This is a genomic window from Peptoniphilus sp. SGI.035, assembly GCF_050315115.1.
In the GTDB taxonomy this organism is placed as follows: domain Bacteria; phylum Bacillota; class Clostridia; order Tissierellales; family Peptoniphilaceae; genus Peptoniphilus_A.
This window is the reverse complement of record NZ_JBNPOJ010000007.1, coordinates 57,672-107,314: the sequence shown is the minus strand read 5'-3', so window position 1 is coordinate 107,314 and position 49,643 is coordinate 57,672. Positions and strand designations below refer to the sequence as shown.

Below are 49,643 nucleotides of genomic sequence, written 5' to 3'. Positions count from 1 at the left end.
ATAGCGTTGATACAAAAGATGTAAATATAGAAATCCTGCATTTTAAGCAGTTTTATAAGCATTTTGTCTTCGATAAAGATGAAGAAGGATACGTCAAAAAGACCCAAAAAAACTACATGGACGTAAGAGTAGTTTTACAACTGGTATGAGGAGACACAAAGAAAAATATAATAAGATAAAACCCATTTTATACTTTCTACAAGAGTAGCTTAAATAAGGCTGCTCTTTTTTTAATTCAAAGAAAGGAGGTAGTAATGAATTTTGATTATTTTTATAATAGGCAATCTGAGATGTATAACTTCATTAGGTTACCTATGGTATTAATGGAAGATGAAATTTTTGAGAGTATTTCTATTGAATCTAAAGTTTTGTATTCATATATGCTTAATCGAATGGGTCTTTCATATAAAAATGGGTGGATAGATGAAGATGGAAAAGTTTTTATTTATTACACAATTGAAAGTATAAAAGAGCAATTTAATTGTGCAAGTGAAAAAGCAAATAAATTAATAGCTGAGCTTGATATTAAATCAGGGATAGGACTGATTGAAAAGAAAAGACAAGGACTTGGAAAGCCTAACAGAATTTATGTTAAAGACTTTATGAGCATATTTAATAATATGGAATTAAAAAATCAAGAAGTTCGAAAAACAAAATTCCAGAAGTTCGATAATCGAAATTCAAGAGATTCGAATATCGAAAGTCAAGATTTTCGAAAATCGGAAGGTAACTATAACAATATTAGTAATAATGAGTTAAGAAATAATGATTTTAGTAAAGGGCAAAAACCTTATGGAATATATAAAAATATATTTTTGACTGATGAAGAATATAAGGACTTAACAAATGAGTTAGGAAGTAGAATTAATGAATACATTGATAGATTATCGTCATATATGAAAGCAAATAACAGAGAATATCAAGACCACAAGGCAACGATAATTAATTGGTATCTTAATGATCAGGCAAAAAGCATTAATGACAAATCAACAAGAAAAATGAATTATGATATAGGAGAGAGTTTATGACAAGCTTAAAAAATTTTGTATTAAGAGAAAATGATATTGAAAGAAATGGACATATTTATTGTAAGGTATGTGGTAAAAGAGTCGATGGAGAATTACTTGACCTTGGATTTACAAAGTTTATTCCCAGAATTAAATGTGAATGTGAAATAAAAAGAGATGAGGAAAATGAAGAAAGAGAAAGACTGATGAAAATATCGTTATTGAAAAGAGATTGCTTCTCATCGCCACTCCAACATCAATATACTTTTGAGAAATACTTAAATGAAAAAGGTCAAGCCTATAAGGTTGCTTACAACTATGCCAAAAGCTTTGAACAAATGAAGAAAGACAATGTTGGACTTTTATTTTATGGAGATGTTGGCAGTGGAAAGACTTATCTTGCTTGTTCAATTGCAAATGAATTAATTGAAAGAGAGCAAGTTAAAGTTAAGATTATGAATTTATCTCAGGTTATAAACCAAATACAAAAATCAGCATTTAAGCTAGATTCAAATGAAATTATCAATAACCTCTCTAATATTCCGTTGTTAATATTAGACGACCTTGGAATTGAAAGGGATACATCTTATGCAAGAGAACAAGTATATAACATTATAAACTCAAGATACTTAAAGGGTAGGCCGACAATTTTTACTACAAACTTATCATTGGAAATTATTCAAAATCCAAACATTGACCTTGAGTATCAGAGGATATATTCAAGGATACTTGAAATGACAATACCAGTTAAAGTTACGGGAGAAGATTTTAGAAGAAAAATCCAACAAGAGAAGTTAAGAAAATACAAAGAGTTACTTTTATATGGAGGTGGAATAGATGATTAATGAAGAAGTATCCAGGTCAAGTCTTAATCTTGAAGTAAGACTTGCAAAAGCAACAAGTAAAGCAATTCTTGATGCCTTAAAGAAAGTACACAAGCAAATAGAAGAACAAGGAGGTTTGAAAAATGTAATAAAAAATAACGGAGAAGAGGTAAAACTAAAAGATATGGTTAAAAAGGGACAGTTAGAAGAAATTAATCTAAAAGATCCTGAGTTAAAAGAACTAAAGAAAATTTTAAATAAACACGGAGTGAAGTTTTCTGTTATGAAAGATAAGGAAACTGGTAACCACTCTGTGTTTTTTCAATCTAAGGATATAAAGGTAATGGAACATGCCTTTAAAAAAGCAGTTAAGGTTTCTGAAAGAAAGACCGATAGAAAAGATTCAATAACGAAGACTATAAATAAGTTTAAAGATATGGCGAAGGATACCATTAGTAAAGATAAAGTTAAAAATAAACATAAGGAGCAAAGCTTATGATAAGTAATTTAAAAACATTTGAAAATAAGAATTTTGGGAAACTCACTGTTATAGAAAAAGACGGTGAGTTTTTCTTTATAGCAAATGAAGTAGCAACTATGTTGGGATATGTTAATCCAAGAAAAGCTGCTTATGACCATGTAGATGAAGAAGATAAGGGTGTAACGAAATGGAACACCCCTGGAGGAATACAGAATATTTCAATAATTAACGAATCAGGATTGTATTCACTTATCCTCTCATCAAAACTACCACAAGCAAAAATATTCAAAGCTTGGGTAACTAGAGAAGTCTTACCGAGCATTAGAAAAAATGGAGGATATATAGTAGGGCAAGAAAAGAAAACTAACGAAGAGCTACTTGCAGATGCAATTCTTGTAGCCAATAGAATTATTGCCGAAAGAGAAGAAGAAATTGAACTATTAAGACCAAAGGCAGATTATTATGATAAATTAGTAGATTATAACCTACTTACAAACTTTAGAAATACTGCCAAAGAGTTAGGAATACCACAAAACCAGTTTATAAGTTTTTTAATGGATAAAGGATTAATTTATAGGGATAAGAAAAAGAAACTCTTACCATATGCAGATAAGAACAAAGGATATTTTGAAGTAAAGGAATGGGTTGATCCACTAGGTACACTTGTAGGAATACAAACATTTATAACACCAAAGGGAAGACACTACCTACTAATTTTATTAGATAGTGAAGGTTTCTACGATGAATAAGATATTGGAAGCTGTTCTTTCTGATATTAAAAACTTAATTAAAATAGACAACCCAAAGAAATTTATATTATCAAACATTCCCTATTTATCATTTTGTTACATTGGAAATATTTTTTCTAAGCACATCAATTCTTATGTAGGAGGAGATATTATTGATAGAATAATGGTGGGAATTTCTGATATAGGAACTTTATCTTATATACCAAGCCTTAATCCAAGGGACTTGTTAGTAGGTATTTCAGTTGCTGGTCTTGTTAAGCTAATTGTTTATAGCAAAGGTAAAAATAAAAAGAAATATAGGCAAGGCAAGGAATATGGATCTGCAAGATGGGGAGAAAGCAAGGATATTGCTCCATACATTGACCCTAAGTTTGAAAATAATGTTCTTATAACTAATACTGAAAGACTTACAATGAATTCAAGACCTAAAAATCCTAAATATGCTAGAAATAAAAATGTATTAGTAATAGGAGGTTCTGGATCAGGTAAGACAAGATTTTATGTAAAGCCAAATCTAATGCAAATGCACTCTTCTTATGTAGTAACAGACCCTAAAGGCACACTTGTGCTAGAGTGTGGAAAAATGCTTTATGAAAATGGATATGACATAAAGATATTAAACACAATAAACTTCAAAAAGTCCATGAAATACAATCCCTTTGCTTATTTGAGAAGTGAAAAAGATATTTTAAAACTTGTCCAAACAATTATAGCCAACACCAAGGGAGATGGAGAAAAGGCAGGAGAAGATTTCTGGGTAAAGGCTGAAAAGTTATATTACACTGCTCTTATTGGGTATATTTATTATGAAGCACCTGAAGAAGAAAAGAACTTTAAGACACTTTTGGATATGATTGACGCAAGTGAGGTTAGAGAAGATGACGAAACCTATATGAACCCAATTGATAGGCTCTTTGAAGCACTTGAAAAGAAAGAACCAAGTCATTTTGCAGTTAAGCAATATAAGAAATATAAGCTGGCAGCAGGAAAAACTGCTAAGTCAATTCTAATATCTTGTGGAGCAAGACTTGCACCTTTTGATATAAGAGAGCTTAGAGAACTAATGAGTGAAGATGAATTAGAACTCGATAAAATTGGAGATAGAAAAACTGCTTTATTCGTAATAATATCAGATACAGATGATACCTTTAACTTTGTAGTCTCAATAATGTATTCTCAATTATTTAATCTACTATGTGATAAGGCAGATGATGTGTATGGTGGAAGACTTCCAGTTCATGTAAGGTGTCTACTTGATGAGTTTGCAAATATAGGCTTAATTCCTAAATTTGAAAAATTGATTGCAACAATTCGTTCGAGAGAAATATCAGCAAGTATAATACTGCAAGCACAATCTCAATTAAAAGCAATCTATAAAGACCATGCAGATACAATAGTTGGAAACTGCGACTCTACACTCTTTTTAGGGGGAAAAGAAAAAACAACAGTAAAAGAATTATCAGAAACCTTAGGAAAAGAAACCATAGACCTATATAACACATCAGAAACAAGGTCAAATCAAAAATCTTTTGGTCTAAATTACCAAAAAACTGGTAAGGAACTTATGAGTCAAGATGAAATAACTGTAATGGACGGTGGTAAGTGCATATACCAACTAAGAGGAGTAAGACCTTTCTTATCTGATAAATTTGATATTACAAAACATAAGAATTACAAGTTATTGGAAGATTATGATGGGAGAAATGGTTTTGATATTGAAAAGTATATTACACGAAAGGGTAAAGCTAAGATAAATGGTAATACAGTGATAACAAGATTGTAATAATTACTGTAAGAGTTTACATGGGCGAGGGGCTATTTTAAAATAGTAGACTATGTGATATAATAGAATTAGATAAATTAGAAATTGTGGAGATGATAAGATGGTCAATATTACAGATGTAAAACAGATTCTTCAACTCGCGATAGATGCCGAGATTAAAGTCTTTCTTGATGGTGGCTGGGGGGTAGATGCGTTGCTTGGACATCAGTCAAGAGTCCATAACGATATTGATATTTTTGTAGAAAAGAAAGATTATCAGAACTTTATAGAGATAATGAAAGCTAATGACTTTTATGAGATTAAGATGGAATATACAACATTGAACCATACTGTATGGAAAGATGCGAAAAACAGGATTGTTGATTTGCATTGTTTTGAATATACGGGCGAAGGTGAAATTCTTTATGAGGGGGATAACTTTCCGGTAGAAACTTTTTCTGGTAAAGGAAAAATTGAGGAGATAGAGGTTTCTTGTATTGAACCATATAGTCAAGTAATGTTCCATTTGGGATATGAATTTGATGAAAATGATGTACATGATGTGAAGCTATTGTGTGAGACATTTCATATCGAAATTCCAAATGAGTATAGATAACTGTAAATTCCAGTTTGTCGAGCCAAATAATTAAATAGGAACGCAAGAGATGATAGATAATTAAACTCTATCGTCTTTTTTTATACTCAAAATTAGGAGGTAAAAATGGTAAGGATAAGAAGCCCCACTTAAATAATTTAATATATTAGACATTTAGCGATTGAAATATAAATTCAGTCGCTTTTTTAATTGGAATTTATAGATTAAGGAGAAGAAATTAATGGATAGAGAAATGATAAATATAAATGCAAATTTAGTTAAGGAAGCTGAATTTTCAGAATTTGAAAAAGATGGAGAAAGTGTTCAAGTAGCAAATTTTGCTCTTGTTAAAAAATATGGAAAGGGCAAAGAATATACAAATTGCTCATTATATGGAGAAAAGGTAGAAATTGCAAAAGAATTTGAAAAAGGAGATCTAATCCATGTCTTTGGATATTTCAAAGAAAACAAAAAAGGAGATAAGGTCTACAAGAACTTTATAGTTAAATCACTAAATAAAATAGAAAATAAGAAAGAAAACGAGGAGGAATAATATGGAATTTTTTACAGCTGGAGTTGGAGTTTTAAAGACACTTGTAACTGCAATTGGTGCAGGTTTAGGAGCATGGGGAGTTATTAACTTAATGGAAGGTTACGGTAATGATAACCCTGGTGCTAAATCTCAAGGTATTAAGCAGCTTATGGCTGGTGGAGGAATTGTACTAATCGGTATTAAATTAATTCCACTACTTGCAAATGTTTTAAATTAGGAGAAAGTCTATGTTTGGTATCTTTGACAAGCTAACTGAATTTTTTAAGGATATGCTACTCGGAGGTATCAAAGCAAATCTTGAGTCCATGTTCTTAGATATAAATGACAAGGTAGGAGTTATTGCAACTGATGTTGGGAAAACACCAATGGGTTGGAATGGAGAAGTATATAACTTCATAAAAAACATTAATGATAATGTGATTGTTCCAATAGCAGGTCTTATCATAACAGCAGTTTTATGTATTGAACTCATAAATATGGTCATGCAAAAGAATAATATGCACGATACAGATACTTTTGAGTTTTTTAAATACATTATAAAGATGTTTATAGCAGTCTACCTTGCAAGCCATGCCTTTGAATTTTCAATGGCAGTCTTTGATGTGGCACAAAATCTTGTAAACAAAGCGGCAGGGGTAATCACTACTTCTGCCACTGTTTCAGGAGATCAGATAGTTGCAATGGTTGATGCATTAAAAGAAAAAGAAATAGGTGAGCTTTTAATGATACTAGTTGAAACAAGCCTTGTAAGGATTGCAATTCAAGGAATATCACTAGTAATAACATTAATAGTATATGGGCGTATGTTTGAAATATATGTCTACTCATCAGTATCGTCCATACCATTTGCGACTATGGGAAATAAAGAATGGGGTCAGATTGGAACAAATTATATCAAGGGACTTTTTGCCTTGGGACTACAAGGTTTGTTTTTGATGGTATGTTTAGGTATCTACACCGTTTTAATAAGAACGGTACAGGTTACAGATATTCACGCAAGCTTGTTTAGTATATTAGGATATGCTCTACTACTTGGACTTATGATGTTTAAGAGTGGAACAGTTGCAAAAAGTATTATGAATACGCACTAGGAGGAATAAATGTTAAAAAAGAAAAATTGTGCTTTATTGGGACTTGGAATTTTATTGGGAGGAACTTATGAAATCTTAAAAGAGAAAAAAAGAAATGAAGAGATTAGAAACTTAAAGAGGAGAATAAATAGACTCGGAAGATGTCACAATGAATTTGTTATTTATCAAGGAGAATACAATGACAGAAATGAAGAAAAACAAGAAGAATTAGAAGAAAGAATTAGCTACCTAGAAGAGGAAACAACATCTAATTATGACCATATACTTGAACTTTCCAAAGAAGAAGTAGAGGGAGATTAAAATGGCGTATGTACCAATACCAAAAGATTTGGACAAGATTAAAACAAAGGTTGCCTTTAACTTAACTAAAAGACAACTTATAGGCTTTTCGGTGGCAGGACTAATTGGCATACCAACCTATTTATTTATGAAGAAATATCTACCTAATGATGTTTCAATTATTGTAATGCTAATAGTAACCCTGCCAATCTTTTTTATAACCTTATATGAAAAAGACACCTTAACTTTTGAAAAATATTTTAAATTTTTCTATCTTCATAAGTTTTATCAACCAACTAAGAGAATAAGAAAGGAGGCATACCTTGAAGCAAAGAAAAAAGCAAATCAGCGACTTAAATCTAAGGGAAAAACAATTAAAAAAAGACCGAAAGGAAGTAAGAAGGCTAAAAACAAAGAAAGATCCAACAAATAGTCTTCTTAGTGTACTTTTAAAGAAAGAGAAAAAGAGATTTACAGTTGAGGATACTATTCCATATATAAGAATGTTACCAGAGGGCATTTGCCAGTTAGATGAAAAAAACTATTCAAAGACAATTTCATTTCAAGATATAAATTACCAGTTGGCATTGGAAGAAGATAGAGATTTAATCTTTAACCAATTTGCCAATTTTTTAAATTCTTTTGATCCAAGTGTCCACATTGAACTTTCATATGTAAATCAATTAGGAAGAAATAAAGACCTACAAGATGCAATTAAAATTGCTGATAAAGGAGACTTCTATGACGATGTAAGAAAAGAGTTTAGGGAGATGTTAAAGCTTCAACTTGCAAAGGGGAATAACGGACTTAAAAAGATGAAGTATATAACCTTTACAACAGAAGCCGATAATCTAGAGCAAGCAAGAGCAAAGTTAAATAGACTTGAAGTAGATATTTTATCTAACTTTAAATCTATGGGAGTAAGAGCAGAAAGCCTTGATGGCGAAGAAAGACTAAGACTTGTTCACGATATGTTAAATCCAGACAAGAACTTTGATTTTTCATATAAAGATTTGAAGAAGAAAGAGTCTACAAAATCACATATAACTCCCAATATCTTTAATTTTGCACCAGCAAATAATTTTAAATTTGGGAAATTCATTGGAGCAGTAAGCCATTTTCAAATACTTGCAAGTGAGTTATCAGACAGAATGTTATCTGAGTTTTTAGATATTGATGACAATATTTATGTAGCTTTTCATATAGATGTAGTTGAACAAGCAGAAGCTATTAAACTCATTAAAAGAAAAAACACAGACCTAGACAGAATGAAAATTGAAGAACAAAAGAAAGCAGTTCGTGCTGGATATGATATGGATATTATCCCTTCAGATATAAATACTTTTGGGGCTGATGTTAAGTCCATGTTATCTGACTTACAAAATAGAGATGAAAGGCTCTTTGTAGTTACCATAGTAATGATGAATTTTGCTAGGACTAATCAAAAATTAGAAAACACTATTGCTCAAATTTCATCAATTGCAAATAGACATAATTGTCAGGTAAAAAGATTATCTCATCAACAAGAACAAGGACTTGTTTCTGTCTTACCTTTAGGAGTTAATCAAGTCGAGATAAAAAGATTTTTAACTTCATCATCAACGGCAGTATTTATGCCTTTTACAACAGAAGAGCTATTTATTGATTCGGCAAATTCTTTGTACTATGGCTTAAATGCCCTTAGCCAAAACTTGATTATGGCAGATAGGAAGAAACTAAAGAACCCTAACGGATTAATATTAGGAACACCAGGTTCTGGTAAATCTTTCTCGGCAAAGAGAGAGATGGCAAATGCAATTCTTGTAACAGACGATGATGTAATTATTTGTGATCCTGAGGGCGAGTATTCAAACCTTGTAAAACAATTTAATGGAGAAGTTATTAAAGTTTCAGCAAAGTCAAAGGACTATCTAAATCCACTAGATATAAATATGAACTATGGAGATGGGGACGCACCTTTAAAAGATAAGGCAAACTTTATAATGTCCATGCTTGAACTTGTAGTAGGAGGATCTGGTCTTACTGCTGCAGAAAAATCTGTTATAGATAGGTGCTTACCAAAGATATATCAAAAGTATTTTGAAGACCCAAAACCAGAAAATATGCCTATATTAGGAGATTTATACGATATGCTCCTATCTCAAGAAGAGGGAGTTGGTAGGAAGCTCGCAACAGAAATGGAAATTTATGTTAAAGGAAGTCTTAATGTCTTTAATAATAGGTCAAATGTTGACCTAAATAGGCAACTGCTCTGCTTTGATATAAAAGAGCTAGGAACACAACTTAAAAAAATAGGTATGCTTGTAATTCAAGACCAGGTTTGGAACAAGGTTTCCCTAAATAGAGGAAGCAAGTCTACAAGATACTATATAGATGAGTTCCACCTTTTATTAAAAGACCCACAAACTGCTTCATATTCAGTAGAAATCTGGAAAAGATTTAGAAAATGGGGAGGTATTCCAACAGGTATAACTCAAAACGTAAAAGACCTTTTAACAAGTCAGGAAATTGAAAATATCTTTGATAATACAGATTTTGTTCTAATGCTAAATCAAGCATCTGGAGATAGAGATATTCTTGCTAAGAAATTAAAAATATCGCCTTATCAGTTAAACTACATTACTAATTCAAATGCAGGTGAGGGACTATTATTCTTTGGAAATACTATTGTTCCATTTATAGATAAATTCCCTAAAGATACCATGCTATATAAGCTAATGACAACAAAACCAGAAGAAGCTAAGTAGGTGTGATATGGATAAAAAGCTAAAAAAAGATTTTCAAAAGAAAATTATACGAAATAGGGACGCTCCTGAAAAGAATGTAGATAGTAAACTTGTTCATTCAGATGATTATACCAATAAGATTATTAAGACTAAGGATAGGTTCGGAGATAAAATTTCAGAAAAAGAATCTAAACTTATTCATGAGAATGTATTAGCTAAAGAGCAAAAACAAGATAAATTAAAAGATTTTCAGAAGTCTAAAAACAAGGAAAGAATCAGAAAAGAAGTTTTAGAAAATAAGGATAAGGCTGGAGAAACAAAACAAGCTAATCTTGAAATAAGGACAGATGAAAGCTTTAAACTTGATGAAGACTTAGATGTAGACTTTAAAAAGGTGAATTTTGATAGTGAAAACAGTAGAAATATTAATTCTAATAAATTAACAACAGATGATATTTCAGCTAAGGCTCAACCAATAAGCAATAAGAAGACATCAAGTAAAAGACAAGTTCTCAAAAATTATGAGGATAAACTTATTCATAGTAAGGATAAATTCCAAGATAAAATTAACGAGAAAGAGTCTAAGCGAATCCAGACAAGTGAAGATAAACCTATTGAAGCAAAGAAAAGCAAGAGAGTGTATAGAAAAGATAAGCTTGTTAAAGATGAAGTAAGTAAGAGCGAAAGTAATACTAATATCGATAAAAAGCAAAAGCAGAAGCTTTATCAAGAAAAGAAGTTTAGAGATAAGGAAAAATTTTCTAAAGAAATAGATAAAGAAAATAAGCTAAGCAAAGTTGATACAGATCAAACATTTGATAATCCTGATCTTAATGACAATAATCTTGAATTTATAAAAGATGAAAAGGAAACAAGCCTTAAACCTTCAGAACAAAAGAAAGTTAATAAAAAGAAGACTTACTATAAGAGAAAAAATTATGAAAGTGATAAATTTACTCGAAAGAAAATCGATGACTTAAAAAATGAATCTAAGAAAGTTACAACGAAAGATTCTAAGAAGGCACAAGATGTTAAAGACTTTATCTCAGATAAAAAGATTGGAGAATTTGAAAAGTCTAAAAGCAAGTTAAAGGATAATATTTTAAAGAATAAAACTAAAGGAAGTCTATCTTCTGGGGTTTTATTATCTGGAGCTAAGTCTTCAGAGTTAGTGAGAGATTATTTAAGTTCAGGGTCTGATAATACTGGTGTAGAATCTGGAGAAAAGGCCGCTAATGTAAGCTCTAAGCTCCAGCATGGAATAAGGAGGTATAAGTTAGACAAAAAGAAAAAATCCTTAAAAAAGCTATCTAAACTTGATAAAAAAATAAGAAAGAGAAAAAGCAAGTTGGAGTTTAAAAGTGGCTTAGAAGATTTAAAAAAGTCAGACGCCTATATAAAGAAAAATAGATTTAATAAGTTTTACCAAAGAAAGCAAATGAAGAGCATGATAGCTAAAAAGCACGAAACAAGACTGGTAGATAGAGTTAAAAAAGCTATTTTAAGTTTAGGTAAGGCTTCTAAAGAGCTAATCGTAAGAAAAAGTAAGATGGTTTTATTTCTAGTAATAGGGCTAGGTCTTATGATATCAATCATGATTGGTGGAGGAAGTGTTGGTATGAGTGGACTAAGTAACTCAGTAAACTCAGTAATGACAACAACATACCTATCACAAGACATAGTTCTAAGTGAAGTTAATCAAGAATTTTCATCAATGGAATATGACCTACAATCACAAATCGAAAGTGTAAAAACAAGTCATCCTGGATATGACGAATATATCATAAACAAAGAAGGAGAAATTGGTCATAATACCCATGAACTTTTATCCTATATAACTTCAAGATGCGGAGAAGTAAAATCAGCATCTGAAGTAAAAGGAATTTTAAAAGAACTTTTCGATAAGATGTATAAGCTTGATTTTAAGGAAGAAATTGAAATTAGAACAAGAACAGTAGCAAGAACTAGATATGATAGTCGTGGCAATCCTTATACTAGCTATGAAAAAGAAGAGTACGAATATAAAAAGTTAATTGTCACTTTAAAGAAAAAAGAAATGGATGAAGTTGTTAGGGAAATATTTAAAGATTATCCAGACAATGTAGTTCATTATGAAGCTCTTCTTGAAGCTAAGGGGAATATGGGTGATGTTTTTGGATCAGGTAATGGGGACTTAGGAGAAATAGTAGATAATCCAAACTTTGGAAATCCTGGTCTTGCTTTTGATTCAGCTACTGCCAAAGCCTTATTTAATGAAGCAGAAAAACATATAGGTAAAAGATATGTGTTTGGAGCAAGTGGACCATCTAACTTTGACTGTTCAGGTTTTGTATGTTGGTCATTTACAAAGTCTGGTGTAAAGAGAATGCCAAGAACAACTGCATGGAGAATATACAAAGACTATTGTAATCCAGTAAGTCCAAGTGAAGCTCAACCTGGAGATATTATATTTTTCCACTCAACATATAACAGTGGAACTCCAATATCTCATGTAGGAATATACGCAGGTAACGGAATGATGATTCACGCAGGAGATCCAATTCAATACACATCAATAAATTCAAAATATTGGAAATCACACTTTTATGGTTTTGGAAGACCAAGATAGAAGGGAGATATTATGTGAACAGAAAACTTATAAGTATTAGAAACAAAAAGAAAAAAATAGAAGAGAAGTTAAAAGATTTAAATGCAAAATACAAGGAAATTTGTGATGAAGAAATACAAGTTGAAAATGAAGAAATAATTGTAACTATTAGGAGAAACAATATTAGCTTGGAAGAATTAGTGGAGAAAATCAATGATAGAAAAAGAGAAGAAAAATTAAAAGAAAAGGAGAACATTCATAATGAAGAAATTTAATACGAACAGACTAAGAGCCTTTTTTATGGCTCTTTTATTAGTTTTAACATCAACTTCAACTACTAATGTACTAGCTAAAGCTGATGATACAGATGGTAGTAAAAAAGTGATAGAAAGTTCAATAAGTAATATTAATGATTTAGAAAATCAAATCAAAGACTTAAATGATAAGAAACAAGAAGATCAATCAAAGATAGATGAGTTAAAGGAAAAGTTAGATTCTTGCAAAGATAACGGAGAAAAACTAAAACAAGAAAAAGATAAGCTTGAAGAAGAAATTAGAGATAAAGACAATAAGATTGCTCAATTGAATAAAGAAATTGAGGATCTTAAAAACTCCAATAATGATGAACTAATAGCAGAAATTACTCAGCTTAAAGATGAATTAAAAAGATTACAAGATGAAAATGCAAAACTAAAAGAAGATTATTCATCTATAAAATGGGAGTTAGAAGCTGAGAAAGAAAAGGCTGATAAAAATGAAAATCAAATCAAAGAAATGCAAGAAAAGCTCGAGTCTTTAGAAGGAGAACTTGCAAAGAAGACTAAAGAAATCGAGGATAAAGACAATAGAATTAAGGACTTAGAAAAAGCTCTTGATGAAAAAGATGCTAAGATAAAAGACCTTGAGTCTAAAAAGAAAGAGACAGAAAATTCTAAGTCAGAATGCTTTAAGAAAATTGAAGAGCTTCAAAAGGCTATTGATAGCTTAAAAGAATCTTCTGAAAATACAAATAAGGAATTAGAAGATAAGATTAAAGAACTAGAAGAAAAACAAAAAGCTTCTGAAGAAGAAATTAAAAAGCTAAAAGAAGAGTTGGATAAGAAAATTGAAGAAGCAAAGAAGTTAATCGAGGAAGCAAATAAAAAAGCTAAAGAAGAACTTGAAAAACAAGCTAAAGATGAAAAAGATAAAAATCTAAACCAAGACTTATCTAAGAAATTAGATGAACTACTAAAACTCCAAAAAGAAAACAAAGAGAAGAAAGAAGATAAGAAATCTCAAGATAAGAAGTGGGACGAACTTTTGAAAGCTGATGATAAGAACATCCTAAATCAATTTGATCTTAACAAGATGAAAAAGCAAGAGGAACAACATGACAAAAAACAAGTTAAAGATGAAAAAGAATTTGCAGTTTTTCAAGTAGACAAAAACTTCTATAACATTATCAATAAAGATGGTAAGACAACAGTCTATATGGATGTAAAAACTTATGTAGATCAAGGAAGAACTATGATTCCAGTAAGATATATCGCTTATACTCTAGGTTTTAATGTTGAGTATGACAACTCTACTCGAGAAGCTATTTTCTCAAATAAAGAGAATAATATCCTAGCTAAAAAGACATTAAGACTAAATATTGATACTGGTGTTATGAAAGATTCAGATGGAAAGGTCTACAATTCAGATGTTAAGCCAGTGATTATAAATGGAAGAATTCATGCTTCAATTTCAAATATTGCTAAAGCTTTTGGAGCAAGTCATGGCGATATTAAAGATGGCAAAAACCAAACAATAGAATGGGACAATGCTAGAAAAGCAGTCTATGTATTTAAAAATGTAAAATAAGAAAGGATAGAAAAATGAATAAGAGCATTAAACGAGGAGTAGCCATAGCGTTACTCCTTTTTACATTTACAGTACCAGCAACTACATTTGCAATGACAAATGAAGGACAGATAGAAAGTCAAAACGAATCAATCTATGAACCACAAAAAGAAGAATTTGAAAAAATGTTGAAAGATGATGTTTTTACACCATCAAAAGAAGAAATTCCTTATCAAGATGTTCCAAGAATACCAGGAAATACAAGTGAAGCAAATAAGCCTTCAAATAATCCTCCAAAGAAAACACCACTTTTAAAAGGTGGTAATACAAAGGCAGTAAATAATCTTGCGACACAAGAAAATAAGGCAAGAGGTTCAGTAATTGAAAATGTAGATAGGAATGGAAAAGATATTACACCAAGTGGAGATACAGAAAAAGATAAAGAAAATCCAGTAGATGTAAGACAATTTTTAACATTTCAAACTAAAAGTGGAAAAACTATGCACCTAATAGTGGATTACTCATCAAATCAAGATAATGTAAGATTATTAACAGAAGTAGGAGAGCAAGACCTACTTAATATGATTGAATCAGAAGATAAAAATACTATAAAGGTTGAAGAGCCTAAGAAAGAAGAAGTAAAAAAAGAAGAGCCTACGGTTGTTCCAGTAAAAGAAGAAAAGAAAAGCGGGATAGGTTCATTTCTAATTGTTGCACTTGTAATTGGAGGAGTTATAGGAGCAGGATATTATTTTAAAGTAGTCAAAGCAAAAGAAGATAGAATGTTGGAAGACTTTGAAGAAGATGATGAGGATTATATTAGTGAGTCAGAAGATGAATCTGACAATGATGAAAGTCATGAAGAATCAACAGAAGATGAAGATGATGAACTATTATAATAATTTTTAAAAGCTTGAGCGAGAGAGAAATCTTTCGCTCTTTTTTTATTTATGGAGGTATTAATGAAGTTAGTAATAGTAGAAAAGCCAAGTGTAGCAGTTACAATTGCAAAAGTAATTGGAGCAAGAACAAGAAAAGACGGATATTATGAGGGGAATGGATACATTGTTTCTTGGTGTGTAGGTCATTTAATTCAAATGGCAAGTCCAGAAAGACATGATGAAAAATGGAAGAAATGGACAATAGACACTCTTCCTATAATCCCAGAAGAATATATTTATGAAGTATCTAAAAGCACTAAGAAACAATATGGAGTTTTAAAGGAACTTTTAAACGATAAGAACATCGACACAGTTATAAATGCTTGTGATGCTGGACGAGAGGGAGAACTTATTTTTAGGCTTGTATATAATCAAGCTAAATGTAAGAAGAAGATTCAAAGACTTTGGATATCTTCAATGGAAAACAAAGCTATTGAAGATGGCTTTAGAAATCTTAAAAATGGAGAAAACTTTGAAGACTTATATAGATCAGCAAGTGCAAGAGCAATTGCGGATTGGCTGGTGGGAATGAATTTAAGTAGGCTTTATTCTTGCATTTATAAGGAAACATATTCTGTTGGTAGAGTACAAACACCAACTCTATATTTAATAGCTAAAAGGGATAGTGAAATAAACCTATTTAAGAAGCAAAAATATTATACAGTTGATCTATCTTATGGAGAATTAAAACTTGTATCAGATAGGATTGATAAAATTGAAGTGGCAGAACAACTATTAAATCTGCTAGAAGATGAAATAGTTATTACAGAGGTAGAAGATAAAGAAATAAGCACAAAACCAGATAAGCCTTATGATCTCACTACCTTACAAAGAGAAGCAAATAAATATTTTGGATATTCAGCAAATGATACTTTAAAGCTGGCACAAGCTTTGTATGAAAAAAAGCTAATCACATATCCAAGAACAGATAGCAGGTATTTAACCGATGATATGGTTAATACTATGAAAGAATTATTAGAAGGACTTGAAGAAGATTTTAAGATAAATGAGTCAAACTTCAAGTCTATTTTTAATTCATCTAAAGTTACAGACCACTATGCAATTATTCCTACTATATCAGGTATTGGAAAAGCTAAAGATATATCTGATAAAGAAAGCAAAATCTATAATCTAATTAAGGATAAATTACTTGCTTCATGTTCGGATAACTTAAAGGAATCTAGTAGAAAAATCAGATATGAATATGATAAATTTAACTTCAATGCAAGTGGCAAGACAGTAATCGATGAAGGTTATACAAAGTATCTAAAGAGCTATGGAAAAGAAAAACAAGAAAATGAATTACCAGATATAAAGACTGGAGATAAAATTAAGCTAACTTCTAAAAAGATATCAGAGAAATTTACAAAAGCTCCAAGTCATTATAATGAAAATACGCTTTTAAAGGCTATGGAGAATGCAGGAGTAGAGTCTTTGGATAAAGAAATAGAAGTAGAGAGAAAAGGCTTAGGAACGCCAGCAACAAGAGCAGGAATTATTGAAAATCTTATCCATAAGGATCTTATAATAAGAGATAAGAAAAATTTACTTGTAACAGAAAAAGGCAATAGGCTTGTATCGATTGTAGAGGATAAGTTTAAGTCGGCAGAAACAACATCTGAATGGGAAATGAAACTTGCAAAGATTAGCTCTGGAAAAGTAGATAAAGAAGACTTTTTAAGAGAAATAGAAGATAGTATAAGGGAGCTTGTAGATAGGTACAAGAATAATCTAAATGAATAAGGTGAAAATATTGGAGTTTTTCGGTGGCATAGGTGCTATTAGAAAGGCTTTTATTAATTTGAAGATACCTTATGAAGTAGTTGATTATGTAGAAATAGATAAGGCTTGTGTTAAATCATATAATACACTTTATGGAGAGAATTATAAGCCAAAATCAGTAGTAGGATATAAAGCTCCTAATGAAAAGATAGATTTAATCATGCATGGAAGTCCTTGCCAAGACTTTTCAAGAATAGGAAAAAAGCAAGGAGGAGTAAAGAATTCAGGAACTAGATCAAGCTTACTATTTGAAACAATTAGAATAATAAAAGAAATGAAAGATAAACCTAAATGGATAATTTGGGAAAATGTAAAGGGAGTCCTTGATAGAAATATGAGGGACTCCTTTTTTATTTATCTAAAAGAACTAGAAGACTTTGGATATGAAAGCAAGTATAAAATCTTAAATGCAATGGACTTTGGCATACCTCAAAAAAGGGAAAGGATATTTGTTGTTTCATGTCTTGGAAAAAACAACTTTTCTTTTAATAAATTGGAGAGGAAAGAAACTAGACCACTAAGTGAATTTTTAGAAAAGGATGTAAGTGAACTTTATACAATGACCCAACCTTATATGCTGAAATTTTTAAATAAAGGCATAGATAACAGTTTTAGAGGGCGATTAAAAGTGATTAAAGCTTTTTCTTATACTATTTCTACAAAACAAATGAGAGTTCCTAATTCTGGAATAATAGATATTGGAAATGGTAAATATAGGTATTTAACAGAAAGAGAATGTTTAAGACTCATGGGTTTTGATGATAGTGATATAGATAAATTAGAGGAAGTACATCCAAGAAGAAAAAATTGCACTTCAAGCAAACTATATAAGCAGGCAGGCAATTCTATTGTGGTTGATATTTTAATGGCTATTATAAAAGAAATTCATAGAATGGAGGTAGGAAATGCAAGTAAATGATTTTAAGAATATACAAGAAGCAATAAAGTATGAAGTTTTGCAAGATGAAAAAGAATATTTAAAACTCTTAAAAGTTATAGGTAACAATCAAAAATATGATTTTTCAAGCCAACTAAGTATATACAACAAAGAACCTGAAGCTAGAGCTTGTGCAACCTTTGATATGTGGAAGAAATATTTTGGTCGAGTTGTTATGAGAGGTCAAAAGGGTATTCCAATTTTAGTTGGAAGTGATGTAAGTCAAAGAGTTTCATATATCTTTGATATTAGTCAGACCACATCAATGGATAGGAATATTAATGAGGTTAGCTTATGGCAGTTTGACCACGAAAATCATAACGAGGCTTTAAAAGAAATTGTAAGAGATTCTTCATTTGAAGCTAGTGATTCACTCAATGAAAATATATTTTCTCTTAGTCGAATTTATGGAGATGAATATATTAATTTGGCTCTTGCTGATTTAAGGATAGATATAGAGGATAGACTGAGTTTTGAAAAGTTTATGAGGGACTCAATATCCTATGCGGTTGCTAATAGGTTTAATACAGTCTATCCTATGGATATGGAAAATTTAAAAAATAATTTTTTGAGAATTAATACAATTTCTTTAGAACAGATAGGTCTTGTAATATCAAGGGTTAGCGAAGATATTATAGATAGCACAATAGAAAAATCTAAGGAAATGGATCGAGCTAGGCTGCTGACAGAAAGGGCCGATGCCGACTATAATAGAGATATAGAAAATACAAATGAAGATAGAGGAGGTCAAAATGATTTATATAGACGAGATGATAGGTCAAGAAGTAGAGATGGACGAGTTTTCACAGATGGAAGCGACAGAGGAAATAGCGATGAAGATCGAAGAGAAAACCTTGGATATGATGGAGAAGGATCTGGAATTTATGGAGAGATATCCGAATCCGACATACGCAGTTCTAAGACTGTCTTACCTAGTAGGGAGCGAGGACATGGAGAACTGGAAGAAACTTCAGAAAATGTACGAGGAGAAAACACTTTTGAACCATCTGAAGGGAATTCAGAATCAGGCAGTGGACTTTATCAAGAGAGAGAAAGTCAAGATGATGAAAGCACAAGGATTGACAGAGAAGATGAAAAGAGAGAATCCAGAGGAATACCAAGGACAGATGAACAACTTGATGGCAACAGTGAAGAGAATGGCAATCAAGGAATACGTGGAAGCTTAGAAAATGAAATAAGTAAAGAAAAGGAAGCTGATGAAGCTTCTTTTTTTGATGACAAAAACAATGAAAATAGAAAAGATTATTGGATTGTAGAATTTAATGAAAACCACGAATTAGTTCCTGATTATAGTGGGCAGATAGTAACTAAAGACTTAATCAATATCCTAAGACAAAAGGATATTGATGTTAAAGACCATAATCAAACTCTTGGAGAAAATGAATTTGGAGAAATGACTGATGATTATATCGGGTATTTCAAATTCTATTTTGACCACTATGTAGATGGTGAAGTTGTCGAGCATTATAGGATTGACCTTGGTGATGGTGAAGAAGTAAATGAGCGTGAATTTTCATATTTAGAAGAACAAGTTGCACTAAGTGAGGAAAACTCTTTACAAGAAGAAGTTAAGGAAAAGCTAGAGCCTAAATTTAAGATAGGGGATCAGGTTAGATATAAAGATAAGGACTTTACAATTACAGATTTTGATGAACTAAGTGGAGGACTTAAAACTGTAACCATTAGAGATAATATGGAATATATGGGAGGTATGATTAGGGGTTCGGAAGTAATTCCATATAGAAATGATTCATACCTTGAAGAAATCTTTGAAAATCTAAGTCAAACATCAGAAAAACTAGCAGTAAAAGTTGGAAAAGAATTTATTTTAGAAGATGAGAATACCTTTGATGGAATTAACTTAATTGAAACAGGAACTAAGGTGGAAGTTAATGGAGAAGAAATCCCCTTATATAAGGGAGAAACGTTTGAAGAAAGTAGAAAGATTGATGACCTTTTAGATAGTGGAAATTATGAGATATATAAGTTATCTGAGCATGAAAAACAAATTGAAAGACAAGTAGAACAAGAAAGCTTTATTGATAACCATAATCCTGAAATTGACCAAATGATGGATAGATACAATGTCCCTAGGGAAGCAGCCGAAAACTTATTGAGGGGAAAAGAAGATTTAAAGAATCTAGGCTATGAACCTAATAAGGAAAGACTAAGTTTTGCTAGAAATTATGACTTAAAAAATCATATCTACTCAGAATACCTTACACCATCAGAAAAGCTAGATAAAAATATAAAAGCTATTAAAATGCTAAAAAGACTTGAAAATGAAAATAGGAGTCCAAGAGAGTATGAACAAGCATATCTGGCTGATTATTTGGGTTGGGGTGGTCTTGCTGATGTCTTTGATGAAGAAAAAGGAGGTCAATGGCTTGAAGCAAGAAATATTTTAAAAGAAAATTTAACGAATGAAGAGTATTTGAATGCTAAAGAGTCCACTCTAACATCATTTTATACACCTAGAGAGGTAATGGATGGAATATATAAGACTCTAACAGATATGGGTTTTAAGACTGGGAATATCCTTGAACCGTCTGCAGGGGTTGGTAACTTCATTGGTAATATGTCAAATGAAATGAAAGCGTCTAAAGTCTATGGAGTAGAAAAAGATAGCCTAAGCGGAAGAATAGCAAGAGAACTTTATCCTGAAGCTAACATTCAAATTAAAGGCTTTGAAGAAACAAACTTCTCAAATAATTTCTTTGACTTGGTAATAGGAAATGTTCCCTTTGGAGATTTTAAAGTTAACGATCGTGAATATAACAGAAATAACTTTCTGATTCACGATTATTTTTTTGCAAAGTCAATAGATAAGGTTAGGAATGGAGGAATTATCGCCTTCATAACATCATCTGGAACTATGGATAAAAAAGATGAATCTGTTAGAAAATATATTAATGCAAGATGTGAGTTTTTAGGAGCTATGAGGCTTCCTAATACAACATTTAAAGGACTTGCTGGTACAGAGGTTACTTCAGATATTATTTTCTTAAAGAAGAGAGATTCAGTTATAGAAAGAGATGATGATTGGATACACCTATCAACTGATAAAAAGGGTTTGACTTATAATAAATACTTTGTAGATAATCCTCAAATGGTATTAGGGGATATGAAAGAAGTATCTGGTAGATTTGGTAATACCATCACTTGTGATGCAAAAGAAGATGAAAATCTAAAGGATTTAATGGATCTTGCAAGTAAGGAAATATCTTCAAATTCAAAATATGAAGAGGTCGAACTCTTGGAAGATGAAGAATTAAGTCTTCCAGCAACAGACGATGTTAAGAATTTTTCTTACACTATTATTGACGAAGAAGTCTACCTAAGAGAAAACTCAGTCTTAATCAAGCAGAATATATCAGATAAAAATAAAGAAAAGATAAAAGATTATCTTGATGTAATGAATGCTTTAAAAGATGTAATAGAAAAACAAAAGGACGATTTTTCTGATGAAGAAATAAAAGAATCACAAGCAAAGTTAAATGAAGTCTATGATAACTTTTCAAAGAAACATGGCTTTATTAACTCCTTATCAAATACTAGAGCCTTAAAGGAAGACTCAAACTTTCCACTGGTTTCATCAATAGAAATACTTGATGATGAGGATAATTTCAAAGCTAAGAGTGATATATTTTCAAAAAGAACAATCACAAAGGCAAAAGTAGTAGACCATGTAGATACTTCCCTTGAAGCCTTAGTCTTATCAGTTTCACAAAAGGGATATGTAGATTTTGAATATATGGAATCTATCACAAGTAAAGATAGGAATACTTTAATTGGTGAACTTGAGGGCGAAATATTTTTAGATATTAAGGATACAGACCTAATAAATAACAGAATGCCCTTTGAAAACTTTGACAATGACGATCCATTTCATTTTTCATATGTATCGGCTGATGAATATTTAAGTGGCAATATTAGAGAAAAAATTGGCTACCTCAATTCATATATCGGAGAAATTGAAAATGTAATAGATTTAGCACCTTCTGAAAAGAAAGACACATTATTAAACGAGTTAGGCAAACTCAAATATCAAAGAGAAAAATTACAAGAAGTTATGCCTGAAGAACTCACTGCCTCTGATATAAATGTAAGGTTAGGAGCAACTTGGATACCTCAAAAAGATATAGAAGACTTTACTTTTAATCTTTTAAAAACACCAGGTTATGATAGGTGGAATATAAATGTTAGGTTCTCACCACATACAAGTGAATGGAATATTGAAGGTAAAAGTGTTGACTCAACTAATGACCTTGCTAACATGACTTATGGTACAAGTAGGGTGAATGCCTATAAGCTAATTGAAAATGCCCTTAATCTAAAAGATACGAAGGTATTTGACCAAGTAATAAATGATGATGGTTCTAAGACTTCTGTATTGAATAAAAAAGAAACTATGCTTGCAAGTCAAAAGCAAGAACTGATTAAAGAAGAATTTAAGAATTGGATATTTGATGATCCTGATAGAAGATATAGGCTAGAGAAGATTTATAATGAAAAATTTAACTCAATTAGAAATAGAGAATTTGATGGTTCTAACTTAACTTTTGATGGAATGAATACTGAAATCAGACTACGAGAACATCAGAAAAACGCCATAGCAAGGACTCTTTATGGTGGAAATACACTACTTGCCCATGTAGTAGGAGCAGGAAAAACTTTTGAAATGGTAGCTTCTGCTATGGAATCTAAAAAGTTGGGACTTGCAAGTAAGTCATTATTTGTAGTTCCTAACCATCTAACTACTCAAATTGGTAGAGAGTTTATGCAATTATATCCGTCAGCAAATATTATGGTGGCCGATAAAAAAGACTTTCAACCCAAAAATAGAAAAAGATTTATTGGTAGGATTGCAACGGGAGAATATGATGCGGTCATCATAGGACACTCTCAATTTGAAAAAATACCTATGTCCAAGGAATACCAGGTAAGGCATATACAAGACCAAATAGATGATATAGTTTCCTTTATTGACGAGAATAAAAGAAATAGAGGAGAAAATTTCACAGTAAAACAACTAGAAAAGACAAAGAAGAAACTCTTGGTAAGACTTGAAAAATTAAATGATGACTTTAAAAAAGATGATGTAATAACCTTTGAAGAACTAGGAGTAGATAAGTTATTTATAGACGAAGCTCATAATTACAAAAACCTATTCTTGCATACAAAGATGAGAAATGTTGCGGGTATCGGTCAAAGTGAAGCATTTAAGTCTTCGGATATGTATATGAAATGTAGGTATATGGACGAAATGACAGATGGAAAGGGTGTTGTATTTGCTACTGGTACACCAATATCAAATTCAATGACAGAGCTTTATACCATGCAAAGATATCTTCAATATGACGATTTAAAAGCAAGAGGATTAGAACATTTTGACGCCTGGGCTTCTACTTTTGGAGAAACAGAAAACACCTTTGAATTATCTCCAGAAGGCACTGGATATAGGCAAAAGACAAGATTTTCAAAGTTTTATAACTTGCCTGAACTGATGAGCATGTTTAAAGAAGTAGCAGATATAAAGACCTCAGATATGTTAAATTTGCCAGTGCCAGAAGCAAATTTTGAAGTTATTAAAACAAAACCTACTGAGGAACAAAAAGAAATATTAGAAGCTATTTCAGAAAGAGCTGACGCAGTTAGAAATAACCAAGTCGAGCCAACAGAAGATAATATGTTAAAGATTACAAATGATGGTAAAAAACTTGCCCTTGACCAAAGATTAATAAATCCACTACTTCCCGATGATCCTAATTCAAAGGTAAATGTATGCGTTAAAAATATCTTTTCGATCTGGGATAAGACAAAAGAAAAATCATCGACCCAATTAGTATTTTCAGATATGTCTACACCAAAAGGAGATGGAGAATTTAATATCTATGATGATATTAGAAATAAGCTAGTAAATATGGGAATACCAAAAGAAGAAATAGCCTTTATCCACGAAGCTGATACAGACAAACAAAAAGACGAATTGTTCTCCAAGGTAAGAAGAGGAGAAGTAAGAGTCTTATTAGGATCTACTCAAAAAATGGGAGCAGGTACAAATGTACAAAATAAACTAATAGCCTTACATGATTTAGATGTCCCATGGAGACCGTCTGACCTAGAGCAAAGAAGTGGTAGAATTGTTCGTCAAGGTAATGAAAATGATAAGGTAAATATCTTTAGATATGTAACAGAAAATACATTTGATGCCTATTTATGGCAGACAATAGAAAATAAGCAAAAATTCATTTCTCAAATTATGACTTCAAAAACTCCAGTAAGGGTTGCGGAAGATGTTGATGAGGCAAGCCTATCTTATTCAGAAATTAAGGCTTTAGCGACTGGTAATCCTCTAATTAAAGAAAAGATGGATTTAGATAACGAAGTTACAAAACTAAAAATGCTTGAAGCAAACTATAAGTCTAATAAATATAAGCTTGAAGATAAGGTAAATAAAATTTATCCTCAAAGTATTTTAAAAACTGAAATGGAAATACAAGCAGTTAAAGAAGATATTGCAAGTGTTGAGAAATTAGGAGAAGGAGATAGCAAATTCACTTCAATCAGTCTTGGGACAAATAAAATTTTAGATAAGAAAGAAGCTGGAGAAAAGCTATTAGAAGAAATAAAAAAGGTAAAGATAAATGATAGCAAGGTTATTGGTAAATATAGAAATTTAGACTTACAAGTTTCATATAACTTTATGAATAATACTCATACCTTTAAACTTCTAGGAAAAGCAGAATATTTTGGAGAGTTTTCAAACTCTACTGATGGGAATATAACAAGACTTGATAATGCTATTGAAAAAATGCCTTCAAGACTTGAAAGATTAAATCAAAACCTTGAAAACTATAAAGAATCATTAGAAAATGCCAAAGTGGAATTAACTAAACCATTTGAAAAAGCTGATGAGTTAAGGGATAAGACACTAAGACTAGCTGAGATTAATAAACTTTTAGATATGGGAGAAGTAGAAGAACTAGAAAACCAATCACCACTATTAGAAGATTTTAAAAGGGCGATAGTTGATTATTCTAACTACGAGTTTTCAGAATCTAATGGCTATGAAGACTTTGACAAACTATACCCTGATTTAAGCCATATAGGACTTGCCTATACAGAAACACCTGATGGTAAGCACTCTATTCAATATGAGATAAATTTGGAAGAAAAAACATGGACTCAGTATGTAGATAATATTGCTATTAGAACAGAATCTTTTGTAGAAGAAGATATATCTAATTCACAAGCTCTTAAAGATATGACTGAAGCCATAAAGATGTCAAGTTTTGATGATCTGGTATCAGTAGATGAAGAAGATTTAAAACAAGCCCTAGGATTAGAAATAGATGATGATGGAAACTTCTATGATCCACTAGCAAAAGATCTTGACAATGATGGAATACCAGATAGGTATGACAATGATTTTAAAGATAGTGATTACTTTGAATCAACTTATGATGTAGAGGATAATCTTCACGCAAGGGAAGAGAAACCATCAATATTGGGACAAATATCAAAATTCAAATCGGAAGAAGAAAAAGATAAAAATCAAGAAAAAAACGAAAAAGCACAAGAAAGATAGAGGAGAGCGAAAGGCTCTCCTTATTTAGTACAAGGAGGACAATATGGAATATAAAGATATTAGAGAAAACTTAGAAGAAATGATGAATGATAATTACAAGGATTTTATAAAAGCACTTGTGAGCATAGAAAAAGGTGTTAATGATGAAAAGGCACTTGAAGAAGTCTATGTTTTATATATGAACAATGACACAACGGGTCTACTAAGTGATGACTTTGACTATATGATTGATGATATGAAAGAACAAGGTAAGATTGTTGAAAATGTCAGTGATATTGAAGCAAAAGATGATCTTATAAATCTCGTTGGCAATATAGCTGGAAAAGTAGAAAATCTTGAAAGAGAAAACGCAAATGGAGAAAAATTCAAAGTAAGTAATTTTTCTCTTGTTTCAAAAGATGACGATGGAAATAAAGTTTATACCAATTGTTCAGCTTATGGAGATAAGACAAAAGATTTAGAGAACCTAAAACAAGGAGATTTTGTTAAAATATTCGGACAAGTAAAAACAAGCATTGACAACAACGGAAAGGAACATAAGAATGTCCGTATTTTGTCTTCTAAGCTCTTAAAAGCAAAAGAACAAGTAAAGAGTCAAGACAAGGATAAAAAGTCTATATTAGGGCAAATAAAAAGCTTTAAGACAGATGATAAAACTAAATCAAATAAGAAAGATCATAGCAAAGATACAGAGAGATAAATATCGGCAGTCTTCGGACTGCCTTTATTTTTTTGATCACTTTAACGAAGTAAATCATATAATTGAAAGGAATCTGTGTTATATGCTATAATTAGGTAGTTAATCTATACATTTAGAAAGGTAAAATATAGAATTGGAGAATGATATGGGATTTTCATATAATAAATTATGGAAGTTATTAATAGATAAAAATATGAAAAAAACAGACTTACAATGTGCAATAGCAACTACACCCAAGACAATAGCAAAAATGGGAAGAGACGAAAATGTAAGTTTGGAAACATTAGGAAAGATTTGTGAGTATTTTCAATGTGATATTGGAGATATTATTGAATATAATTATATTAAAAGTGAGAAGAAATTATGAGGTACCTTGGAAACAAAGAAAAACTAACATGGTTTATAGAAGAAGTTATAGAAAAACACAATATAGAAGGTGAAGTTTTTGCTGACTTGTTTTCAGGAACTTGTTCTGTAGGAGATTACTTTAAAGATAAATATAAAATAATCGCTAATGACTATATGTATTTTTCTAAAATTATAGCTGAGGCAAAATTATTAAATGCTACAGCACCTAAATTTTCATCATTTATAAATAAATACGATGAAGATCCATTTATATACTTAAATAATAGAAGTTATAGACCAGGTAAAAATTTTTATATTTATAACAATTACACTCCAGTTGGAAATAGGATGTACCTTACCGAATCAAATGCAATTAAGATAGATGGAATGAGATTAGATATAGAAGAATTCTATAAAGATGGTGATATAGATTATTCAGAATACTGCTTTCTTTTAGCCTCTCTTTTTGAAAGCGTAATGAAAGTATCAAACACAACAGGAACGTATCAGGCATTTTTAAAATTTTGGGAATCTAGGTCTTTAAAGGAATTTGAATTAACATCTCTAGAACTAAATAGTGTTGAAGAAATAAAAGATAACACTATATTTTGTGAAAACACTAATAAATTAGTTAGGGAGATTGAAGGAGATATTGCTTACCTAGATCCTCCCTATACAATTAATCAATATACTAATTCATATCATCTAATAGAGACAATTGCTAAGTATGATTATCCAGAAATATTTGGGAAAACTGGAAGAAGAAAAAAAAGAGAGCTTTCAGACTATTCAAATAAAACTAATGCCATATATGCTTTTGAGGATCTTTTTAGACAGATAAAATTCAAACATATTTTGGTAAGCTATAGCAATCAATCGATTCTAAGTATTGATGAAATGGTAAATTTGGCTTCTAAATTTGCTAAAAACAATAAAGTATATGTTGAAAAAGTTCACTATAGAGAATATGCTACTAATAATTTAAGCATGAAGGGAAATGGTAAAAGTCTTAAAGAGTGTATTATTTATTTTGAAAAAGATTTTACCATAAATAAGTCACCATTGAATTATTCAGGCAGCAAAGATAAAGTGGCTGATAAAATATTTAAGTATCTACCTAATCATGTATCTGTTTTTGTAGATGCTATGGGTGGAGCATTTAACATTGGCGCTAATATTCAAGCCATGGATAAGGTTATTTATAATGAATATAATCCTTTTATTTATTCGATAATAAAAATGCTTTTAGAATCTGAACCAGAAGCTTTAATTTCTGACATTGAACAAACAGTTAAAAAGTTTAATTTAAAGAAAAAACATAAGGATGAATATATAAAATTTAGAGATCATTATAACAAACAAGATAAATCCCCTTTAAATTTATTTGTATTGCAGATTTATGCTTTTCAAAATATGATTAGGTTTAATAATTCATATGAAATGAACACACCAGTTGGTAATAATGAATATTGTGAAAGTATAAAAGAAAGAATTCTAGGCTTTATTCCTAAAACTAAAGACATAGAATTACTAAATAAATCATATGAGGATATAGACATTGAAGACTATCCGCTTGATACTGTTTTTTATTTTGATCCTCCTTATTTTATTACCAAAGCTGAGTATAATGATGGGAAAAGAGGTTTTAAAGGTTGGGATTCAGATGAAGAATCAAAATTGCTAGATTTTTTAAATCATATTGATCAGTCAGGTAGAAAATTTATGCTATCCAATGTAGTGGAACATAATGGAAAAGTTCATAACATATTAATAGAATGGATAAAGAGTCATGGATATTCTGTTCATAGTATTGGTCAGACTGGAATAAAATATCCGAGGAAAGAGGTTTTGGTTACAAACTATTAGGAGGTTATCATATGGAAAGAATATTATATCTAAATGATAAAACTTTTCCAGATTTGTTTTATAAACATCCAATATATAAAAATAACAATTCTTTTAATATTGAAAATAGGATTGTGGACAAAATAAATGAATATAATTTTAAGTTAAACATTAAATCAATAGAATATGGTGATGTTAAAGCAACATCAGGTTTAAAAGATTCTGGAAAATTTTTTGGACTTATTCTGGATATTATTGATATTAATGTTGTGAAAATGGATCTACCTATACTAAAACTTGATAAAGGGGAATTCTATTATAAAATATTTGGATATATTTTTATATCTAATAATGAAGAGGTTTCGAGGAGTGCATTATTCTCGCAAACTATTTTTCCAGAATTGATTACAATTATAAATGACAGTCTTGATAGTCCAAACTTCAAGGTTTCAAATAAGCCGATATATTTAATTAATCTAATAGCTACAGAGATCAAGGCTTCTTATTTGTTACAAGAGCTGTATCTAATGAAGTTATTTGGAATTGAAATTGTCAATATTTTTAATGAGTGGATGGATGATTCTGTAGTAATAGAAAACTTTAAAAGTTTTGACAAAATTTTTCACGGAAGTAATCTTGATGATATATATGAGTACAATAGCATTAAAAACGATTTTGTATTGAAATTAGATAGATTTAATACCGGACTTGAAAAGGTAGATGGAGAGTATAAAGTAAAAGGCAGTAATGAAAAGTTTTATTGGATAAGAGCTTTAGGATTGACTTTATTAGCAATAAATTCTAATTTAATGGTGGACTTATCTTTAATTAATGATTTTAACAATAAGTATTCTAATGAGATTACAAATCAAAGTAAATTTAAAAGAACTCAAATATTATTCGAATATTTAGAGAAGCTAAAAAAGGGGAAGGAGTATTTTGATGTTTGATCAAAAAATATATTTTGGTGCTCCAGGCACAGGTAAAAGTTTTGAAATAAATAAACAATTAGCCAATATACCCAATAGTCAAATCTTTAGAGTAGTTATACATCCAGAGTATAGTTATCTTGATTTTATTGGGCAATTATTACCTTACAAGGATTCTAATGGTACTGGCTTTAAGTTTTTTCCGGGAGTACTAACCTTGGCATTGATGAAAGCATATGAAGATTTATCGAAAGATGTATATTTGGTTTTAGAAGAATTATCAAGAGGTAATGTTTCTGCTATCTTTGGCGATATATTTCAATTATTAGACAGAAATGAAAAGTTTGAAAGTGAATATCCTATTAGAAATGAAAATATTACATCTCACATACCTCAAATTACGGATGATCAACTTGTGTTTCCTAGCAATTTTAATATTTTATGTAGTGTAAACACAAACGATCAAAATGTATTTCCAATGGATACTGCTTTTAAAAGAAGATTTGATTGGATTTATGTATCACCAAGACCTGCAGAAACCGTACCTGGAACAATTGATAAAAAATTAAACAATCCATTATTATCAATAAAGTATTCTTTAGGTGATTTTGAAATGAACTGGCAGTCATTTTACTGGTCTTTAAACAGATTTATAACTGATAAAAGTAATGGATTGGGTCTAAATGAAGATAAGCAAATTGGTCAATTTTTCATTAAATTCGACGCAAAGGATATTAATGCATCCAATTCACCAGGAGATCCGTACTATCAATCAGCACAAAAAAATATAATAAAAATCATTAAAAATAAACTACTATTATATTTGTGGCAAGATATTCATGGTGTAGCAGGTTTTTCAGATATAAAACTATTTAGAGATGACATATCGAATTTTGATGATTTGTATATTAAATATGAAAATGATCAGGTGTTCTCTGATAATTTCATATCTAATTATTTGATTAAGGATAAGGACAAGTTTGGTTATTTATAAATATAAGCAATAAGAGGTGCTATATGGTCCATTTTTACAATGAAAAAGACTTTATTGATGTAGATTATTTAAAAAATCTAGGTTTAAAAATTAATAAAAGAGACACAACAACAGTCTATGATGAAAAAACTAAAATGGATCTACAAAGAATAAATTTTGTCGGCGTAGATGTTGATAAAGATAATAATATGTTTGTTTTTTTACCATACAGTTACGAAGTTAAGTCTATTAAGGATGATACTAAAACATTGATGAAGACAATTTATAAACATATGCAGAGAAGACCAGAATTATATTTTGGAAAAGATTCCAAAGAAATTTTTGATAGTAATTATCCATTTTCCTCTTTTTTTGAAGTTTATGACTATTATTTGAATTATGGCTTATATGTAGAATATAAAGATGATATAACAATCCAAAAGTCTGGACGTTTAAGTTGGAGAAATATAATTAAAAAATCTCAGAAATATATTATAGATGATAATATTTTCTTTACTCCACTATATTATAAAAAAACATCTAGGAGATCGACTTTTATATCGGATTGTATGTCATATGTATTAGAATATACAATAAAGAAATTTGGAAACTTGCTAGGACTTGGCAGTTTAGGGCTGCAAACAGATAATAAAAATTTTATTAACTATAAAGATCAGGTTATTAGAGAACTATTCATAATTAAATCTACAAGTTTTAACGATATAACAAATAAATTGATAGACTCTCTAATTGATTTTTTTAAAAGTATAAATATTGGAGGAAGTTACTATCTAAAGCATTATAATTTCGCTAAAATATGGGAAGATATGGTAACCTTATATGTAAATAAAAAGTTGATAGGAATAAATAATAAGTTTTTAGACCTAAGTGGAGATGGGCAAGAAAATAATTTTAAAAAGAGAACCTATTATCCTAATGAAATTCATCCAGATCAAAAAATGGAGCCAGATTGTGTATCCATTATAGATAATAGGCTGTATATACTAGACGCTAAATATTATAAACCATTAGATATTGATTATAAGCAAATATGCTATTATTTGTTTTTGAAAAATTATTACGATGATATTAGCGAGATATACACATCGTTGATATCTCCTAGCAATGTTAGAAAATCGGATATAAATTTTAAAATGAATGAGAAATTTGATCCGATGTTAAAGGATATTCAAATCAATATAGATTACATTGATATAAGAGAAGTTATGAAATTTTGGAATGAAGCAAAATAATTAATAAAAATTATATCTTATCTTTCAACCTCTTTTCCATAATAATTTTCATAGTTTTTCCTATATTGAACAAGGTCAGAAAATTGTTCTTTATTCAAAGAATACTCTTGCATAAGGGTGTTCTTTTCTTCTTGCAATTTATCGAGTTTGGTTAGTATTTCTTTTGTGTTTGGTAGTTTTTTATAGTTAACTAAAATTTCTTTAGCGGCTATTTTATAGACGGAAAGTTCACTATAATATTCTTCTGTAAATTGCTTATCATCAGGATTTTTCTTATGGTATTTATAGATTTCACGATACTTATTTATAGTATTAATATTTTCCATATCTTGAGATAAACTCTTCATTTCAATTTCAATTTTCTTTATTTTATCCAACAAGTCTTGTCTATCATCAGCAGATTTTTTGATCAGGTCATCGAGTTGAGTAATTGAATTGATTCCTTGTTCTCTTAATTTAATTATTGAATCAGCCATTGTTTTTATATTATGTTTTCTTGCCCAGACTTCGTAACCTTTAGAGGATTGAGCTTTTTTATTAGTAGATATATCAATAACATTTCCTACACGCTTTTTAGTAGGATTAGCTTTGTTTTTAATAGCTAAATCTATTCTTTCTTTGATTTTTTCTTCGGTATAATCTTCCCCGATAGTCTTAGCTCTTGTAAATCTTTGCTTATCTTTATGACGAAAAGCAATATGTTTACCAAACTTAATTTCATAATCAAGAGACTTCATATTTTCTAAAAACTCTTCCCACGATTTAGACTTATTAATTATTCTATCTATATCAAATTGCAGTTTAGATTTCCAGGAATTTCCTTTCTTGTTTTGGTCATATTCGTACCAAGACTTACCAGCAGTTTTATATTTTCTTTTGTAAGCTTCATAATATTTATCAATGACTGAAAGCTTATTTTCTTTACATAATTCGTCACTTTGATACCTGATTTTGTGGTAAGATTTTTTGTTGGATTGGTAGCATTTACCAGTCTTGTAATTAACATTATTAAAAATAATATGGTTGTGGATATGCCCTCTATCTATATGAGTTGCAAGAACAAACTCATAATCTTCTTTTAAAATTTTCTTACATAATTCCATTCCTATCTCGTGAGCTTTTATAGGATTAACCTCTCCTGGTAGAAAAGATTGAATTAAATGTCTAGCCAAAACTGTACCTTTAGTATCATTATCTTCTCGTGTTTTCATAAATTGTATATGAGCAGTAGATGGATGACATTTGAATGAAGATACTAAGATTTTTTCATCAGTTTTTTCACTCTTAGTAATGTAATCTATTGCCAAATTTAGAGTTGATTTTATAGGATGTATCTTTGTAATTGCCATACTAATCACCAGAACTTTCTTTTGATTTATTAAGAAGTAGGGAATGGATCTGCCATATTTCTCTTGATAATTTTTCTATCTGCTTATTCATTGATTCAATTTCATTTTTGTAAATAACACCAGTTGTATTAGTTGCTTTTGCAATCTGGTTTATATTATTTGTTGCATTCGAAAGTAGCCATTGTAAGTTTCTAAATGGCTCTAAATCTACAACATAAATCTCTTTTTCCAATACACACTTTCTAAGAAAGTGGGACATAGTTTTGCAATTTGCAAGTTTCATTTTCTTTTCAAAAACTTCTTTTTCTTCATCTGTTAAATATATTTTTAGTTGATTATTTCTTTTTCTATTATCCATAGTATATCTCCTTATCATAAATTATTGGGGTCTTAGGATTCTCCCTAACAAGGTAAAATTGATAAAAAAAGAAGCAGTCCATAAAGGTTCTGCTTCATCAATTTTTCGTAAGTGGGTACTCACTTACTGTGCTTGCTATTAAAGTTATAAGCGTTAAGCGTGTATTTAATTTTATATCTAAAAACCTAATTTTGAAATTATAATAGCTCCAATAACTGTAGCAATTATACCAAATATCCACTTCATTATAAAATCATGACTTCTTATCTTGGAAATAAAATGATTATAAGAGATTCCTTTATTTGTAAGATTTAAGTGATAAGGGATATTGTCTGCCCAGAATACGGTAATATAGTTTCCTTCTTTAAGTGTTTTAAAAGAATTTCTAATTTTAAAATCATCTGATGAATCTAATTTATCAAATTTATTAGTCCAATATTCTTGTTGTTTTTCCTCACTCAACTTTTTAACTTTTCTAATTTCTTTCAATAATTCCCAATCTTGTTTAACCATGTTTATTATCCTTAATGTAATAATTTTGAATGAAGTAATTTGCAATATAACCAGCTAAATAATCGTGCATATCAAGAATTTGATTATAATATTTTTCTTCTATTTTACCATCTAGCCATTCATCTTCAAAATCTTCAAACTGGCTTGAAATATCCAAATATGTTTCTATATAATTTTTAATATTTTTGTCAGTCAATTTTTCTTTTACCTTGTCTAAGTCAATCATATAATCTCCTAAGTTTTTCTTTTAGTTTATTCCTCATAAAGAGATTATAACAATAAATAGAATTTAAAAACTGTCAAAATTGTTTCAAAAATTTAATGTATTTCACTTACTCATTAGTTTCTCCAAGTATAAATTTCATTCTACCTTTAAACACTGGAATACTAATCAAGAATACAATTACATAATGTATAAAGGAATTTATCATCATACTTTTTGTTATTGGTAATTGATGATAAGTTTGACCGATTATCTTAAAAGCGGTTAGTGTGCTTGTTATAAAATCTAATGCCAACCATAGGGCGACTGATGATCCTATAAAAGCAATTATATAGTTTAAAAGTTTACTAATCCTTGGTAGCTTTTGATTTATTAAAACTAGCAATATTCCATAAATTATTACTACTGTAATTGAAATGGGAATAGCTAATTTGATATCTAGTTTATCTTTTATGGATATATAAAATCCTAAACCTACAACTATAAAATCAATCAAAAATGCTGAGATTTTTACAGAGTAGGTAGAGATGAGATAGTAGAAAACTATTCCAGAAAGGATTAATAAAATATATCCTGCAATAAAAATTCCCATAGAGTCTCCTAATAATAGTCATCATGTTCAGGACGATAGTTTTTGAGAAAATCTCCCTGAGGTGTATTAACATTAATTGGTTTATTAAACTTGCCCATTTTTGCCAACTCAGAAATTTTTAGATTTAGTAAATTTATATCTACACCTAACTTTCCAGCGATTTCATAATCACAAACTTGATCATTAATATTATCGAAGACATCTTCATCACTAATTAATAAATGAGCTGCAAAAATATTTGCTTCAGTTTCAAATTTGTTTGTTGGGTTTAATACTGTTTGGTCATGAAAAGCTCCGCCACTCATACAATAATCTCTGTGAAGTTGATCGTGACCTAATTCATGTGCTAATATAGTTTTTCTATTAAAATTTGTGTTGCTACTGATAAAAATAAATCTGTTTCTTTGAATATAATGGTACATTCCTAAAAGTATTTTTGTTTCAGGTAGATATACTAGGTTAATATTCAAAGCTTCTATTAATTCGATAGGATCTCGTGTCTTATATTTTTTTATAAGTCGATTAACCTTATCATATATATAGCGATTCATGCTCATAAAATCACCTAATCTTTTTTCTTACGACCGTATTTCTTGTTTTCTCTTTTAGCCTCCCAATAAGCACGAGTAATAGCTTCAAAAGCAGCATCTTTATCTTCATCAGATATTTCTCCACCTGCAAATAAAGAACTTAGACCTTCTGTTAATGCTCTAGCTTTTTCTAATTCTCTTTTGCCACCCATGTTATAAACTCGATTTAAAAATTCGTCACTATCTTCTAGAAGATAATTGTAATCACAGTCCATAACTTCAGCTATTTTTTTGTAAACCTCGACATCTCTTGGGTATCTTTCTCCGTCTTCATAATGTACAAGAGTTCTTGTACTTATTCCTATCATTTTTGCAAAATCTGCTTGACTTAACTTTTCTTTTTCACGAAATTCCTTTAATCTATCCGCAAAAGCCATAACTTTAACCTCCTGTACTAATGTGCATTTATAACTTTTAATACGAACAATAGTGCTTGAATTATTTTTCAATTTGAGATATAATACAAACTGAACTTATATTCATATTATAGCACAAACATTCAAGTTTGTAAATAAGTTGTATTGGGGTGATTAGATTGAGAATAAGTAAAACTTTAAAGAATATAATGAACATGTATGCAGATAGCAACTTGAAATTTGAAGAAATTAGTTCAGCTGCAAAACTTATTTTAAGTTTATATAGACAAGTTACCTGGGCAGTAGATAGCAGGGCAAATTTTATGATGTTTGAGAGTAAAGAAAACTATGGGTCAACTTCAGAATCTGCTTACTTGTATCTTTCTACATTTGCTCCAGAAAAAGTTGAAGAAAAGTTTAATAATAGAGTTTCCAATGTAATGGATAGTAAGCTTATGCTTTTAATAATTTATGATGCTTGTGTTAGGCTAAAAGTTTATCCAGAATATGGAGAAATCTATCATAAGATTATTTATAACTACTACATTGCTGAAAAAAAGATTACTGATGAAGCTTGTATGAGAAGCGTATCTTTAGAGAGAACTGTTTATTATCAAAGAAAAAAGGAAGCAATTGCATTGGTTGGTGTAATAATTTGGGGATATACTTTACCGACTGCTATTAGCCAACTTGAAGACGGTCGTAGCATTGAAGAAATAATGAACATCTAAGAAATTAATTTATGACGAACTTATTGCGTACTATTTCCGAATGAAAAAAGTACCATATACGAATTTTATGTGTACTTAAGTGCATATATAATATCCATGATGGGTGATCTGCACCTAAATTTAATATTGGCATTTATTGACTGAAAGAATTTATTTTCTTTCGGTCTTTTTTTATGCCCAGGAGAATATATGCATAGAATTAGAAGCCCTCCTTGTGTGAATTTTATTTTCAAACAAAAGAAATTCATGTCAACAAGGAGGAAAAATTAATGGACAAAGAATATTATTTATTTGTAGAAGGAAAGAAAGTAGTTGTTAGCAAGGAAGTATATCTTGCTTATCATAGTGAATTGAATAAAGAAAAATATCAAATGAGAAGAGACAGGTTAAATAACTGTTTCTTTTTTTGTTCCTATAATCATGATGGTAATTTTGAAGAAAATTTAGAAGATCTGGAATTTGATGTTGAAAAAATTATCGAAACAAAGGAAATGATTGAAGAAGTAAGAAGAGCTATTTCTAAACTCAACCCTGTTGAAAGGGATTTGATAGAAAGTCTTTTTTATAAAGAAAAAACAATTAGAGAAGTAGCTGCTAAACTGAATATTTCTCATCCAGCCGTTATAAAAAGGCGTAATAAAGTCTTAGAAAAACTAAAGGAAATGTTGGAAAACTTTTAGATGACAGTTGCCAAGAAGGTCTAATTTTCACTGTTACTTATACAGTGGGAATTGGACCTTTTCATTTAACCAAATTTATTTTTGAAAATTGGTTACCAAGAAAGACTTCTTTTCACTGTTAAGTATAAGAGGGTAATTTTAAACAATTTTGTTTCATCAAGATAAGTATTTTCTGATGGTCAAATTTTAAAAAGATTAATAGCTCTCGATAAATTTTGAACCTTAACAATTGAATAGACCAAGACAAGACATTAATCATTTTTGGAGCGTAATAACCTATCCGCCAAGATCTTTCTGCTGAATAATTCGGCAAAACAAGTACTGCTAAGCTAAAAGCAAGGGAAGAAGAAAGGGAGCGATAAGTAAGAGTTTGAATATAGGGAGGGATACCCTATTCGCTATGAAGAAAGTGAGGATAATGATACTTCTAAGGTTGAAGCCGGCTCATCCTGAATAGAGGCGGAGGTGAGATTCCTATGTTGCTAATCCAAGGCACTTGTCAATGTCAAAAAACTTTAATTTTATATTGTGAGGTAAAACCTATGAATACAAAAGAAAAGAAGAAATGTAAACCTAAAGAGCAAATATCAAAAGAAGATTATTCTAAAAAAATTACTTACACTCAAAGTGATAAAGAGTCCCTCGACTTACTAGATATTGTAGAACTTTATTTATGTAGAGCTTGTATAAGACTATAAGCTGGGGTGCTGACTTAAAAACTTGGGTGCGGTAAAATATAAGTGGTAGAAGAACTCCTTAATGACTATTTGCCCAAATACAAATTAAGGAGGTTTTGTGATGGAAAAATTTGCTTGTATGTATCTTCGTTTATCGAGAGAGGATGGAGATAGCACAGAAAGTAATTCTATTTCAAATCAAAGACAGATTATCAAATCATATGCAAGGGACAATGATTTTAAAGTTGTTGCTGAATATGTAGACGATGGCTTTTCAGGATCTAATTTTGACAGACCAAAATTTAAGAAGATGATTCAAGATCTTGAAGAAAAGAAGTTCAAAACAATTATTGTGAAGGACTTATCCCGTTTTGGGAGAGATTATATCGAATCAGGAAAATATCTACAAAAGATATTTCCAGAAAAAGGTATAAGGTTTATATCCGTAAACGATAATTATGACAGTGAAAATGCAGATGTAAGCGATACACACCTAATTCTTCCTATAAGAAACTTTATTAATGATTCTTATTGTAGGGATATTTCTATGAAGGTTAAATCTTCAAAAGAAATTAAAAGAAAAAATGGTGAATTTATTGGTGCATTTGCTCCTTTTGGTTATAAGAAAGATAGCAAAAACAAACATAAGTTAGTCGTTGATACAGAAGTTTCGCATATAATTGAAAGAATCTTCAATATGAAGATAGACGGTTATTCGTCTAAGGCTATTGCAGATTTTTTAAATAGCATAGGTTGTGTAACACCATCTAAGCATAAAGAAAATTCTGGTGATAATCATACTACTGGTTTTATTGTTAAAGACTCTAAATGGGACGCAAAAATGGTCAATAGGATTATTACAAACAAGGTCTATATAGGAGTACTTGAACAAGGGAAAACTAGAAAACTAAATTACAAGTCTAAGAGAGAAGTAGAAGTAAATGAAGAAGATTGGATTGTAATAAACGACTCTCATAAGCCTATTATTTCAAAAAGCATTTATGCTTTGGCTAATAAGATGATGCTCCGAGATGTAAAACAATCAGCAGATATACCACATATTTTATCAGGAATGCTTTATTGCAAAGATTGTGGATCTTCAATGGTTAGAAGAAAGGTTAAGTCCAAGAATGGATATAATATTTTTTATATTTGTTCTCACTATAATAACAAAGGGGATTGCACAAGACATAGTATAAAAGAAGACTATCTACTGGATATGACTCTTTTTGCACTTAAAGATTATTTAAAGAAATATAATGAATTACTAAGTCAAGTTAATAAGTTAGATGTATCAAAAGTTACATTTAATATTGACTTTGAAAGCTTAAACTCAGAAAAGAGAAAGTATGAAAGACTTAGACAATCTTTATATATGGACTTAGAAGATGAACTTATAACTTCTGAAGAGTTTGAAAGGTTCAGAAAAAATTATCTTATTAAGATCAGGGAAATAGAGAAACAAATTGCTACAAAGAAAAATATACTTGCTAGCTTGCAAGAAAAGATGAAAAACAAGGACAGTTTGGTTTCCAAAATTGTTCCCACTGATTTAAGCAGCCTAAATAGACTAACAATTGTATCTTTTATAGATAGAATTGAAATTGGAGAAAATAATGAGATTAATTTTGTCTTTAATAATTTGGAAACAGTTAACTTACTGAAGACCCTTATAAAAGAAGAAAGTGAAAGTAAGTCCGAAGTAAAGAAAAATTTGATTTCAATAAATAAGGTCTTTGGAAATTCTCTTGAAAATAAGACTCCAATGCAATTAGCTGGAGGTGTTTTATAATGGCAAGAACTTCCAAAAGATATATTGAAAAGAAAAATGAAAAGACAGAAAGAAAAGTCTTTAAGGCCGGAATTTATACAAGACTATCTAACGAAAGAACAGAAGAGTGGAGAGAAAAATCATACTCAATAGAAACTCAAATACTGTCTTGTAAAGAATATGCATTAAAAGAAAATATAGATGTTTTAGAAGTTTACACTGACTATGAATATAGTGGGACAAACTTTGAAAGACCATCATTTCAGAATATGATGCAAGATATTAGAGATAGAAGAATCAATTGTATTATTATCAGAGATTTATCAAGACTTGGAAGAGAATATCTCGAAATGGGAAGATTGATTGATAAAGTTTTTCCATTTTTAGGTGTTAGATTTATTTCAGTTAATGATAAATTAGACACAGTCAAAGAAACAGATTCAAAGAAATCTTTTGAGGTTACTCTTAAAAATATTATCAACGATATGTATGCTAAGGATATTTCAGTTAAGATAAAGACCTCAAAACACAATAGAGCAAGAAACGGATACTTTATTGGATCTGTTCCACCTTACGGGTACAAGATTAAAAAATCTAAAGAAGGTCAAAAACTTGTAATTGATGAAAATGTTAGATTTATTGTGGAAGAGATGTTTGATTTGACTCTTCAAGGCAAAAGCCAATATGAAGTCGCAAAGCATTTTAATGAAAAAGGCTATGCTCCTGGAATGATTTACTATAAAACTGGGAGAGTTTACAGACAAGATGATGATCCTGAATGGAATAAAGGGACAATTTCAAAAATGCTTACAAACCCAGCTTATACGGGGACTTTAGTACAAGGAGTTAAGCAACAAAATCTAGCAAAAGGCATTAAGCAACATTTTGTAGACGAAAGTCAGTATATAATTTGTGAGAATGCACATGAAGCAATCATTTCTAAGGAAGTTCACGAAAGAATCTTACGAGAAAGACAAGAAAGAAAGAAAAATCATGTTTTCAGTTCGCCAATGCACAATTTTGAAAATAGGGACTATGAGAACAGATTTAAAGGTCTTGTAATTAATAATAATACTGGCAAAGAACTTAATAGAAGAACTCGTATCTATGGTAAAAATAAAGATAGACTTTACTATTCATTTCAGAATGAGAGATTTAGTGGAAGTATAAAGCCTGAAAAATCAGTATTCATTATGGAAAGAGATTTGGATCAGGCTATTAGTGATAAGATTTCTGAGTTTATTATGAAGACAACTAGCAAGACAAAATTTGTTAACCGAATTAAAGCTAGATTTAATAACGCAATAGATACTTTTAAGAAAGACATTGAAAATCTTAAAAGAAAAAATCTAAATGAAGAAAATATCATTCAAAGAGCCTATGAAGAATATAGTCTAGGCAAGATTGATAGAGATGAATATCTATTAAAAAGAGAGATAGCTCAAAGTCATATGGATACATTTGATAATGAGATTTCAGCAATTGAAGTTAATATATCAAAACTTAAAAAAGAAAGATTAAAATCAACAAAATGGATAAATGATTTATATGCTTCAAAGAATTTGGAAAAGCTACCTGGAGATTTAATCCATAGCTTAATCGAAAAAATAATAGTTTATGATAAACACGAATTTGAAATAGCCTTTAAATTCAATATAGATAATTTGGTAGGAGGAACAGACGATGAGTAAGGTTGCTCTTTATATTAGATTATCCGTTGAAGATATGATAAAGACTGATGAGAGTGAAAGTATCATAAACCAAAGAGCATATCTAAACGATTATCTCGACAAGAATGAAGAATTTAAGAACTTCACAAGAGAAGAATATGTCGATGATGGATATTCTGGAACAAATGAAAATAGACCAGCCTTTCAAAGAATGCTGGAAGATGTAAAGAAAAATAATATCCAGACGATAATTGTAAAAGACTTGTCCAGATTTATGAGAGATTATATAACACTTGGAGATTATCTTGAAAATATATTTCCATTCCTAGGAGTAAGGTTTATCGCCATAAATGATGGTTATGATAGTGACAAAGAAAAAGGAAATGGAACAGATTTAGATATTCAATTCAAGGGACTATTATATGATTTCTACACAAAAGATATTTCTGAGAAAGTAAAGTCTTCTATGACCACACTTAAAAAACAAGGAAAGTTTTTAGCTTGGAGTCCACCATTGGGATATATGAAAGATCCTAATGATAGACATAAAATCATAGTTGACGAAGAAACAGCCTGGATAGTAAAGAAGATATTCAAACTTGCACTTGATGGTATATCTTCAAGAAATATAGCTAAGATATTAAATGAAGAAAAAATTCCAACACCATCAAAAAGGAAGAGCGAATTAACAAATCTTGATTTCGAATATTCAATAATTAGAACTGCAAAAAAGCCTAGACCAACTTGGACTAATGGCAATGTAATAGATGTATTAGCAAATGAAAATTATACTGGAACTTACACTTTCAATATGCAAGATAAGTCAGTATTAAATCCATCTTCTTTTAAATTCAAACCAAAAGAAGAATGGGGAAGAGTTGAAAATAACCATGAAGCTATTATATCTAAAGAAGACTTTGAAAAAGTTCAGAAGATTAAAGAGAAGAATCTATTTATGAAAGGTAAAAATACCGATTATGAATGGAGAAAGAAATCTCCACTACAAGGTTTTGCAAAATGTCCAACTTGTAATCACATTCTAGGGTGTATTCAATCAAAAAGAAAACGAAAAGATGGAACTATAAGAGTTCACACATATTTTTCTTGTAGGATATGTAAGTGTAATAATGTAAAACATAAGAACTCAAGAGCAGGAAGCCTTGAAGAACAAGTGTTTGAAGCAATAAAAGAAAAATATGGTCTAGAAGATCCAATCAAGAATGAAAAAGTAAAAGTTAAACCTATGGAAAAATCTATCGAAGATCTTGAAGCTAAGAAAATGCAAAATTTTGAAAAGTATAAATTAGGCAAGATGAATAGACAAAAATTCATTGACTCTAAAAATTCGATAGATGAAGAAATACAAGCAATAAAAGAAAAAATACTAAAAGCAAAAGAAGAAAAAGAAGTAATAGACAACACTAAACTTACCAGAGAATTGATGGAGAAATATATAGATTCAGTATTCTGTGAAGGAAACGAAGTGTTGAACATAATATGGAAGTAGCTAAGGGAGTGAGCAATCACTCTCTTTTAAATTACATAACCATAATCCCTTTTTTGTCATAAGCTTGACATGAGAGGGGAGTGGAAGTTTGCTTTTGCAGATGAAAAAGCAATTTGATGAACATATAATTGACGAAGGATTTTTTGGACAAGAAATCAATATGACCAACTTTAATTTGGCTCGCATGAATATGTTCCTTCACAATGTAAATTACAATAACTTTTCAATTAAAAGGGGAGACACTCTAATTAATCCCTTACATAAAGATGAAAAGCCCTTTGATGCCATAGTATCAAATCCACCATATTCAATAAAGTGGGTGGGAGACGGAGATCCAACACTAATAAACGATGAAAGATTTGCACCAGCAGGTAAATTGGCGCCAAAATCTTATGCCGACTATGCCTTTATTATGCACTCATTATTTTATCTTTCAAGCAAGGGTAGGGCAGCCATCGTATGTTTTCCAGGAATTTTTTACAGAAAAGGCGCTGAAAAAACAATTAGAAAATATCTTGTAGACAATAATTTTATTGACTGTATTATTCAGCTTCCAGAAAATCTCTTCTTTGGTACGTCAATAGCCACTTGTGTTTTAGTTATGGCGAAAAACAAGACAGAAAATAAAATTCTATTTATTGATGCCAGCAAAGAATTTAAGAAAGAAACAAATAATAATATTTTAGAAGAAAAAAATATTGAAAAAATCCTTGATGAGTTCAGAAATAGAAAAGGAGTAGAATACTTTTCAAGATATGTAGATAAGGCGGAAATAGAAGAAAATGATTATAACCTTTCTGTTTCAACTTATGTAGAAAAAGAAGATACAAGAGAAAAGATAGATATAAAAGTTTTAAATAGGGAAATTGAAGAAACTGTAAAGAAAATAGATGAACTTAGAGCCTCCATAAATGAAATAATAAAGGAGCTTGAAGATGAGTAAGATAGATGAGCTACTAAAAAATGAAAAGGTGGAGTGGAAAAAGCTGTGGGAAGTCGCTGTAATATCTAAGGGGAAGCAATTCAATAAAAGAGATATGTTGGTAGATGGAATGTATCCAGTAATTAATGGTGGAGTTTTGTCATCAGGTTATATTAATGCGTTTAACTCCGAAGAGAATACAATCACAGTGTCGCAGGGAGGAGCTTCTGCTGGATTTGTTAATTTTATTGAGGAAAAGTTTTGGTTAGGTGCTCATGCATTTTCAGTAGTTCCTAATAACGATATAATAAAAAGTTACAATTATGATTATAGCTGTCTTAATAGATTTTTATTTCATATATTAAAAATGAATCAACCTAAGCTTCAAGAATCTAAAGAAGGAGCTGGTATTCCAAGTGTTTCTAAAGATAAACTCTCAAATATAGAAATACCATTGACATCGAAAGAAACTCAAGAAAAAATTGTAAAAGTACTTGATAAATTCACAAATTATGTTTCTAAATTACAAGCTGAATTACAGGCTAGGACTAAACAGTATGAGTATTATAGAGATTTATTATTAAGTGAAGATTATTTGAATAAAATTTCAGAAAAAATATTTTTTGAAAACAAATATGAATTGAAAAATGTTTTTTTAGAAGAAATTGCAAAAATAAGGAATGGAAAAGATTGGAAATCTTTGGGTCAAGGTGATATTCCTGTATATGGGAGTGGTGGTAAAATGAATATTTATGTAAATAAATATTCATATAACAAACCTACTGTTTTACTACCTAGAAAAGGTTCAATAAAAAATGTTTTTTATTTAGATGAACCATTTTGGAATGTAGATACTATTTTCTATACAGAAATAGATGATAAGAAAATAATCCCTAAGTATCTTTATTATTTTATCGAAAATTTCGATATTTCCAAGTTGAGTACAGATTTTACAAGACCAAGCCTTACACAATCAATTTTAAATAAAATAAAAATAGATTTGCCACCTATTCCAATTCAAAATAAAGTGGTTGAAATTTTAGATAAGTTTCAATCTTTGCTTTCTGATACAAAGGGATTATTGCCTCAAGAAATTGAACAAAGACAAAAACAATATGAATATTATCGCGAAAAACTCTTGACATTTGACAAAAATGTGGTAGAGAGAGAGAGAGAGAGAGAGAGAGAGAGCTTACATCTCTAAATGGTATTTAAGTGTATTAAAAGAAGCTGCAGCTATTGTTGGAGTAAAACTATTTGGCTTTGAGTGGAAAAAATTAAAGGACATTACCCAATATTCTTCTAAAAGAGTATCAGCGGAGTTATTAAATGCAGAAAACTATGTTGGTGTTGAAAATTTATTGAAAAATAAATTAGGAAAGGTAGATTCCAGTTATGTTCCTAATACAGGAAATTTAATTGCTTTTAAAAAAGGCGATATCTTGATAGGGAATATAAGACCATATTTAAGAAAGATTTGGATAGCAAATGTTGATGGTGGGACTAATGGCGATGTATTGGCATTTTGTATAAAAGATGATTTTAAAAATAAGATTATACCTAGATTTTTGTATCAAATATTGTCTAGTGAATCTTTCTTTGAATATGATATCAAATTTTCTAAAGGGGCAAAAATGCCAAGAGGAGATAAAAATAAAATCATGGAATACGAGGTTCCATTACCATCTCTCCCAGTCCAAGAATATATTGTTTCTATTCTCGATAAGTTTGATGCGCTTATCAATGATATCTCTCAAGGTTTACCAAAAGAAATAGAGTTAAGACAAAAGCAATATGAATATTATAGGGAAAGATTATTGAATTTTCCAAGAAAAAATTAGTAACTATATGATACAAATGGAAGGAGTAATTTAGATGTCAGAAAATAAAGTAAATTATAATACATCTACAATTGCCGAAATGACTGGCGGAATTATTTTAGCTAATTTTAAAAAAGACCTTCAAGTTAGAGAAACTGCCTATCAAAGTGAAGCTGAACTTGAAAGCCAATTGATTGAAAATTTAGTTTCTCAAGGGTATGAGAGGCTAATTGTAAAGTCAAAGGATGAATTATATGCTAATTTAAAAATTCAAATTCAAAGATTAAATAATGTATCTTTTTCAGGTGAAGAGTGGAGCAGATTTTTACTTGAATATTTAGATGCTCCAAGTGATGGTATGATTGAAAAAACTCGAAAGGTGCAGGAAGATCATGTCTATGATTTTATATTTGATGATGGACATTTGCAAAATATTAAGATCATCGATAAGAAAAATATTCACAACAATTTTTTGCAGGTTACTAATCAGGTAAGTGGCGAAGGGAAAAATCGAAATCGTTATGATGTTACTATTTTAGTAAATGGTTTGCCCCTCGTTCATATTGAGCTTAAAAAAAGAGGCGTAAATTTGCATGAGGCCTTTAACCAAATCCACAGATACAGCAAGGAAAGTTTTAACAGTGATAATTCCTTATATAAGTATGTTCAGATATTTGTCATCTCTAATGGAACTTATACTAGATATTTTGCCAATACAACAGCACAGAATAAAAATAATTATGAGTTTACTTGTGAATGGGCAGATGCTAAAAACAAGGCGATTTGTGATTTAGAGGACTTCACTAAAACTTTTTTTGAAAAGCGTGTCATTCTTGAAGTGCTTACAAAATATTGTGTATTTGATGTCAACAATACTCTTCTTATTATGAGACCCTATCAAATAGCGGCGACTGAACGAATTTTGTGGAAGATAAAATCAAGTTATGAGGCGAAAAAAGCCGGCAGACCAGAAGCTGGAGGTTTTATTTGGCACACAACAGGTTCTGGAAAGACTTTGACATCCTTTAAGGCGGCAAGGCTTGCTACATCTCTTGATTTCATCGATAAGGTGTTTTTTGTTGTAGATAGAAAAGACTTAGACTACCAAACAATGAAAGAGTATCAAAGATTTCAGCCAGACAGTGTGAATGGAAGTAAAGATACAAAGGAACTTAAAAGGTGCATTGAAAAATATGACAATAGGATTGTAGTTACTACAATACAAAAACTAAATGAATTTGTTAAGAAAAATCCTGACCATGAAATTTATGATAAACATTGTGTTCTTATATTTGATGAATGTCATCGCTCTCAGTTTGGAGAGGCACAGAAAAATATAAGGAAGTCATTTAAAAAATATTACCAATTTGGATTTACAGGAACGCCAATTTTTCCAGAAAATTCTCTTGGTGGAGATACAACAGCAAGTATTTTTGGAGCGCAACTGCACAGCTATGTTATTACGGATGCCATTCGTGATGGCAAAGTTTTAAAATTCAAAGTGGATTATAATAATATTACACCGAAATTTAGAACTGCGGAGAAAGAAGAAGATGAGAAGAAATTAGCTAAATTGGAAAATAAAATGCTACTCCATCCGCAGCGAATAAGTGAGATTACAAAACATATTCTCAAGGTATTTAATACGAAAACACATCGCAATGAGTTTTATGACTTGAAGCATAGAAGGCTCAATGGTTTTAATGCAATGTTTGCTGTACAAAGTATTGAAGCGGCAAAGTTATATTATGAAGAGTTTGAAAGACAACAGAGCAGTTTACCCGAAGATAAAAGATTAAAAATAGCTACAATTTTTAGTTTTGCACCTAATGAGGAACAAAGGGCAATTGGAGAGATAGCAGAAGAGGATTTTGATGTTTCAGCTATGGAGATGACGGCAAAAGAATTTTTGGATAAGGCAATTGCTGATTATAATAGTTACTTCAAAACTAATTTTTCTACTAATGGGAATGAATTTCAAAATTACTATAAGGATTTGTCTCTTAAAGTAAAAGATAAGAAAGTTGATTTGCTAATAGTAGTGGGAATGTTTTTGACAGGCTTTGATGCGCCTACATTAAATACATTATTTGTAGATAAAAATTTGAGATATCATGGTCTTATTCAAGCTTTTTCAAGAACTAACCGCATACTTAACAAGGTAAAAACATTTGGCAATATTGTTTGTTTTAGAGATTTAGAAAAAGCTACTCAAGATGCAATCAAAATCTTTGGCGATGAAAACAGTGTAAACATTATTTTAGAAAAGAGCTATGAAGAGTACATTTATGGTTTCAAAGATGAAGAAACTGGCAATGTAGTCAAGGGTTATATAGATATTTGTAATGAAATTATATCTAAATTTCCTGAACCTACAGAAATTATATTGGAAGCTGATAAAAAAGAATTTGTAAAACTTTTTGGTGAGTTATTGAAATCTGAGAACATTCTGAAGAATTTTGATGAGTTTGAAAACTTTGAAAAAATCATCTCAGACAGACAGATGCAGGATATGAAAAGCGTCTATGTTGACATTAGGGAAGGCATTTTAAATTCAAGGGGCAATGAAAATCCACAAGGCGATAAAATTGATTTTTCTGATGTTGAATTTCAAATTGATTTGCTTAAAACAGATGAGATAAATCTGGATTATATTTTGGCTTTAATATTGGAAAAGTCAAAAGAAAATGATAATGTGGAAAGTTTAAAAGCAGAAGTTCGCAGGGTAATCAGGTCAAGCCTTGGCACAAGGGCAAAAGAAGAGTTGATTATGGATTTTATAAATAACACAAGATTGTCTGAACTAAAAAACACTGATGACATTCTTGAATCCTTTTATAGATTTGCAAAGAAAGAGAAAGAGAATAAAATTATATCTTTAGTTGATGAAGAAAGTTTAAAAGAAGATTCAAAGCGTTTTATAGAAAAATCCATTAGTAAAGGCTATGTAGAATATGCGGGAGATGAGCTTGATCGAATCATTCCGCCGACTTCACGCAGGCATGGTGCTAGGGAAAAGAAAAAAGAATTTGTGCTAGAAAAAATAAGAAAAATTGTAGAAGTTTTTGTTGGAATATAATTAGATTTTAATTTTCTTTTAAAGATGAGTTGATTTTGATATGATGGTGAATAAATTGAGATTAGGAAAATTAGAAGAAGTTGATATTAGAGAACTCTGGAAACATGAGCAATATGATTTTCAGAATGGTTATCAAAAGAAGAAAATATTGAGATGCTAGGTGATGAAATAGGATTAACGTTGACAGATATAAATAAAGAAGTCTTTGTTGGTTCTTATCGCTGTGATTTAGTTGCAAAAGATGAAACTACGGGTATTAAAGTAATTATTGAAAACCAATTGGAAGCTACAAACCATGACCATTTAGGTAAAATAATAACATACGCATCTGGCTTAGATGCTAATGTTGTGGTTTGGATAGTTAAAGAAGCAAGAGAAGAACACAGAAGTGCAATAGAGTGGTTAAACAATAAGACGACTAAAGATGTTTCGTTTTTCTTAATGGAAATTCGTGCATATAGGATTGGAGATTCTTTGCCAGCGCCTAAATTTGTGATTATAGAAAAACCTAATGATTTTGTAAAAACAACAAACGCAAGTGTTGACAATAGAGAGTTAAGCAAATCACAGGCTGAAAGGTTGAATTTCTGGAATAGATTTAATGAAGTTTTAATTTCAAGAAATAAGCCCTTTAATGTAAGAAAAGCAACAACAGATCATTGGTATGATGTTGCTCTTGGCATAAGTGAAGCACATATTTCAATTACATTGGTAAATAAAACAAATAGTATAGGCATAGAAGTTTACATTAATGATAATAAGGAACTTTTTGATAGTTTATACTCAGTATCTGAAGAAATAGAAAATGAATTAGGATTTAACATGGATTGGCAAAGGTTAGATAATAAAAAGGCCTCCAGAATTATCTATTATATTAGCGGATTAGATTTTGATAATCACGAAAACTATGACGAACTTATAAATGAAGTAATAGATAAAGTTATTGTTATCAAAAGGGCTTTTAGAAATCATTTGTAAAGAAACTAGGATGGGTAAGATTTAAAAAT

General features: G+C 30.2%; 43 protein-coding genes and 1 pseudogene. 37 read left to right on the top strand and 7 right to left on the bottom strand.

Annotated features, from left to right (window positions below):
• Positions 1-254 precede the first annotated feature (254 nt).
• The 26 genes from ACQRC6_RS05275 to ACQRC6_RS05150 all read left to right on the top strand — a co-directional run bounded on the left by ACQRC6_RS05275 (position 255) and on the right by ACQRC6_RS05150 (position 31,798).
• Positions 255-1,028, top strand: a complete 774-nt coding sequence (locus ACQRC6_RS05275) for a replication initiator protein A (RefSeq protein WP_427848041.1) — start codon at positions 255-257, stop codon at positions 1,026-1,028.
• Positions 1,025-1,852 (top strand): ATP-binding protein, encoded by an 828-nt coding sequence (locus ACQRC6_RS05270; RefSeq protein WP_053308430.1) that lies wholly within the window; start codon positions 1,025-1,027, stop codon positions 1,850-1,852. The genes ACQRC6_RS05275 and ACQRC6_RS05270 overlap by 4 nt, the downstream gene beginning before the upstream one ends.
• Positions 1,845-2,330, top strand: coding sequence for a PcfB family protein (locus tag ACQRC6_RS05265; RefSeq protein WP_105126758.1), 486 nt, complete (start codon positions 1,845-1,847; stop codon positions 2,328-2,330). The genes ACQRC6_RS05270 and ACQRC6_RS05265 overlap by 8 nt, the downstream gene beginning before the upstream one ends.
• Positions 2,327-3,061, top strand: a complete 735-nt coding sequence (locus tag ACQRC6_RS05260) for a BRO family protein (RefSeq protein ID WP_427848040.1) — start codon at positions 2,327-2,329, stop codon at positions 3,059-3,061. Before ACQRC6_RS05265 ends, ACQRC6_RS05260 begins: the two co-directional genes overlap by 4 nt.
• Positions 3,054-4,844 carry a VirD4-like conjugal transfer protein, CD1115 family gene (locus ACQRC6_RS05255; RefSeq protein ID WP_427848039.1) on the top strand — a complete coding sequence of 597 codons (1,791 nt, stop codon included), beginning with the start codon at positions 3,054-3,056 and terminating at the stop codon, positions 4,842-4,844. Before ACQRC6_RS05260 ends, ACQRC6_RS05255 begins: the two co-directional genes overlap by 8 nt.
• A 100-nt stretch (positions 4,845-4,944) precedes the next feature.
• Positions 4,945-5,439 carry a lincosamide nucleotidyltransferase Lnu(C) gene (gene lnu(C) / locus ACQRC6_RS05250; RefSeq protein WP_075720925.1) on the top strand — a complete coding sequence of 165 codons (495 nt, stop codon included), beginning with the start codon at positions 4,945-4,947 and terminating at the stop codon, positions 5,437-5,439.
• A 220-nt stretch (positions 5,440-5,659) separates the two neighbouring features.
• Entirely contained in the window at positions 5,660-5,971 is a 312-nt protein-coding gene (locus ACQRC6_RS05245; protein WP_023078930.1) for a hypothetical protein, read from the top strand.
• 1 nt (position 5,972) lies between these two features.
• Positions 5,973-6,188, top strand: a complete 216-nt coding sequence (locus ACQRC6_RS05240) for a Maff2 family mobile element protein (protein ID WP_012797151.1) — start codon at positions 5,973-5,975, stop codon at positions 6,186-6,188.
• A gap of 10 nt (positions 6,189-6,198) precedes the next feature.
• Positions 6,199-7,062, top strand: a complete 864-nt coding sequence (locus ACQRC6_RS05235; RefSeq protein ID WP_101710877.1) for a VirB6/TrbL-like conjugal transfer protein, CD1112 family — start codon at positions 6,199-6,201, stop codon at positions 7,060-7,062.
• A gap of 9 nt (positions 7,063-7,071) precedes the next feature.
• Positions 7,072-7,362, top strand: a complete 291-nt coding sequence (locus tag ACQRC6_RS05230; protein ID WP_000914148.1) for a hypothetical protein — start codon at positions 7,072-7,074, stop codon at positions 7,360-7,362.
• Position 7,363: 1 nt separating this feature from the next.
• Entirely contained in the window at positions 7,364-7,774 is a 411-nt protein-coding gene (locus ACQRC6_RS05225) for a PrgI family protein (protein WP_004827263.1), read from the top strand.
• Positions 7,665-10,088, top strand: a complete 2,424-nt coding sequence (locus ACQRC6_RS05220; RefSeq protein WP_013315073.1) for a VirB4-like conjugal transfer ATPase, CD1110 family — start codon at positions 7,665-7,667, stop codon at positions 10,086-10,088. The genes ACQRC6_RS05225 and ACQRC6_RS05220 overlap by 110 nt, the downstream gene beginning before the upstream one ends.
• A 7-nt stretch (positions 10,089-10,095) precedes the next feature.
• Positions 10,096-12,675 carry a CD1108 family mobile element protein gene (locus tag ACQRC6_RS05215; protein WP_427848038.1) on the top strand — a complete coding sequence of 860 codons (2,580 nt, stop codon included), beginning with the start codon at positions 10,096-10,098 and terminating at the stop codon, positions 12,673-12,675.
• Between the two features lie 14 nt (positions 12,676-12,689).
• On the top strand, positions 12,690-12,929 hold the full coding sequence (locus ACQRC6_RS05210; protein WP_155962986.1) for a hypothetical protein: 240 nt from the start codon (positions 12,690-12,692) through the stop codon (positions 12,927-12,929).
• Complete coding sequence (locus ACQRC6_RS05205; protein WP_427848037.1) at positions 12,916-14,499, top strand: stalk domain-containing protein; 1,584 nt, start codon at positions 12,916-12,918, stop codon at positions 14,497-14,499. The genes ACQRC6_RS05210 and ACQRC6_RS05205 overlap by 14 nt, the downstream gene beginning before the upstream one ends.
• Positions 14,500-14,513: 14 nt before the next feature.
• Positions 14,514-15,377, top strand: a complete 864-nt coding sequence (locus ACQRC6_RS05200; RefSeq protein ID WP_427848036.1) for a CD1107 family mobile element protein — start codon at positions 14,514-14,516, stop codon at positions 15,375-15,377.
• Positions 15,378-15,440: 63 nt separating this feature from the next.
• The gene (locus ACQRC6_RS05195) at positions 15,441-17,162 is read left to right on the top strand and encodes a DNA topoisomerase 3 (RefSeq protein ID WP_427848035.1); all 1,722 of its coding nucleotides are present in this window, start codon (positions 15,441-15,443) and stop codon (positions 17,160-17,162) included.
• Positions 17,155-18,120, top strand: coding sequence for a DNA cytosine methyltransferase (locus ACQRC6_RS05190; RefSeq protein WP_427848034.1), 966 nt, complete (start codon positions 17,155-17,157; stop codon positions 18,118-18,120). The genes ACQRC6_RS05195 and ACQRC6_RS05190 overlap by 8 nt, the downstream gene beginning before the upstream one ends.
• A gap of 749 nt (positions 18,121-18,869) precedes the next feature.
• A complete protein-coding gene (locus ACQRC6_RS05185) occupies positions 18,870-19,325 on the top strand; it encodes a TnpV protein (protein WP_427848044.1) in 456 nt (151 codons plus the stop codon).
• Positions 19,326-19,552: 227 nt separating this feature from the next.
• Entirely contained in the window at positions 19,553-25,750 is a 6,198-nt protein-coding gene (locus ACQRC6_RS05180) for a helicase-related protein (protein ID WP_427848043.1), read from the top strand.
• Positions 25,751-25,793: 43 nt separating this feature from the next.
• Entirely contained in the window at positions 25,794-26,450 is a 657-nt protein-coding gene (locus tag ACQRC6_RS05175; protein ID WP_073185517.1) for a DNA-binding protein, read from the top strand.
• Between the two features lie 145 nt (positions 26,451-26,595).
• Positions 26,596-26,817, top strand: coding sequence for a helix-turn-helix domain-containing protein (locus tag ACQRC6_RS05170; protein WP_073185519.1), 222 nt, complete (start codon positions 26,596-26,598; stop codon positions 26,815-26,817).
• Positions 26,814-28,664, top strand: a complete 1,851-nt coding sequence (locus tag ACQRC6_RS05165) for a Dam family site-specific DNA-(adenine-N6)-methyltransferase (protein ID WP_427848033.1) — start codon at positions 26,814-26,816, stop codon at positions 28,662-28,664. Before ACQRC6_RS05170 ends, ACQRC6_RS05165 begins: the two co-directional genes overlap by 4 nt.
• 11 nt (positions 28,665-28,675) lie before the next feature.
• Entirely contained in the window at positions 28,676-29,593 is a 918-nt protein-coding gene (locus ACQRC6_RS05160; RefSeq protein ID WP_073185522.1) for a hypothetical protein, read from the top strand.
• Positions 29,586-30,566, top strand: a complete 981-nt coding sequence (locus ACQRC6_RS05155) for an AAA family ATPase (protein WP_427848032.1) — start codon at positions 29,586-29,588, stop codon at positions 30,564-30,566. Before ACQRC6_RS05160 ends, ACQRC6_RS05155 begins: the two co-directional genes overlap by 8 nt.
• A 23-nt stretch (positions 30,567-30,589) precedes the next feature.
• On the top strand, positions 30,590-31,798 hold the full coding sequence (locus tag ACQRC6_RS05150; protein WP_427848031.1) for a hypothetical protein: 1,209 nt from the start codon (positions 30,590-30,592) through the stop codon (positions 31,796-31,798).
• A gap of 17 nt (positions 31,799-31,815) precedes the next feature.
• Here ACQRC6_RS05150 and ACQRC6_RS05145 read toward each other — a convergent pair whose 3' ends face one another.
• From ACQRC6_RS05145 to ACQRC6_RS05115, 7 genes are all read right to left on the bottom strand, one after another.
• Positions 31,816-33,147 (bottom strand): relaxase/mobilization nuclease domain-containing protein, encoded by a 1,332-nt coding sequence (locus ACQRC6_RS05145; protein ID WP_427848030.1) that lies wholly within the window; start codon positions 33,145-33,147, stop codon positions 31,816-31,818.
• A gap of 1 nt (position 33,148) precedes the next feature.
• Positions 33,149-33,505 carry a plasmid mobilization protein gene (locus ACQRC6_RS05140; RefSeq protein ID WP_000370326.1) on the bottom strand — a complete coding sequence of 119 codons (357 nt, stop codon included), beginning with the start codon at positions 33,503-33,505 and terminating at the stop codon, positions 33,149-33,151.
• 177 nt (positions 33,506-33,682) lie between these two features.
• Positions 33,683-34,018: a hypothetical protein gene (locus ACQRC6_RS05135; protein WP_427848029.1), complete on the bottom strand. Its 336-nt coding sequence runs from the start codon at positions 34,016-34,018 to the stop codon at positions 33,683-33,685.
• Positions 34,011-34,244: a hypothetical protein gene (locus ACQRC6_RS05130; protein WP_279177961.1), complete on the bottom strand. Its 234-nt coding sequence runs from the start codon at positions 34,242-34,244 to the stop codon at positions 34,011-34,013. Before ACQRC6_RS05130 ends, ACQRC6_RS05135 begins: the two co-directional genes overlap by 8 nt.
• 106 nt (positions 34,245-34,350) lie before the next feature.
• On the bottom strand, positions 34,351-34,833 hold the full coding sequence (locus tag ACQRC6_RS05125) for a hypothetical protein (protein WP_427848028.1): 483 nt from the start codon (positions 34,831-34,833) through the stop codon (positions 34,351-34,353).
• 8 nt (positions 34,834-34,841) lie between these two features.
• Positions 34,842-35,390: an ImmA/IrrE family metallo-endopeptidase gene (locus ACQRC6_RS05120; protein WP_000062396.1), complete on the bottom strand. Its 549-nt coding sequence runs from the start codon at positions 35,388-35,390 to the stop codon at positions 34,842-34,844.
• Positions 35,391-35,398: 8 nt separating this feature from the next.
• On the bottom strand, positions 35,399-35,800 hold the full coding sequence (locus ACQRC6_RS05115; RefSeq protein ID WP_226323078.1) for a helix-turn-helix domain-containing protein: 402 nt from the start codon (positions 35,798-35,800) through the stop codon (positions 35,399-35,401).
• A 188-nt stretch (positions 35,801-35,988) separates the two neighbouring features.
• Here ACQRC6_RS05115 and ACQRC6_RS05110 point away from each other — a divergent pair, with 188 nt between their 5' ends.
• The 11 genes and pseudogenes from ACQRC6_RS05110 (at position 35,989) to ACQRC6_RS05060 (ending at position 49,614) form a co-directional block, all read left to right on the top strand.
• The gene (locus ACQRC6_RS05110; protein WP_226323761.1) at positions 35,989-36,510 is read left to right on the top strand and encodes a hypothetical protein; all 522 of its coding nucleotides are present in this window, start codon (positions 35,989-35,991) and stop codon (positions 36,508-36,510) included.
• Between the two features lie 269 nt (positions 36,511-36,779).
• Positions 36,780-37,190 (top strand): sigma-70 family RNA polymerase sigma factor, encoded by a 411-nt coding sequence (locus ACQRC6_RS05105; protein WP_427848027.1) that lies wholly within the window; start codon positions 36,780-36,782, stop codon positions 37,188-37,190.
• A 476-nt stretch (positions 37,191-37,666) separates the two neighbouring features.
• Complete coding sequence (locus tag ACQRC6_RS05100; RefSeq protein WP_000924586.1) at positions 37,667-37,888, top strand: hypothetical protein; 222 nt, start codon at positions 37,667-37,669, stop codon at positions 37,886-37,888.
• Positions 37,889-37,988: 100 nt separating this feature from the next.
• Positions 37,989-39,659: a recombinase family protein gene (locus ACQRC6_RS05095; protein WP_427848026.1), complete on the top strand. Its 1,671-nt coding sequence runs from the start codon at positions 37,989-37,991 to the stop codon at positions 39,657-39,659.
• Positions 39,659-41,329, top strand: coding sequence for a recombinase family protein (locus ACQRC6_RS05090; RefSeq protein ID WP_427848025.1), 1,671 nt, complete (start codon positions 39,659-39,661; stop codon positions 41,327-41,329). The genes ACQRC6_RS05095 and ACQRC6_RS05090 overlap by 1 nt, the downstream gene beginning before the upstream one ends.
• A complete protein-coding gene (locus ACQRC6_RS05085; RefSeq protein WP_427848024.1) occupies positions 41,322-42,815 on the top strand; it encodes a recombinase family protein in 1,494 nt (497 codons plus the stop codon). The genes ACQRC6_RS05090 and ACQRC6_RS05085 overlap by 8 nt, the downstream gene beginning before the upstream one ends.
• 76 nt (positions 42,816-42,891) lie before the next feature.
• Positions 42,892-43,758, top strand: a pseudogene (locus ACQRC6_RS05080) (type I restriction-modification system subunit M); the annotation flags it as partial.
• Positions 43,751-44,941: a restriction endonuclease subunit S gene (locus ACQRC6_RS05075; protein WP_427848023.1), complete on the top strand. Its 1,191-nt coding sequence runs from the start codon at positions 43,751-43,753 to the stop codon at positions 44,939-44,941. The pseudogene ACQRC6_RS05080 and the gene ACQRC6_RS05075, both read left to right, overlap by 8 nt.
• Complete coding sequence (locus tag ACQRC6_RS05070; RefSeq protein WP_427848042.1) at positions 44,934-45,578, top strand: restriction endonuclease subunit S; 645 nt, start codon at positions 44,934-44,936, stop codon at positions 45,576-45,578. The genes ACQRC6_RS05075 and ACQRC6_RS05070 overlap by 8 nt, the downstream gene beginning before the upstream one ends.
• 34 nt (positions 45,579-45,612) lie before the next feature.
• Positions 45,613-48,636, top strand: a complete 3,024-nt coding sequence (locus tag ACQRC6_RS05065) for a type I restriction endonuclease subunit R (protein ID WP_427848022.1) — start codon at positions 45,613-45,615, stop codon at positions 48,634-48,636.
• Between the two features lie 153 nt (positions 48,637-48,789).
• Positions 48,790-49,614, top strand: coding sequence for a DUF4268 domain-containing protein (locus ACQRC6_RS05060; RefSeq protein WP_427848021.1), 825 nt, complete (start codon positions 48,790-48,792; stop codon positions 49,612-49,614).
• Positions 49,615-49,643 lie beyond the last annotated feature (29 nt).

What these genes read in the sequence shown, in the direction of transcription:
- ACQRC6_RS05125 (WP_427848028.1), bottom strand. Translation starts at nt 34,833, where the DNA reads ATGGGAATTTTTATTGCAGGATATATTTTATTAATCCTTTCTGGAATA.
- ACQRC6_RS05095 (WP_427848026.1), top strand. Translation starts at nt 37,989, where the DNA reads ATGGAAAAATTTGCTTGTATGTATCTTCGTTTATCGAGAGAGGATGGA.
- ACQRC6_RS05215 (WP_427848038.1), top strand. Translation starts at nt 10,096, where the DNA reads ATGGATAAAAAGCTAAAAAAAGATTTTCAAAAGAAAATTATACGAAAT.
- ACQRC6_RS05225 (WP_004827263.1), top strand. Translation starts at nt 7,364, where the DNA reads ATGGCGTATGTACCAATACCAAAAGATTTGGACAAGATTAAAACAAAG.
- ACQRC6_RS05105 (WP_427848027.1), top strand. Translation starts at nt 36,780, where the DNA reads ATGGACAAAGAATATTATTTATTTGTAGAAGGAAAGAAAGTAGTTGTT.
- ACQRC6_RS05240 (WP_012797151.1), top strand. Translation starts at nt 5,973, where the DNA reads ATGGAATTTTTTACAGCTGGAGTTGGAGTTTTAAAGACACTTGTAACT.
- ACQRC6_RS05090 (WP_427848025.1), top strand. Translation starts at nt 39,659, where the DNA reads ATGGCAAGAACTTCCAAAAGATATATTGAAAAGAAAAATGAAAAGACA.
- ACQRC6_RS05275 (WP_427848041.1), top strand. Translation starts at nt 255, where the DNA reads ATGAATTTTGATTATTTTTATAATAGGCAATCTGAGATGTATAACTTC.
- ACQRC6_RS05120 (WP_000062396.1), bottom strand. Translation starts at nt 35,390, where the DNA reads ATGAGCATGAATCGCTATATATATGATAAGGTTAATCGACTTATAAAA.
- ACQRC6_RS05170 (WP_073185519.1), top strand. Translation starts at nt 26,596, where the DNA reads ATGGGATTTTCATATAATAAATTATGGAAGTTATTAATAGATAAAAAT.
- ACQRC6_RS05185 (WP_427848044.1), top strand. Translation starts at nt 18,870, where the DNA reads ATGAAGATAGAGGAGGTCAAAATGATTTATATAGACGAGATGATAGGT.
- ACQRC6_RS05160 (WP_073185522.1), top strand. Translation starts at nt 28,676, where the DNA reads ATGGAAAGAATATTATATCTAAATGATAAAACTTTTCCAGATTTGTTT.
- ACQRC6_RS05135 (WP_427848029.1), bottom strand. Translation starts at nt 34,018, where the DNA reads ATGGTTAAACAAGATTGGGAATTATTGAAAGAAATTAGAAAAGTTAAA.
- ACQRC6_RS05065 (WP_427848022.1), top strand. Translation starts at nt 45,613, where the DNA reads ATGTCAGAAAATAAAGTAAATTATAATACATCTACAATTGCCGAAATG.
- ACQRC6_RS05260 (WP_427848040.1), top strand. Translation starts at nt 2,327, where the DNA reads ATGATAAGTAATTTAAAAACATTTGAAAATAAGAATTTTGGGAAACTC.
- ACQRC6_RS05190 (WP_427848034.1), top strand. Translation starts at nt 17,155, where the DNA reads ATGAATAAGGTGAAAATATTGGAGTTTTTCGGTGGCATAGGTGCTATT.
- ACQRC6_RS05195 (WP_427848035.1), top strand. Translation starts at nt 15,441, where the DNA reads ATGAAGTTAGTAATAGTAGAAAAGCCAAGTGTAGCAGTTACAATTGCA.
- ACQRC6_RS05140 (WP_000370326.1), bottom strand. Translation starts at nt 33,505, where the DNA reads ATGGATAATAGAAAAAGAAATAATCAACTAAAAATATATTTAACAGAT.
- ACQRC6_RS05175 (WP_073185517.1), top strand. Translation starts at nt 25,794, where the DNA reads ATGGAATATAAAGATATTAGAGAAAACTTAGAAGAAATGATGAATGAT.
- ACQRC6_RS05255 (WP_427848039.1), top strand. Translation starts at nt 3,054, where the DNA reads ATGAATAAGATATTGGAAGCTGTTCTTTCTGATATTAAAAACTTAATT.
- ACQRC6_RS05085 (WP_427848024.1), top strand. Translation starts at nt 41,322, where the DNA reads ATGAGTAAGGTTGCTCTTTATATTAGATTATCCGTTGAAGATATGATA.
- ACQRC6_RS05270 (WP_053308430.1), top strand. Translation starts at nt 1,025, where the DNA reads ATGACAAGCTTAAAAAATTTTGTATTAAGAGAAAATGATATTGAAAGA.
- ACQRC6_RS05145 (WP_427848030.1), bottom strand. Translation starts at nt 33,147, where the DNA reads ATGGCAATTACAAAGATACATCCTATAAAATCAACTCTAAATTTGGCA.
- ACQRC6_RS05165 (WP_427848033.1), top strand. Translation starts at nt 26,814, where the DNA reads ATGAGGTACCTTGGAAACAAAGAAAAACTAACATGGTTTATAGAAGAA.
- ACQRC6_RS05115 (WP_226323078.1), bottom strand. Translation starts at nt 35,800, where the DNA reads ATGGCTTTTGCGGATAGATTAAAGGAATTTCGTGAAAAAGAAAAGTTA.
- ACQRC6_RS05230 (WP_000914148.1), top strand. Translation starts at nt 7,072, where the DNA reads ATGTTAAAAAAGAAAAATTGTGCTTTATTGGGACTTGGAATTTTATTG.
- ACQRC6_RS05180 (WP_427848043.1), top strand. Translation starts at nt 19,553, where the DNA reads ATGACTGATGATTATATCGGGTATTTCAAATTCTATTTTGACCACTAT.
- ACQRC6_RS05265 (WP_105126758.1), top strand. Translation starts at nt 1,845, where the DNA reads ATGATTAATGAAGAAGTATCCAGGTCAAGTCTTAATCTTGAAGTAAGA.
- ACQRC6_RS05235 (WP_101710877.1), top strand. Translation starts at nt 6,199, where the DNA reads ATGTTTGGTATCTTTGACAAGCTAACTGAATTTTTTAAGGATATGCTA.
- ACQRC6_RS05130 (WP_279177961.1), bottom strand. Translation starts at nt 34,244, where the DNA reads ATGATTGACTTAGACAAGGTAAAAGAAAAATTGACTGACAAAAATATT.
- ACQRC6_RS05205 (WP_427848037.1), top strand. Translation starts at nt 12,916, where the DNA reads ATGAAGAAATTTAATACGAACAGACTAAGAGCCTTTTTTATGGCTCTT.
- ACQRC6_RS05150 (WP_427848031.1), top strand. Translation starts at nt 30,590, where the DNA reads ATGGTCCATTTTTACAATGAAAAAGACTTTATTGATGTAGATTATTTA.
- ACQRC6_RS05100 (WP_000924586.1), top strand. Translation starts at nt 37,667, where the DNA reads ATGTTGCTAATCCAAGGCACTTGTCAATGTCAAAAAACTTTAATTTTA.
- ACQRC6_RS05200 (WP_427848036.1), top strand. Translation starts at nt 14,514, where the DNA reads ATGAATAAGAGCATTAAACGAGGAGTAGCCATAGCGTTACTCCTTTTT.
- ACQRC6_RS05060 (WP_427848021.1), top strand. Translation starts at nt 48,790, where the DNA reads ATGCTAGGTGATGAAATAGGATTAACGTTGACAGATATAAATAAAGAA.
- ACQRC6_RS05075 (WP_427848023.1), top strand. Translation starts at nt 43,751, where the DNA reads ATGAGTAAGATAGATGAGCTACTAAAAAATGAAAAGGTGGAGTGGAAA.
- ACQRC6_RS05155 (WP_427848032.1), top strand. Translation starts at nt 29,586, where the DNA reads ATGTTTGATCAAAAAATATATTTTGGTGCTCCAGGCACAGGTAAAAGT.
- ACQRC6_RS05110 (WP_226323761.1), top strand. Translation starts at nt 35,989, where the DNA reads ATGAACATGTATGCAGATAGCAACTTGAAATTTGAAGAAATTAGTTCA.
- ACQRC6_RS05245 (WP_023078930.1), top strand. Translation starts at nt 5,660, where the DNA reads ATGGATAGAGAAATGATAAATATAAATGCAAATTTAGTTAAGGAAGCT.